General features: G+C 44.6%; 63 protein-coding genes and 1 pseudogene (1 of these 64 running past the window's edge). 23 read left to right on the top strand and 41 right to left on the bottom strand.

From position 1 onward, the window contains the following. Nucleotides 1–129: 129 nt before the first annotated feature. Nucleotides 130–624: a WGxxGxxG-CTERM domain-containing protein gene (locus ASD40_RS36575; protein ID WP_082562321.1), complete on the bottom strand. Its 495-nt coding sequence runs from the start codon at nt 622–624 to the stop codon at nt 130–132. 149 nt (nt 625–773) lie between these two features. On the opposite strand from ASD40_RS36575, the gene ASD40_RS21035 reads away from it, so the two are divergent. From ASD40_RS21035 to ASD40_RS21020, 4 genes are all read left to right on the top strand, one after another. Beyond that, on the top strand, nt 774–1739 hold the full coding sequence (locus ASD40_RS21035) for a TIGR01212 family radical SAM protein (RefSeq protein ID WP_057305080.1): 966 nt from the start codon (nt 774–776) through the stop codon (nt 1737–1739). A 134-nt stretch (nt 1740–1873) separates the two neighbouring features. After that, entirely contained in the window at nt 1874–2464 is a 591-nt protein-coding gene (locus ASD40_RS36570; protein WP_057305079.1) for a c-type cytochrome, read from the top strand. Between the two features lie 31 nt (nt 2465–2495). After that, the gene (locus ASD40_RS21025; protein WP_057305078.1) at nt 2496–3074 is read left to right on the top strand and encodes a class I SAM-dependent methyltransferase; all 579 of its coding nucleotides are present in this window, start codon (nt 2496–2498) and stop codon (nt 3072–3074) included. 76 nt (nt 3075–3150) lie between these two features. Beyond that, on the top strand, nt 3151–4116 hold the full coding sequence (locus ASD40_RS21020) for a type I phosphomannose isomerase catalytic subunit (protein WP_057305077.1): 966 nt from the start codon (nt 3151–3153) through the stop codon (nt 4114–4116). 779 nt (nt 4117–4895) lie between these two features. On the opposite strand, the gene ASD40_RS21015 is transcribed toward ASD40_RS21020, so the two are convergent. From ASD40_RS21015 to ASD40_RS20995, 5 genes are all read right to left on the bottom strand, one after another. Beyond that, nucleotides 4896–6395, bottom strand: a complete 1500-nt coding sequence (locus ASD40_RS21015; RefSeq protein WP_057305076.1) for an IMP dehydrogenase — start codon at nt 6393–6395, stop codon at nt 4896–4898. A 162-nt stretch (nt 6396–6557) separates the two neighbouring features. Next, nucleotides 6558–6983, bottom strand: a complete 426-nt coding sequence (locus ASD40_RS21010; protein ID WP_057305075.1) for a pyridoxamine 5'-phosphate oxidase family protein — start codon at nt 6981–6983, stop codon at nt 6558–6560. A 135-nt stretch (nt 6984–7118) separates the two neighbouring features. Next, complete coding sequence (locus ASD40_RS21005) at nt 7119–8882, bottom strand: B12-binding domain-containing radical SAM protein (RefSeq protein WP_057305074.1); 1764 nt, start codon at nt 8880–8882, stop codon at nt 7119–7121. Nucleotides 8883–8974: 92 nt separating this feature from the next. Beyond that, on the bottom strand, nt 8975–9199 hold the full coding sequence (locus ASD40_RS21000) for a hypothetical protein (protein ID WP_057305073.1): 225 nt from the start codon (nt 9197–9199) through the stop codon (nt 8975–8977). Between the two features lie 201 nt (nt 9200–9400). Continuing rightward, a complete protein-coding gene (locus ASD40_RS20995) occupies nt 9401–10744 on the bottom strand; it encodes an FAD-dependent oxidoreductase (protein ID WP_057305072.1) in 1344 nt (447 codons plus the stop codon). 140 nt (nt 10745–10884) lie between these two features. Here ASD40_RS20995 and ASD40_RS20990 point away from each other — a divergent pair, with 140 nt between their 5' ends. From ASD40_RS20990 to ASD40_RS20980, 3 genes are all read left to right on the top strand, one after another. Continuing rightward, the gene (locus ASD40_RS20990; protein ID WP_057305071.1) at nt 10885–11931 is read left to right on the top strand and encodes a LacI family DNA-binding transcriptional regulator; all 1047 of its coding nucleotides are present in this window, start codon (nt 10885–10887) and stop codon (nt 11929–11931) included. 260 nt (nt 11932–12191) lie between these two features. Further along, nucleotides 12192–13085 (top strand): RluA family pseudouridine synthase, encoded by an 894-nt coding sequence (locus tag ASD40_RS20985; protein WP_235549328.1) that lies wholly within the window; start codon nt 12192–12194, stop codon nt 13083–13085. Between the two features lie 22 nt (nt 13086–13107). Continuing rightward, nucleotides 13108–14064 carry a D-2-hydroxyacid dehydrogenase gene (locus ASD40_RS20980; protein WP_057305069.1) on the top strand — a complete coding sequence of 319 codons (957 nt, stop codon included), beginning with the start codon at nt 13108–13110 and terminating at the stop codon, nt 14062–14064. A 1097-nt stretch (nt 14065–15161) separates the two neighbouring features. Here the strand turns inward: ASD40_RS20980 and ASD40_RS20975 are convergent. Further along, nucleotides 15162–16187 (bottom strand): 1,4-dihydroxy-6-naphthoate synthase, encoded by a 1026-nt coding sequence (locus ASD40_RS20975; RefSeq protein WP_057305068.1) that lies wholly within the window; start codon nt 16185–16187, stop codon nt 15162–15164. 1 nt (nt 16188) lies between these two features. Next, nucleotides 16189–16827: a futalosine hydrolase gene (locus ASD40_RS20970; protein WP_057305067.1), complete on the bottom strand. Its 639-nt coding sequence runs from the start codon at nt 16825–16827 to the stop codon at nt 16189–16191. 199 nt (nt 16828–17026) lie between these two features. Here ASD40_RS20970 and ASD40_RS20965 point away from each other — a divergent pair, with 199 nt between their 5' ends. Continuing rightward, nucleotides 17027–17632 (top strand): DUF2087 domain-containing protein, encoded by a 606-nt coding sequence (locus tag ASD40_RS20965; protein WP_057305066.1) that lies wholly within the window; start codon nt 17027–17029, stop codon nt 17630–17632. A 79-nt stretch (nt 17633–17711) separates the two neighbouring features. Here the strand turns inward: ASD40_RS20965 and ASD40_RS20960 are convergent, their stop codons facing one another. Both ASD40_RS20960 and ASD40_RS20955 read right to left on the bottom strand, forming a co-directional pair. Further along, nucleotides 17712–18074, bottom strand: coding sequence for a VOC family protein (locus tag ASD40_RS20960; protein ID WP_057305065.1), 363 nt, complete (start codon nt 18072–18074; stop codon nt 17712–17714). A 415-nt stretch (nt 18075–18489) separates the two neighbouring features. After that, nucleotides 18490–19758, bottom strand: a complete 1269-nt coding sequence (locus tag ASD40_RS20955) for a hypothetical protein (protein WP_156390123.1) — start codon at nt 19756–19758, stop codon at nt 18490–18492. Between the two features lie 203 nt (nt 19759–19961). Here ASD40_RS20955 and ASD40_RS20950 point away from each other — a divergent pair, with 203 nt between their 5' ends. From ASD40_RS20950 to ASD40_RS20920, 7 genes are all read left to right on the top strand, one after another. Continuing rightward, on the top strand, nt 19962–21023 hold the full coding sequence (locus tag ASD40_RS20950) for a glycosyltransferase family 2 protein (protein WP_057305063.1): 1062 nt from the start codon (nt 19962–19964) through the stop codon (nt 21021–21023). Between the two features lie 4 nt (nt 21024–21027). Beyond that, on the top strand, nt 21028–21477 hold the full coding sequence (locus tag ASD40_RS20945; protein ID WP_063860157.1) for a GtrA family protein: 450 nt from the start codon (nt 21028–21030) through the stop codon (nt 21475–21477). A gap of 20 nt (nt 21478–21497) precedes the next feature. Continuing rightward, complete coding sequence (locus ASD40_RS20940) at nt 21498–21791, top strand: alpha/beta-type small acid-soluble spore protein (protein ID WP_029199178.1); 294 nt, start codon at nt 21498–21500, stop codon at nt 21789–21791. A 100-nt stretch (nt 21792–21891) separates the two neighbouring features. Continuing rightward, nucleotides 21892–22335, top strand: coding sequence for an Hsp20/alpha crystallin family protein (locus ASD40_RS20935; protein ID WP_057305061.1), 444 nt, complete (start codon nt 21892–21894; stop codon nt 22333–22335). A 261-nt stretch (nt 22336–22596) separates the two neighbouring features. Continuing rightward, a complete protein-coding gene (locus ASD40_RS20930; protein WP_057305060.1) occupies nt 22597–22815 on the top strand; it encodes a hypothetical protein in 219 nt (72 codons plus the stop codon). A gap of 5 nt (nt 22816–22820) precedes the next feature. After that, a complete protein-coding gene (locus tag ASD40_RS20925; protein WP_057305059.1) occupies nt 22821–23381 on the top strand; it encodes a hypothetical protein in 561 nt (186 codons plus the stop codon). Between the two features lie 26 nt (nt 23382–23407). Further along, the gene (locus tag ASD40_RS20920) at nt 23408–23743 is read left to right on the top strand and encodes a hypothetical protein (RefSeq protein ID WP_063860158.1); all 336 of its coding nucleotides are present in this window, start codon (nt 23408–23410) and stop codon (nt 23741–23743) included. 22 nt (nt 23744–23765) lie between these two features. On the opposite strand, the gene ASD40_RS20915 is transcribed toward ASD40_RS20920, so the two are convergent. The 7 genes from ASD40_RS20915 to ASD40_RS20885 all read right to left on the bottom strand — a co-directional run bounded on the left by ASD40_RS20915 (nt 23766) and on the right by ASD40_RS20885 (nt 28229). Next, nucleotides 23766–24026 (bottom strand): hypothetical protein, encoded by a 261-nt coding sequence (locus ASD40_RS20915; protein WP_057305058.1) that lies wholly within the window; start codon nt 24024–24026, stop codon nt 23766–23768. 19 nt (nt 24027–24045) lie between these two features. Continuing rightward, on the bottom strand, nt 24046–24399 hold the full coding sequence (locus tag ASD40_RS20910; RefSeq protein WP_057305057.1) for a hypothetical protein: 354 nt from the start codon (nt 24397–24399) through the stop codon (nt 24046–24048). Nucleotides 24400–24437: 38 nt separating this feature from the next. Next, nucleotides 24438–24740, bottom strand: a complete 303-nt coding sequence (locus ASD40_RS20905; protein ID WP_057305056.1) for a hypothetical protein — start codon at nt 24738–24740, stop codon at nt 24438–24440. A 282-nt stretch (nt 24741–25022) separates the two neighbouring features. Further along, nucleotides 25023–25247, bottom strand: a complete 225-nt coding sequence (locus ASD40_RS20900) for a DUF1128 domain-containing protein (protein ID WP_057305055.1) — start codon at nt 25245–25247, stop codon at nt 25023–25025. 112 nt (nt 25248–25359) lie between these two features. Beyond that, a complete protein-coding gene (locus tag ASD40_RS20895) occupies nt 25360–26001 on the bottom strand; it encodes a TetR/AcrR family transcriptional regulator (protein WP_057305054.1) in 642 nt (213 codons plus the stop codon). A gap of 63 nt (nt 26002–26064) precedes the next feature. Beyond that, on the bottom strand, nt 26065–26706 hold the full coding sequence (locus ASD40_RS20890) for a YigZ family protein (RefSeq protein ID WP_057305053.1): 642 nt from the start codon (nt 26704–26706) through the stop codon (nt 26065–26067). A 167-nt stretch (nt 26707–26873) separates the two neighbouring features. Beyond that, nucleotides 26874–28229 (bottom strand): glucose-6-phosphate isomerase, encoded by a 1356-nt coding sequence (locus ASD40_RS20885; RefSeq protein ID WP_057305052.1) that lies wholly within the window; start codon nt 28227–28229, stop codon nt 26874–26876. Nucleotides 28230–28434: 205 nt separating this feature from the next. Here ASD40_RS20885 and ASD40_RS20880 point away from each other — a divergent pair, with 205 nt between their 5' ends. Then, nucleotides 28435–29718, top strand: coding sequence for an NAD(P)-binding domain-containing protein (locus ASD40_RS20880; RefSeq protein ID WP_057305051.1), 1284 nt, complete (start codon nt 28435–28437; stop codon nt 29716–29718). 534 nt (nt 29719–30252) lie between these two features. Further along, nucleotides 30253–30852, top strand: a complete 600-nt coding sequence (locus ASD40_RS20875) for a DNA-binding response regulator (protein WP_235549322.1) — start codon at nt 30253–30255, stop codon at nt 30850–30852. A gap of 281 nt (nt 30853–31133) precedes the next feature. Here the strand turns inward: ASD40_RS20875 and ASD40_RS20870 are convergent, their stop codons facing one another. The 4 genes from ASD40_RS20870 to ASD40_RS20855 form a co-directional block, all read right to left on the bottom strand. Further along, a complete protein-coding gene (locus ASD40_RS20870) occupies nt 31134–31757 on the bottom strand; it encodes a glycoside hydrolase family 73 protein (RefSeq protein WP_057305049.1) in 624 nt (207 codons plus the stop codon). Next, entirely contained in the window at nt 31754–32152 is a 399-nt protein-coding gene (locus ASD40_RS20865; RefSeq protein ID WP_057305048.1) for a phage holin family protein, read from the bottom strand. Before ASD40_RS20865 ends, ASD40_RS20870 begins: the two co-directional genes overlap by 4 nt. Nucleotides 32153–32354: 202 nt before the next feature. Next, a complete protein-coding gene (locus tag ASD40_RS20860) occupies nt 32355–33167 on the bottom strand; it encodes a minor capsid protein (RefSeq protein ID WP_057305047.1) in 813 nt (270 codons plus the stop codon). A gap of 631 nt (nt 33168–33798) precedes the next feature. Next, complete coding sequence (locus ASD40_RS20855; protein WP_057305046.1) at nt 33799–34224, bottom strand: ArpU family phage packaging/lysis transcriptional regulator; 426 nt, start codon at nt 34222–34224, stop codon at nt 33799–33801. A gap of 165 nt (nt 34225–34389) precedes the next feature. On the opposite strand from ASD40_RS20855, the gene ASD40_RS20850 reads away from it, so the two are divergent. From ASD40_RS20850 to ASD40_RS20840, 3 genes are all read left to right on the top strand, one after another. Beyond that, complete coding sequence (locus ASD40_RS20850) at nt 34390–34797, top strand: helix-turn-helix domain-containing protein (protein ID WP_057305045.1); 408 nt, start codon at nt 34390–34392, stop codon at nt 34795–34797. Nucleotides 34798–35042: 245 nt separating this feature from the next. Continuing rightward, the gene (locus ASD40_RS20845) at nt 35043–35564 is read left to right on the top strand and encodes an ImmA/IrrE family metallo-endopeptidase (RefSeq protein WP_162257235.1); all 522 of its coding nucleotides are present in this window, start codon (nt 35043–35045) and stop codon (nt 35562–35564) included. After that, entirely contained in the window at nt 35557–35931 is a 375-nt protein-coding gene (locus ASD40_RS20840) for a hypothetical protein (RefSeq protein WP_057305043.1), read from the top strand. Before ASD40_RS20845 ends, ASD40_RS20840 begins: the two co-directional genes overlap by 8 nt. 287 nt (nt 35932–36218) lie before the next feature. Here ASD40_RS20840 and ppnP read toward each other — a convergent pair whose 3' ends face one another. From ppnP to ASD40_RS20820, 4 genes are all read right to left on the bottom strand, one after another. Beyond that, nucleotides 36219–36536: a pyrimidine/purine nucleoside phosphorylase gene (ppnP, locus tag ASD40_RS20835; RefSeq protein WP_029199427.1), complete on the bottom strand. Its 318-nt coding sequence runs from the start codon at nt 36534–36536 to the stop codon at nt 36219–36221. 76 nt (nt 36537–36612) lie between these two features. Further along, nucleotides 36613–38634: a transketolase gene (gene tkt, locus ASD40_RS20830; protein ID WP_057305042.1), complete on the bottom strand. Its 2022-nt coding sequence runs from the start codon at nt 38632–38634 to the stop codon at nt 36613–36615. Nucleotides 38635–38825: 191 nt separating this feature from the next. Beyond that, entirely contained in the window at nt 38826–39725 is a 900-nt protein-coding gene (purU, locus tag ASD40_RS20825) for a formyltetrahydrofolate deformylase (protein ID WP_057305041.1), read from the bottom strand. Between the two features lie 66 nt (nt 39726–39791). Continuing rightward, nucleotides 39792–40919, bottom strand: coding sequence for a deoxyribonuclease IV (locus tag ASD40_RS20820; protein WP_057305040.1), 1128 nt, complete (start codon nt 40917–40919; stop codon nt 39792–39794). Between the two features lie 167 nt (nt 40920–41086). On the opposite strand from ASD40_RS20820, the gene ASD40_RS20815 reads away from it, so the two are divergent. After that, entirely contained in the window at nt 41087–41515 is a 429-nt protein-coding gene (locus ASD40_RS20815; RefSeq protein WP_057305039.1) for a DUF2621 domain-containing protein, read from the top strand. A 550-nt stretch (nt 41516–42065) separates the two neighbouring features. Here the strand turns inward: ASD40_RS20815 and ASD40_RS20810 are convergent. Continuing rightward, nucleotides 42066–42491, bottom strand: coding sequence for a hypothetical protein (locus ASD40_RS20810; protein WP_057305038.1), 426 nt, complete (start codon nt 42489–42491; stop codon nt 42066–42068). Between the two features lie 138 nt (nt 42492–42629). Between ASD40_RS20810 and ASD40_RS20805 the strand changes: the two genes are divergently transcribed. Then, complete coding sequence (locus ASD40_RS20805; RefSeq protein WP_200957449.1) at nt 42630–42998, top strand: helix-turn-helix domain-containing protein; 369 nt, start codon at nt 42630–42632, stop codon at nt 42996–42998. 233 nt (nt 42999–43231) lie between these two features. Here the strand turns inward: ASD40_RS20805 and ASD40_RS20800 are convergent, their stop codons facing one another. Together ASD40_RS20800 and ASD40_RS20790 are read right to left on the bottom strand one after the other, a co-directional pair. Beyond that, the gene (locus tag ASD40_RS20800) at nt 43232–43738 is read right to left on the bottom strand and encodes a tyrosine-type recombinase/integrase (protein WP_057305036.1); all 507 of its coding nucleotides are present in this window, start codon (nt 43736–43738) and stop codon (nt 43232–43234) included. Nucleotides 43739–44443: 705 nt separating this feature from the next. Further along, entirely contained in the window at nt 44444–45310 is an 867-nt protein-coding gene (locus tag ASD40_RS20790; RefSeq protein WP_162251282.1) for a metallophosphoesterase, read from the bottom strand. Between the two features lie 198 nt (nt 45311–45508). Between ASD40_RS20790 and ASD40_RS20785 the strand changes: the two genes are divergently transcribed. After that, on the top strand, nt 45509–45709 hold the full coding sequence (locus ASD40_RS20785) for an anti-repressor SinI family protein (RefSeq protein ID WP_057305033.1): 201 nt from the start codon (nt 45509–45511) through the stop codon (nt 45707–45709). A gap of 12 nt (nt 45710–45721) precedes the next feature. Here the strand turns inward: ASD40_RS20785 and ASD40_RS20780 are convergent, their stop codons facing one another. The 13 genes and pseudogenes from ASD40_RS20780 to ASD40_RS20725 form a co-directional block, all read right to left on the bottom strand. Further along, nucleotides 45722–46063 carry a helix-turn-helix domain-containing protein gene (locus tag ASD40_RS20780; protein WP_057305032.1) on the bottom strand — a complete coding sequence of 114 codons (342 nt, stop codon included), beginning with the start codon at nt 46061–46063 and terminating at the stop codon, nt 45722–45724. A gap of 135 nt (nt 46064–46198) precedes the next feature. Next, nucleotides 46199–46606 (bottom strand): VanZ family protein, encoded by a 408-nt coding sequence (locus ASD40_RS20775; protein WP_082562320.1) that lies wholly within the window; start codon nt 46604–46606, stop codon nt 46199–46201. Then, complete coding sequence (locus tag ASD40_RS20770; RefSeq protein ID WP_057305030.1) at nt 46590–46931, bottom strand: helix-turn-helix domain-containing protein; 342 nt, start codon at nt 46929–46931, stop codon at nt 46590–46592. Before ASD40_RS20770 ends, ASD40_RS20775 begins: the two co-directional genes overlap by 17 nt. 8 nt (nt 46932–46939) lie before the next feature. Further along, a pseudogene (locus tag ASD40_RS37355) lies at nt 46940–47038 on the bottom strand (hypothetical protein); the annotation flags it as partial. Nucleotides 47039–47188: 150 nt separating this feature from the next. Continuing rightward, nucleotides 47189–48274, bottom strand: a complete 1086-nt coding sequence (locus tag ASD40_RS20765) for an acyltransferase family protein (protein ID WP_057305029.1) — start codon at nt 48272–48274, stop codon at nt 47189–47191. 44 nt (nt 48275–48318) lie between these two features. Next, entirely contained in the window at nt 48319–49488 is a 1170-nt protein-coding gene (locus ASD40_RS20760) for an aminotransferase class I/II-fold pyridoxal phosphate-dependent enzyme (RefSeq protein WP_057305028.1), read from the bottom strand. Between the two features lie 56 nt (nt 49489–49544). Beyond that, entirely contained in the window at nt 49545–50237 is a 693-nt protein-coding gene (locus tag ASD40_RS20755; protein WP_057305027.1) for an HAD family hydrolase, read from the bottom strand. Beyond that, nucleotides 50227–51216, bottom strand: coding sequence for an ATP-grasp domain-containing protein (locus ASD40_RS20750; protein ID WP_057305026.1), 990 nt, complete (start codon nt 51214–51216; stop codon nt 50227–50229). The genes ASD40_RS20755 and ASD40_RS20750 overlap by 11 nt, the downstream gene beginning before the upstream one ends. After that, nucleotides 51203–51808, bottom strand: a complete 606-nt coding sequence (locus ASD40_RS20745) for a sugar transferase (protein WP_057305025.1) — start codon at nt 51806–51808, stop codon at nt 51203–51205. The genes ASD40_RS20750 and ASD40_RS20745 overlap by 14 nt, the downstream gene beginning before the upstream one ends. A 66-nt stretch (nt 51809–51874) precedes the next feature. Continuing rightward, nucleotides 51875–52921 carry a UDP-glucose 4-epimerase GalE gene (gene galE, locus ASD40_RS20740; protein ID WP_057305024.1) on the bottom strand — a complete coding sequence of 349 codons (1047 nt, stop codon included), beginning with the start codon at nt 52919–52921 and terminating at the stop codon, nt 51875–51877. A gap of 24 nt (nt 52922–52945) precedes the next feature. Further along, entirely contained in the window at nt 52946–54019 is a 1074-nt protein-coding gene (locus tag ASD40_RS20735; RefSeq protein ID WP_057305023.1) for an EpsG family protein, read from the bottom strand. 21 nt (nt 54020–54040) lie between these two features. Beyond that, a complete protein-coding gene (locus ASD40_RS20730) occupies nt 54041–54925 on the bottom strand; it encodes a glycosyltransferase family 2 protein (protein WP_057305128.1) in 885 nt (294 codons plus the stop codon). A gap of 3 nt (nt 54926–54928) precedes the next feature. Beyond that, nucleotides 54929–55755: the 3' portion of a glycosyltransferase family 1 protein gene (locus tag ASD40_RS20725; RefSeq protein ID WP_057305022.1), read on the bottom strand. Its footprint extends 283 nt past the window's final position; 827 of the gene's 1110 nt are visible here — the last part of the coding sequence; the start codon falls outside the window, past its right edge; it ends in the stop codon at nt 54929–54931.

Below are 55755 nucleotides of genomic sequence, written 5' to 3'. Positions count from 1 at the left end.
CCCTCTGATGAGGAACGAACTGCTTTTTTTCTTTATCTCATGCTTTTTCCATTTGGCAGATCCACTTCGTTCAAAAGTAAGGCTTTTGCAGTGCTCTCCAATTGGAAGGCGCATTTGGATAACAGCTATTTATCTAGCTTCATCTCTTCGTTTGTCTTTACCTCTAAGTCCTGTTAAGCCTAATAGACCTAATAGACCGAGCCATCCCCAATTTGTACGATTGCCGTCTGTTGTAGTCGCGTAAGTCCGGTAAGATGATGTATCGTAATTTCCAGTGTGTGTACCCCGAGTAGTCATTCGGTCCATCATATTGTTACCATATCCACTGATGTGACCCGTAACACCAGTACCCGTTCCCGTTCCGGAATAGGACCCTGTTCCAGTGCCGTATCCCGTATAGGGGGTAGCTGTTCCAGTTGTTCCAGTTGTTCCCGTTGTACCCATACCTGTAGTAGCATCATAATTACTTCCTGTATATCCCGATGTTGTCGTAGTTCCTGTCCCCATAGTTCCTGGCGTAGCACTTGACGTTGTCCCCGATGTGTTAGCAAGTGCACCAGTTGCCCCAAAGCTTAATGCAGTTGTCAATGCTACCGCCAAAGTAATTGTACGAAACTTTTTCACTTGTTCAAAACCCCTTTCGGCATGTAATAGTTATGCAAAGTTATCATGCTCCGTATCGCCCTCTTTTAACGGGGAACTTCTTGGAAAGGCAGGGGTCGCTTTCATGCTTCAATTTCGCTACAATAGGTTGGAAAGAAAGGAGCAACCATATGTCTACTATTACTCAGGAGTCGCCTCAATTATGGGGGGACAAACGTTTCCATACATGGAATTATGAAATGCGTGAAGCTTTCGGGGGGAAGGTTTTTAAAGTCATGCTGGATGCAGGTTTTACTTGTCCCAATCGGGATGGCAATATCGCAACCGGTGGCTGTACATTTTGCAGCGCGCGGGGGTCAGGTGATTTCGCCGGGAGCCGCCGCGATGATCTGGTTACCCAATTTAATAAGATTCGTGATCTCCAGCATCTGAAGTGGCCTGAAGCCAAATACATCGGTTACTTTCAGGCCTATACGAATACGTATGCACCCGTTGAGGAGCTGCGGGAATATTATGAAGTTATTTTAAAACAGCCTGGTGTTGTAGGTTTATCCATTGCGACCAGACCGGATTGTTTACCAGATGATGTGATTGAATATTTGGCGGAATTGAATGAACGTACGTATCTATGGGTCGAAATGGGCCTTCAAACCGTACACGAATCAACCTCTGAACTCATCAATCGTGCTCACGACACACAATGCTATTTAGACGCGGTCGCTAAGCTTCGAAAGCATAACATTCGCACCTGTGCACACATTATTTATGGATTGCCTGGGGAGACCCACGAAATGATGTTGGACACGGGACGAGCAGTCGCACAAATGGATGTTCAGGGCATTAAAATCCATTTACTTCATCTAATGCGTAAAACACCTATGGTGAAACAATACGAAGCTGGCTTGCTTCAGTTCCTGGAAAAAGACGAGTATGTGAAGCTGATCGTCGATACACTCGAATTTCTCCCACCGGAAATGATTGTCCACCGCCTTACTGGAGATGCTCCCCGCGATTTACTGATTGGTCCCATGTGGAGCCTCAAAAAGTGGGAAGTGTTGAATGCCTTTGATAGCCTTCTGAAAGAAAGAAAGACTTGGCAGGGTAAACTTTGGAAAGGTAAGGCCAACCAAGGTTAAATGGAACGAAACGAAAATATAAACATATAAAACCCATAAACATATATACACATAAACATATAAACACATAAAACCAAAATAGATTATTATCCGTTTCCTTTATATAGGTAGAATGATAAAGGAGATGGATAATCATGATGATGAAACGGGCTCAAACAGCCATTGTTGGGATGATGCTAGTTGTCGCTGGATGTGGAGGAGAGCCGGCAACACCAGTGAGTACGGTGGCGCCGTCAACGACACCGACGGCGGTAGTTAGTGCGTCGCCGGTTGCTGCAGCGACGGCAACACCGGCAGCCGCTACGGTGCAGCCGGCGGCAAGCAGCACTCCGCAGCCGAGCGCAGCGCCGACAGCGAAGCCAACAGCTGCTGCGGCAACGCCAGCACTGAAAGAGGCCGCTACGGCGAAGCCGGCGCCGACGTCATCAGTGCCAGCGCCTGCCAGCGCGGCGCCATCCCCCTCCGCATCCGCTAAGCCTGCGGATGGCGGCACCAGCACCGCAGCGCAGGCACAGGTGCTGTATAAGGACAATTGCATGTCCTGCCACGGGGCGGGGCTTGCAGGCGACTTCGGGCCGAACCTGACGAAGGTCGGTTCACGCAAGACCAAGGATGAGATCGTTGCGCAGATCCTTGGAGGTAAAGGCGATATGCCACCTTTCAAAAGCGCATTGAAATCCGAAGAAATCGAAGTGCTGGCCACATGGCTAGCAGACAAAAAATGATCGTTTAAGCAGCATGGAGGGCTTTCATCGCATGGGTTTTGTTTCAGTACTAAGTTTTGCTCATCAACTAATTTGTCAGCGGGCTCAGCCGGGGGATACAGTCGTCGACGCGACTCTTGGCAACGGCGTGGATGCCTTGTTCTTAGCGAAGCTGGTAGGCACCCGCGGCAGCGTTTACGGCTTCGATATCCAGCAGCAAGCGCTGGATCAATCAAAGATGCGTCTGGAGAAAGAACTTCCAGACGCATCTTCTTGTGTGTATATGAGCCTATGCAGCCATGCGCTCATGGAGGCGGCTGTGCCGCAGGACCGCCATGGCAAGGTCGCCGCGGTCACATTCAATCTCGGCTACCTGCCCGGCGCCGATCCGGCAACCATTACGAAGCAGGAATCCACGATCCCTGCTCTCGAGGCTGCCCTCCGCCTGCTCCGCAAAGGCGGTATCGTAACCATCGTGCTCTACAGCGGGCACGATGGAGGATCGGAAGAAGCTGCGGCCGTCGAAAGCTGGGCCCAGCGCCTTCCGCTCGCAGCCTTTCAGATGCTGCGCTACCAATTTATGAATACCAGCCCGCATGCTCCCTATCTCTTAGCTCTAGAAAAAAGATAGTCGCATGATATAATGCTAGAGAATGCATTAGTTTATTATTTGTAGGAGAAATTAGAGAAGAAAGTAGGGATAGTTAGTGAAATCATACCCGCTTCAATTTCAACCTGAAATGAAAGAACGTGTCTGGGGTGGAAGAGCCCTAGAAAAGTTTGGTTTTAAGCTTCCAGAAGGTGCTATTGGCGAAGGCTGGATGATTGGCGATCACCCGAATGGAACGACGAAGGTGATTAATGGCGAATTAGCAGGCCTTGGTCTCGACGAAATTCGCGAGAAATACGGCAAAACGTTATTCGGCACGAAAGGATTCTCCGAAAAAAACGGCCGTTTCCCACTACTCATTAAGTTATTGGATTGCGAAGACGACCTTTCCGTACAAGTACATCCGAATGATCATTACAAGAATTTGGCTGCCGGCGAGCTCGGCAAAACAGAGATGTGGTACATCCTTGATGCCAAGCCCGGCGCCAAAATTATATACGGCATGCAAGAAGGCGTTACACGTGAAAGCTTAGCTCAAGCAATTGCAGAGAACCGCATTTTGGATTGCTTACAGGAAGTGCCTGTTGAAGCCGGTGATTCCTTTTACATCCCAGCAGGAACGGTCCATGCTCTTGGCGCTGGTGTCCTAGTTGCCGAGATTCAACAAAATTCCGATACGACCTATCGTTTATACGATTATAATCGTCCCGGACTGGATGGAAAGCCTCGTGATCTTCATATTGCAGATTCGCTCAACGTTATCGCTTACGAAGGCTCCGGCTCCACTCGCATGAAAACGGATTTGAATGAAGCTGGCACTTGGTTAACGCTTGCCGAGTCTCCTTTCTTCACCGTGGAAAAAGGCCTTGTAGGACCGAAATGGGAGCTAAGCACTTCTCCTGAAAGCTTCGTCATCCTCGTAATTGCAGACGGTAACGGGACCCTTCAGTGGGCAGATGGCAGCATCTCCACGAAGCCAGGAGACTGCTTCCTGCTTCCTGCCGATCTTGGCAGTTATGCGCTAGAAGGCAGCATGACGGTTATTCGCAGCTACTTGCCTTAATTGTATTTTGTGCAATAAATCCCTCTTACACAGAGGTAATGTGCCTTTGGCATTGGTTTTTATTCTACTATGACTTTAATTTGCCTTTGCTCTGATTTTTCTTTGACTTTACTTTAACTCTGCTCTGACTTGCTTTGACTTTGCTCTGACTTTGTTATGACTTTGCTTTGACTTTGCTTTGATTTGCTCTGGCTTGCTTTGACTTTTCTTTGATTTGCTCGACTTTGTTATCACTTTGTTATGACTTTGCCTTGACTTTTCTCAAATTTGCTCTGACTTTGCCTTAACCTTCCCTTACCCTTTAAGTTTTGATTGTTGTATAAAATACAACAATTGTAGCTTAAAAAGTGATTAGGAGTAGAGAGTGTTGTAAAAAGTACAACAATTTCTCTTAAATAAGCTACTTTCTTTGAAAATCAGTCGAAAATGCTGTACAAAATGCAACTTTACTGCGATTTTATCGGTTTAGGATTGAAATTGTTGTATGATGTACAACTTTGTTAATTGATTTAGAGTAAAAAGAGAAATCTCCTAGGAAAGTTGAGTTATAGGAAGTCTCTCTCTCTGCAAAGTTATGTTACAGTGAAGTCTCTCTCTGCAAAGTTTAGCAGTGCAGTCTCTCAGCTGAGTTGAGTATCTTTCAAAAAGCAGGGTGCGATCCTCGAAACGAAAACAAGCCTCCCAGACCACTTTCATAGTGGTTTGGGAGGCTTGTTTAGTTAAGGGACGGTCTTTCAGGTATTAAGCACCCGTTCAAGACAGCACCCTTTTCGCAGCTGCTATTCTTCGGATAAGCTGCTTTCTTTTAAAATAACGTCATGCGCTCCGCCTTCAACAAGGCTGGTTGCAGAAACGAGTGCAATTCTCGCTTTGCTCTTCAGCTCATCCAAGCTTAATGATCCACAGTTGCACATCGTGGACTTTATTTTACCAAGCGTCTTGTCCAGGTTCTCCTGCAGGCCTCCAGCGTATGGAACATACGAATCGACGCCTTCTTCAAACAAGAGCTTGTTTTTGCCGCCTGTATCATAACGCTGCCAGTTGCGGGCACGATTGGAGCCTTCACCCCAGTATTCTTTCACGAAGTTGTTGCCAACTTTTAGCTTTCTGGTCGGGCTCTCATCGAAACGTGCGAAATATCGGCCCAGCATAACAAAATCAGCGCCCATCGCTAAGGCTAATGTAATATGGTAGTCATGTACGATACCACCATCGGAACAGATTGGAATGTAGGTACCTGTTTCTTTGAAGTATTGGTCTCTGGCTTCAACAACTTCCATGAGGGAAGAGGCTTGTCCGCGACCAATCCCTTTTTGCTCCCGAGTGATACAGATAGATCCACCGCCGATGCCGACTTTAATGAAGTCCGCTCCTGATTCCACCAGATAAAGGAATCCTTCACGGTCTACAACGTTACCTGCGCCGATCTTCACATTGAAATTCTCTTTCACATACTGAACCGTTTCACGCTGCCATTCGCTGTAACCATCTGAAGAATCGATGACCAGAATGTCTACTCCCGCTTCAACAAGCGCAGGCACTCTTTCTTTATAATCCTTCGTATTAATCCCCGCACCAACAATATAGCTTTTGTTACCGTCCAGCAGCTCCATCGGATTTTCTTTATGCTCATCATAATCCTTGCGGAAAACGAGAGTGTCGAGCTTCTGATGCTCATCCACAATCGGTAAACAATTCAGCTTGTGATCCCAAATTAAATTGTTTGCTTCCGATAAAGTAATTCCTGATTTTCCATAAATTAATTTATCGAAAGGCGTCATAAAATGATGGATTTGGCGATCCAAAGGGTCACGACTTGTCCGGTAATCACGTCCCGTTACAATACCAAGCAATTTTCCATTCGCTGTACCATCGTCGGTAATGGCAACCGTAGAATGACCTGTTTCCTCTTTCAACGCCAGTACATCACTTAGCGTATGCTGGGGAGTTAAGTTCGAGCGGCTAACTACAAACCCTGCCTTGTACCCTTTTACTTTACGCACCATAAGTGCTTCTTCTTCAATCGATTGTGAGCCAAAAATGAACGAAATCCCGCCACTCCGCGCCAAAGCAATCGCCATTCCATGATCGGATACGGCCTGCATGACAGCAGATGAAAACGGGATATTGAGCGAGATCGCAGGCTCCTCACCTTTATTGAATTTAACTAATGGTGTCTTAAGCTTCACATTCGCCGGTGTACATTCCTTCGTTGTAAGATTAGGAATCAACAAAAACTCACTAAACGTACGGGATGGTTCTAAGTAATACGTAGCCACTTTACGATTCCTCCTAATATAGGGATCTTTGAGCGTAGCTCAAAGTCTCTCATTTATCTTTGATCCATAGGTAAATTTTTTCAATCTTATCACTGAACCTTACCTGTGGTCAATGGATTTTTTAGGGAAATCCTTCGATGGGATCTAAAAAGGTTTAAGAAGCTATGTCGTCCAAACCTGCGGTTCGGAATTCCCGTTCAAATATTCGATATAAGAAGGCGTAATTTCGAGTACTACGTAGTTTGGATCATGCGGACCATTGAACCATTGTTTCATGGAGTCGTTCCACAGCCTCTCTCGAAGGGCATTATTTGCAGTAATCGTAGCCGTTGCTTGGATCTGCAAAATTTCTGAGGAAGTCTTGCCGTCATAGCCTACTAGAATGTGTACATGGGGATTGTCTTTTAGCTCGTCCACTTTATCCGTCTTTTTGTTAGTCGTAAGGTTAATGGTCAATCCATCGTGGAATAAGGCCATGTAACGTACTTTTGGCTTGCCGTTGTCTACTGTTGCAAAGGAGCAAACTTGATTAGCATTTAGTACCTTTACGATCTGATGTTCAAGCTGTTTATTCTTGGTTTCAATCATGAGTTTCTCTCCTCTCAAGTATCAATGATTAAGTGTTTCAACTACCATAGATTACCCTCAAGAGGCCATGGTTAAACCATATATGCCGGGCAAAAAAAGCCCCACTCCCTATTCACACGGGGAGCGAGGCTTCGATTATACGGCTGCCACTTGCTGAAGCGGCATGGTGTAATAGCTTGCCGGCTGCTGTGCGTCCGGCGGAAAGTGTACAATAAGCAGCTCATTGCTGCTTTCGTCGATCTCTCCGCTCTGCAGATACGTCTGCAAAGCGAAAGGAAGCACCTCAAGCATTGCATGCTTGTGGAGATCTTTTTCATTGATGCGGAGACTCTGGAAGTCGCCGCTTACGAGCTCAGGCTGCTCAGCCAGCAGCCTCAGGTACGCGTTCTGCTCAGACTTCTCCAAGGTGAAGTCCCACCATATTTTGCGCGGCTTATATTTATGGCCCAGGAAATAATCCAATTTCATCAAGCCTTCAATGACGTGCATGTTTATCGTTTCACGATGCATCAGGAAGTCGCGCAAACGAGTAAACAGATCCTCGAGCTGATGCCCAATCTTCTGCCAGCCGCGGCTCTCCCAGAAGTCACCGAACTCTTGAAAGAAATCAAACGCAGAAGCGAATTCTTTGGCGATTAAATATTTGACCGTATGATCCATGCGGTGCGCGTTCCAATATTTCTCGAGCACATCCTCCACCCGTTTGATGCGAATCAAATCAGTGAATGGCAGAATGTCATTGCCGAGAATCTCATATGGCGCGTGGTCCATATAAACGTAGCCGTATTTATGCGCGTCATTGCGCATACCCGTGCCGCGCAGCATTTTCAGGAATCCGAGCTGCAGCTCTTCTGGACCTAGTTCAAAGACATCGTTAAACGTCTTCCGAAACGAGTTATAATCCTCTTCCGGCAAGCCGGCAATAAGATCGAGATGCTGATCGATTTTCAAACTGTTTTTCACCTTAGATACTGTACGGCTCAGCTTGAAGAAATTTTGCCTGCGCTGCACTAAATCGTTGGTCGTGTCATTCGTAGATTGAACACCGATCTCGAAGCGGAATGTACCTGGTGGGGCATTCTCTGCTAGGTAATCGAGAACTTCTGGACGCATAATGTCCGCAGTAATCTCAAACTGGAACACGGTGCCGCGATGATTGGCAATGAGGAATTCAAAGATTTCCATCGCGTAATCACGCTTAATATTAAACGTCCGATCCACGAACTTGATCAGCTTCGCGCCGGAGTCGATTAAGTACAGCAGGTCTGACTTGGTGCGTTCCATATCAAAATACCGCACACCGACCTCAATACTCGACAAGCAGAATTGGCAGGAGAAAGGACAGCCACGGCTTGTCTCGAAGTAAACAACACGATTAGCCAGACTAGGTACATCCTCTGCAAAACGGTGCGGAGAAGGGATATCATCCAGCTTCAGCTTTGGTCTGCCTGGCATCAGTACGATTTCCTCGCCTTTGCGATAAGCCAGTCCATAAACAAAATGATATTTGCGAGTCGTCGAAATTTCCGTCAGCAGTTGGTGGAAGGTCTCTTCCCCTTCGCCCATCACAATGAAATCGACCTCAGGAATGCGATTCATCCAGTACTCGGTATCATAGGAGACCTCGGGGCCGCCAAGCATGATTAGGAGATCTGGCCGAATCTTTTTGATCATTTTAATAATCGTGATCGTTTCTTCTATGTTCCAAATATAACAAGAAAAACCCAATACATCCGGGGCCTTTTGGTAAATGTCCGAAACGACGTTCATAACAGGGTCTTTGATCGTATATTCTGTAATTTCAACGTCAAAATCCTTCTCGCAGAACGCTTTCAAATAGCGTAAAGCCAAGGAGGTATGAATGAATTTGGCATTAAGTGTGGATACAAGTACTTTCATTATCAAAAAACCTCGTTCTGTTCTCGTTTATCGTACAATCTAATTCTACACGAAAACCGAGGAAATACAAAGGTAAGCCCTCCCAAAGAAGACTAAAGGACCATATCATCATCCAACTGAGGATTCTCATAAGGGAACTGCAAATAGGAGGCTTCCTGAATCGCATTTTTCCACCGTTCGGCATGAGAATACAGCTGATCTTCGACTTCTTGCATTCTTTGTTGCAATTGACCGGTATTTTCAGCGGGTCCACTTTGCAAAGCCTTTTGCAGGGTGGTGCGTTCTTCGAACCATTGCGTTAACTGATATAAAAGCATAAGAAATTCCCACCTTTTCTCACATGTAGTGTTGCATCATGTAAGTAGCAGTGTTCCCTTTTTTGGAGGTGGGCATACAGTTGTTTGCCTTTAAGCGCGTTTTCCGCCCTTATTCGGCGAGGATGGCGATTGAGCTTTGGCTGAGAAGGCCATTTCTGCCCTATCAGCTGATCTACTGGTCTTTCGCTGAGAAGCATTTTGCTAGTTCAACACTGCCCCGTCTTTCACGAGAACAGCTTGCAGCTCCACAATATCAATTTGCGCAGGTTGAATACCATGTTTAACGGCAAGTCCTGCTGCTGAACCGGCTGCTTGCCCAGTTGCCATACAGCTTGGAGTAAGGCGCGTTGTTGCGAGTGCCTCATGGGTCGTTGAGATACAGCGCCCTGCGGTTAGCAGGTTCTCAATTTTTTGCGGCAGCAGGCAGCGGTAAGGAATGTCGTAGGCTCCGTCGCCTTCGACCCAAGCAGCGGTCACACCTTTACCGGATGGATCGTGAATGTCGATCGGATAACCGCTGCGTGCGATAACATCTTCAAAATGGCGTCCTTGAACGACATCAGCAACCTGCAGCGCATATTGGCCGTCAATCCGGCGCGTTTCGCGGATACCGATTTGAGCGCCTACCGATGAAATCGAGGCTTTTTCGAAGCCTGGCAGGTTGTTCTTCATGAACTCTGCTACCATCAACACCTGCTTACGCCCCAGCTCTTCAGCTTCTGTCAAATCCTCAACATTAGTTCCATCAAGCCCCTGCACACGCGTAGTGTTGACCAGTACTTCGTCGGACTCAGGACCTGTGAAGAAGAGCACTTGATCTCGATTAATCGGCAGGTTCGCTTCCTTCCAGTGCTTGTAATAACCCAAAACGCCGGACAAAGGCAGATCAGCAAGCTCGGCAATCGGTGTCTTTTTATAAAATTCATCTGGATGTTCAATCATGTACTGTTTGACGACTTTCAAATTCACACCGCGCATCCGGAATTTCATCGTCATCGGTTGTGTGAGTCTATCGCCGTCACGCCCTTGCAAGCAAGGTGCTCCTGATAAATAAGCAAGATCCGCATCTCCTGTTGTATCAATAAACACTTTGCCTTTCACATCAATTCTACCCGACTTGGACGTTAATTGTACGGACTGGATACGGTTGTCCACGGTCTCTACATGATCAACAAAGCTATGGAATAGCAGCTTAACACCCGCTTCTTTCAACATATCAACAGCAAGCACTTTATAAATCTCAGGGTGGTATGGCGTAATCGTATTCACAAAGCCAACCGTGTCCCGAAGATGGCCTGGGGATGCTTTCATTGCCATGAGGCGGTCGATAATCTCTTGCGCGAGACCTTTAATGACTTGCTTGCCATCTGTTGTATGAAATGTCATCCATGGATAAACAAGCGCAGCGGTTGACATCCCGCCAATAAAGCCGTATTTCTCTATCAAAACCGTCTTGGCCCCGCTCCGTCCAGCCGCAATGGCTGCGTTCACACCAGCTGGACCTCCGCCTACAACGACGATATCTGCTTCAATTATTTTGTTCATCTGTATTCGCTCCCTTTGTTTAAATACTTTTGAGTTCCTTGCTTCCCCCTTAGTGTAGTTTAAATTTAACCTTCTTTTTAGTTTAAATTTAGTTTAAAATTGCAGATACAAAGTAATTGAAATGAGGGATTCACGGACATATGCGCAAACGAATTACGCTTCACGATTTGGCTGCTGAACTCGGTCTTACGATACAGACGGTGTCTAAAGCGCTGCGTGGACTCCCCGGGATGTCCGAACAGACAAGAAGTGAAGTGTTCCGGCTTGCACGCGAGCTTGGCTATATGACCAAAGATCAGAAACAAACGCTGCAGCTGGATCATATTTCACCCTATCCTGTTGTAAAGCGCCGGTTTGTGCTGGTCCAAAATAAACAGTCTTTAAACTTCAATCGACTATTGCTGCAAGGACTGCACGAAAGATTCATGGAATTCGGCCACACGGTGCAGCCTCTCCTCATTCCTCCACAACTGAAGCCATCGCAATTTGAGGCATGGGCTGAGGAACAAGATCTGCTGTATGCTGAAGGTGTGTTCATTGCGCCGCGGATGAATTTGGATCTTCTGGAGCAGAAATTGTTGGAGCTTCCGCTTCCTCGCATTCTGCTGAACTTCCCACCGCAGGAAACCAAGGTAGATAGCGTGATTTGGGATGTATATGAGGCTATTTTTCAAGCTGTTCGAAGACTTGTGCGAATGGGGCATCGGAAAATTATGTATGTGGGAGATGCGTTGGATCAACGTGGCTTCGTTATCCGGTGGCAGGCGTTTCGCGAGGCGATGAAAGAAGCCGGGTTTTCGGTGGATCCGCAAGAGCATGCGACGGAGCGAGACGCCACAGATCAGTGGCTGCATAATTTCGGAGTCCTCTATAGGACGTACAAGCCTACTGCCGTTATTTGCGGTATCGACGAAGAAGCTGCTCCTGTGTATCACACGCTGCGCCACTTAGGGGTTGCTGTTCCGCAGCAATGCTCGTTAGTCGCACTGCTCAATGAACAAAGTGACACGCTCCCACTGTGCTCGCGCCCGCAGCTGCCGATTCGAGAAACCGGCTATCGCGCAGCGGATCGGATGCTTTGGCGGATAGCGAATCCGCATTTACCCTTTGAGCATGTGCGATTACAGGGAGAATTTTTCGCGGGGAGCACGATTCAGAAGCTGCCGGGGAAGGTGGCGGATAAATAGTTCCCCTTGGTATATACACCTTGAAAGTCGCGCGCTATATAGGATCTTCCCTCATAGCGTTTCTTTTGCTTTTCCGAACGTGGTATATTGTAAGGTGAATGATCTGACCGGAAGGTAAGCGATCGCAATAGGAGGTCTTTTTTATGCAAAAGAAGCCAGGTAAGTTTCAAGGTCCAAATAAAAACCAGAACCAGACTCCCAAATTCAAGCAAAATAAGAATCAGAGCCAGAATCCTGCTCCGTCTAAAGGGAATCAAGAAATGAGTACCCGTCAGTACACCGTCAAGGAGTCCTCTGAGCTTCTGCCTTTTTTAATAGAAAAGCTTTCGAGTTTGGGCCGGAATTCGGTTAAAGCCATACTTGCCCGTGGACAAGTCGCAGTGAATGGCAAAGCCGTAACAGCATACAACTATCCATTGCAGCCAGAGCAAACGGTCACCATTAACAAGGATAAAATCATCGAAGATATCCCGCTCGCTGGCATGACGATTTTGCATGAAGATGAAGATGTGATTGTCATTCAAAAGGATGCCGGGCTGTTATCTATCGCCACAAATACGAAAGAAAATGAGATTACGGCCTATCGACAGCTTACGGCACATGTTCGAAACCACGATCCGAAGGCTCGGATTTTCGTTGTACATAGACTGGATCGAGATACATCGGGCGTGATGATGTTTGCCAAAAACGAGAAGGCTCAGCAGCACCTACAGAACACTTGGCAGGAAAGTGTCAAAGAACGCACTTATGTTGCCTTGGTTGAAGGCATGGTGAAGAAGCCTGAAGGGACCATTTCCTCATGGCTCAAAGAGCATACGAAGTCGCTTAAAATGTTTTCGACGCCGTATCCGAATGATGGACAGCATGCAGTTACTCATTATAAAACGCTACAAGCGAACCGGAACTTTTCACTGTTAGAAGTTAATCTCGAAACCGGCCGCAAAAATCAAATCCGCGTTCATATGCAGGACATCGGTCACCCCGTTGTTGGCGATAAGAAATACGGTTCAAAAACGAAGGAAATCGGCCGTCTTGGACTGCATGCGCGTGTCCTTGCATTTATGCATCCGACGACGGGTCAGCTGCTGCGATTTGAGACGCATATTCCGAAGCTGTTTTTGAATCCTTTTAAGGAGTTACCTGCGAAGAAATAATTGGCTTGGGGAGCGATAAGAGATGCAAATCGTAGTGCTTGATGGTTACACACTAAATCCCGGCGACCTGAACTGGAGCGGATTAGATTCACTCGGCGAGCTTGTTGTCTATGATCGAACTGCTGAATCGCAGATCATTGAACGCGCTGCTGACGCGGAGATTGTGCTGACGAATAAGACACCTCTTTCCGCTCAAATGATTCAGCAGCTGCCCAAGCTTCGCTATATCGGCGTACTTGCGACCGGGTACAATATCGTTGATATTCATGCTGCCAAGGAGAAGGGCATCATTGTCGCTAACGTTCCTGCTTACAGCACGCATTCTGTTGCTCAACTGGTGTTTGCTTTGTTATTGGAGTTTTGCCATCGGGTGCAGCAGCATAGTGACAGCGTGCTTAATGGGGATTGGTCAGAGTCGATTGATTTCAGCTACAGCCGATCTCCGCTCGTGGAGTTAAATGGTCAAACCATGGGACTGATTGGCTTAGGGCAAATCGGCAAACAAACCGCGTTGATTGCGCAGGCGATGGGAATGAAGGTTATCGCGACAGGCAGCGGAAGAAATGTCCCTCAACCTATTGAGGGTATCGAGTGGGTGCAGCTTGACGAGCTGCTGCAGCGCTCTGATGTCATTAGTCTCCACTGTCCGCTGACACCGGAAACGAATCAACTGATTGATGCTAATCGGATAGCACAGATGAAACCGACGGCTATTTTAATCAATACAGCACGAGGCGGACTTCTCAATGAGGAGGATGTCGCTCATGCGCTCAACGAAGGCAGATTGGCTGGAGCCGGTCTCGATGTGCTGACTGTAGAACCGCCTCGACCGGATAATCCATTGCTGCATGCGAGTAATGTGATCATTACCCCGCATATCGCGTGGGCAACTAAAGAAGCACGAGCTAGACTGATGGATACGGCGGTTGGTAACGTGCGTGCTTATCAAGATGGGCGTCCGGTGAATGTGGTTGGGTAGTGTGTGCAGTACGAGCGAGCAAGTGAGCGAGTGAGTGAGTGAGTGAGTGAGTGAGTGAGTGAGTGAGTGAGTGAGTGGTGAGTGAGTGGTGAGTTCTGGGAATCGTGCCTTGCATCCCTGTTGTGCGGTGGATTTAGTGATGTTTTACAGCGCTAACTGAGCACATTCCATCCCCATGCACACTTTAGCGATGAAAAACATCGTTACAGCAAGCAGATTAGGCTATCTCACTTGGGTACGGCAGTTTTAAGAATGTTTTATATCGCTATCGAAGCTCATTTCCTCCTCATGCACACTTTAGCGATGAAAAACATCGTTACAGCGAGCACATTAGGCTATCTCACTTGGGTACGCCAGTTTTAAGGATGTTTTATATCGCTATCGAAGCTCTTTTCCTCCTCATGCACACTTTAGCGATGAAAAACATCGTTACAGCGAGCAGATTAGGCTATCTCATTTGGGTACGGCAGTTTTAAGGATGTTTTATATCGCTATCGAAGCTCATTTCCTCCTCATGCACACTTTAGCGATGAAAAACATCGTTACAGCGAGCTGATTAGGCTATCTCACTTGGGTACGGCAGGTTTAAGGATGTTTTATATCGCTATCGAAGTACTTTTCCTCCTCATGCACACTTTAGCGATGAAAAATATCGTTACAGCGAGCAGATTAGGCTATCTTACTTGGGTACGGCAGTTTTAAGGATGCTTTATATCGCTATCGAAGTACTTTTCCTCCTCATGCACACTTTAGCGATGAAAAACATCGTTACAGCGAGCAGATTAGGCTATCTTACTTGGGTACGGCAGTTTTAAGGATGTTTTATATCGCTATCGAAGCTCATTTCCTCCTCATGCACACTTTAGCGATGAAAAACATCGTTACAGGCTTGAATTAGAAAAATCAGCTAAGCTAGGATGTTTTCACGCCCCGCAAACATGAACGAAATCAGCTTTTGGGAAGAAAAAACCACCGTCATAGGGTTCACTCCCTAAACGGTGGTCTTCTCTACGTTCAAAACTATGCGGGGCTGCGGGTATTCACTGCCCCGTTTTTTGGCCGCTTAAGTGTTAGCGCACTTAAGCGGTTTTTCGATGTTATTTCAGCAATGCCGCATAATCCATCTGCGGCACAAGCCCTTCTTCTGCAGCCCGCTGGAGCAAGGTCAAGACGGCACCATAGCCGCTCTCACCCAGATTAGCGGTAAACTCATTCACGTACAGGTCGATGTGCGCCTCAGCGACCTGCGGGTCCATCTCCTGCGCGTGCTGCATGACGTAGTCGCGCGATGCTTCCGGATGCGCCCACGCGTATTCGACCGAGGCGCGGGCCCAGCCCGCAAGCGCCTCAAGATCCATGGAGCGCCGTGCAATGATGGCGCCCAGCGGGATCGGCAGGTTGGTGTCTGACTCCCACCAACTGCCCAGATCTGTGAGAAGCGCTAACCCGTAAGACGGGTAAGTGAAGCGCGCTTCATGAATGACGAGGCCGGCATCTATGAGGCCGTCCCGCACAGCAGGCATGATCTCGTGGAACGGCATGACCACGATTTCACCTACGCCGCCCGGAACGTTCTGTGCCGCCCAGAGGCGGAACAGTAAGTACGCGGTCGAGCGCTCGCTCGGCACAGCGACCCGGCGGCCGCTGAGCATGGCAGGGTCCGGCACTATTCTCTCAGGCACTGTTCCCTCAGTTTCAGTTGTTCCTGTTGTCCCTGTTGTTCCTGTTGTTCCTGTTGTTCCTGTTGTTCCTGTTGTTCCTGTTGTTCCTGTTGTTCCTGTTGTCCCTGTTGTTCCCCTAGTTCCCGTTGTTCCCGTTGTTCCTGTTGTCCCCTCTGTTCCCGCTGTTTCCGCTGTACCGCTATTCTTCGTCAGCACCAGCGGTCCGCAGCCTCTGCCCAAAGCGCCGCCGCAGGGCAGCAGGGCGTAGTCCTTCAGCACCCAAGGCAGTGCTGCGTATGAGATCTTAAGGACATCCGGCCCAGTGCCTTCAGCAGCTAACTTGTTCGTAATATCGATGTCGGCATATAAGACATCCAGCTCAGGAGCACCTGGGATTAACCCATGCGCCCAAGCATGGAAAACAAATGTATCGTTTGGACAAGGTGAATACGCAATCTTCATATTAAAGCACCTCCGCTAGGACTGAACTTGCTGCTTCTAAAGCCTTAAATGCATCACCGATACGCCAGGCGTCTCGGTCACGAGGACCAACCGCGTTGGAAATCGCGCGGATCTCCAGCACAGGCACGCCGCGCTGCTGCGCAGCTGTCGCAATGCCGAAGCCTTCCATGGCTTCGGCAGCAGCTCCAGGCACGCGAGCAGCCAGCGCGGCCGCTGTTGCTGCCGTTCCGGTGGCCGTTGCCACCGTAAGCACTGGCGCCATCTGCGCCGGCAAACCAGCGGCTAACAACGCCGCTGTCACTCGCTCGGCCACATCAGCGGCAACACCAACGCGCGTCGAGCCGAAGCCCAGCTCGTCCAAGCTGCTGAAGCCATCCAGCAGCTCCACGCCAAGGTCAGCTGCGATGATCTCGCTCGCCACAACAAGCGAGCCTACCTCCGCTTGACCTACAAATCCGCCGGCAATACCAGCAATTACAACCAAATCATATTCAGCTTTCGCAAGCTCTATCGCTCCGTTCACTGCTGCCGCAGCAAGTCCAACGCCAGCTAAGGCAAATTCAAACCTGCTATCATGGCCAAGGCCGCGCTGGACTGCATCTCTTTCAGGAGCTACAGCTGTCATTATAAGTACACGCATGGTTGTTCCTATCCCCTTTTATGATCAATAACCATTCTTATCTACGATTATTTTACATGAGTAAGGTCAAATAGGAAACTTTCAAGGAATGACCAACTTTCTCGATCAATTCCATTGTGTTGACAATCTCAACTAATTTAATTATTATCTAATTAGACATTAATCAAATTAGATACTCTTTTAAGGAGGTGCACCCGCCATGCAATTAGATAAAATCATTACTTATCACAAGGCTCTCGCAGACGCAACGCGAATACGTTTGCTTATTTTACTAGCGGATGGAGAGCAGAATGGTCAAGTTCTTGCCGAGAAACTGGGCGTTACCCCAGCAACCATTACCCATCACGCAGCCAAGCTTCGCGAGGCCAGCCTCATCAATGAGCGTAGAGACAAGAACACCATTTACTTCACTTTAAATGAGTATTTCATTCGTAGTAATGCCACCGCGACGGCTGATCTCATTTTCAAAAATAAGAAAGGAGAAACTGAACCTATGAAGGATGAAGACCGTAATCAGAACCTCAAACAATCTGTCATTCGAAACTTTATAACCTTAGACGGCAAGCTCAAGCATATCCCTGCTCAACTCAAGAAAAAACTTATCGTCCTAGAACATCTTGTAGAGCAGCTTGAAAAAGGACGCACCTACACAGAGAAGGAACTGAATGCATTTATTAAGAACTACCACCCTGATTTCGCAACGATTCGAAGAGAATTCATTATGCACCAGTTCATGTTTCGCGAGAACGAGATATACGAACTCAATCCAGTGGAGATGTGGGCCAAATGGGAGAACTTATCCTAAATCAGATTGAATCTATAAAAAAAAAGGACGGTTCCCAGTCGATTATACGACCTAAGAACTCGTCCTTGCCTTTAAATCCTTACCCTTTTAAAAGAAACGTATTTCCATCCTCATCCTTAAATGTGGCAAAAGTTCCCCACTGCATCTTTGAAAGTTCCCCTTCGAATTCAACGCCTTTGGACTTCATGTTCTCGTAGGTCGTCTGAATATCATCCGTAACAAAGACCACAGAAGGCTTCAGTTCGGCATAATTTGTCATCATGCTTTTCGGATAAATGACTAGTGCGGATTCAGCTCCTTGCGGCGCTACCTCTAACCAGAAGGCATTAGGACCCATTGACGTTTCGCGAACGACTTCAAATCCAACTTTTTCGGTCCAAAATGTTTTGGCCTTTTGCTGATCCTCAACATAAATGCCAACTGTTGCTATTTTCTGAATCATGAGTGATACCTCCCTGTTTGTGTTCGTTGATTTAAATCAGGTTGCCTCCGCAAGCTTCTTTTCCAGCTGCGTAATCTCAGCTTCCGGAAACATATACTACCTCCAGCAGCCGCAACTCCTCTCATCCCGCTACGATTTACAAGGTGTTGGACACGTTACCCAATTTTAATTCAGATTCTGGACATTCATCCATGCGCCCTCTAGTTGAATGACATATAGTAATTTTGTGAAGGGAGGGATTGACATGAGTTGTGGTTGCGGTCCTGCTGTACCTTATACAGGCACTTCTATAGTCCTCGTATTATACGTCCTTTTGGTTATCGTTCTTAGTACTTTCGGATTTGGTTGGTAATAAAGGAATAAGCGGCTGGGACGATGATTCATGTTCTGGTCGCTTTTCGTTAATCAACCCTCTTTAGATAACAAAATAATACCCATTAAAAAAGCCAATCGTCACGAAAACCTGTAGAATCATAAACAGCAACATATAGAAAATTCGGGCATTTTCCCACTTCTCGGTTAACGTTACTAAGTAGAAATAGATCGGTATACTCACCATCATATAGCGAACGACGCTTACTAGAAATAAGGGTTGACTTGAAAATGGGATGACGATTAACAGCAAGCCATAAACGAAAAATAGCAGCTCATGCTTATTTGTCAAAAGCTTTTTCATATGAACAATGAAGTAACTCAAAAAAACGATAAACACAGCTGTTGATACGGTAAAAGCAATGAAGCCGTTATCCCAGCCATCAGGCGTGGAGAAGTAAGGCTTTTTCAAATAACCAAAATAATTGACAAAAGGTATGGTGGTATACCGGAACCAGTGCAAGCTCTGCTCATGGAAAGGTGCCAAGAAATCACCGGTGACGCTTTTCATATGTAGGAGATAAATACCCATTGGGATAAGGGATAAAATACTATACAACGACCATTTCAGGTAACGCCAGGTCCATTTGAACCCTTCGTCCATAAACACGGTGCCCATGACCAATGCAAGGTTGATAAACCCAGGCACCCTTGTCACGGTAGATAAACTGGCCGCTATAAAGGCAAGTGCATACTTTTTATTGCCTGCATAATAGATGGAGGCTGCCGAGAGCATCAGAAATAGACTCTCTGTGTACGGTAATGTATAGTAAAGCGACGATGGGTAAATCACAATTAGTAATAGTACGGTTCCCGCCTGACGCTCACTGAGTCCCCGCTGCAGGGCAATAAAATAAATATAAATAAGAGCTCCAAGCAAGCATAGATTCGAAACGATCATACCGACTATGGCAGGTTCGAACCAAAATATTTTACCAAGTAAAAAAATCAGTGACGGAAATAGTGGAAAGAAAACCCAATTTGCAGCTGTATGTGGTTCATCCATCCGAAACTTATCATAACCTTGGGTGGCTATTTTTAAATAGGAATACGTATCAAACTTGATAAAATCCTCTAACTTCAGCTTCTCCGTAGAAGCTAGTTCTCCAGGAAACTTCAGCGTCCACTTGGACAATGTGCCCGGCACATTCTGCATATATACGGGTACCTGAGAAGATTTACTGAATAAATTCATCCCGATATATCCAGTAAATAGCATGAGTGCCCGAGAAATAAGGACAAGCAAGGCAATCGACAGTATCACATTGACCTTCCCTCTTCTTGGCTCTTTCTCTAACCGTGATTCCATCATCCATCTCTCCTATCCGAACATCATATATCTTTTCTGTAAATTTACCTGATTTCCCCTCTTTTACCAAGTTAAGGATTCGTAAAGCACTTATTAATATGGACGTTCATTTGTAAAAAATGTTTAATTTTCGTTAAAAATTAATATTTTACATACATTACGATATAATGAAAGCCATATATCATCCTTTTAATCCCCTTTTCAGAATGGAGTCGAGAATTGTGGTTTATCCCGTTTTGACCATTGTGGTCCCCTGTTATAACGAAGAAGAAGTACTCCCAGAAACGGTATTCCAACTTACGAACGTATTACAAACTCTCATCTCTGATAAACTAATTGCCACCGCAAGCACAGTGCTGTTTGTCGACGATGGCAGCAAGGATGCAACTTGGACGCTTATTGAGCGGTTCCACGCCTCCAGTCCCTTTATGACTGGGCTTAAGCTTGCGAAAAATGCCGGGCATCAAAGCGCTTTGCTTGCAGGGCTTATGAAAGCCAAGACCTATTCGGACTGCGTCGTTTCCATTGATGCCGATCTACAGGATGACACGAATGTCATTCGCGAGTTTATCGTCAAATTCCATGAAGGTTACGATATCGTTTATGGCATACGACAGGATCGCTCAGCCGATACGTTTTTCAAACGAGTCACGGCCCAAGGCTTTTATAAGCTAATGACAACGCTCGGTGTGAAAATTCATTACAATCATGCGGATTTCCGCTTAATGAGCAAGCGCACCCTCGAAAATTTGGAGAAATTTCAAGAGGTCAATTTATTTCTGCGCGGCATGGTGCCTCTACTCGGCTTCCCATCCACTCAGGTCTATTATGACCGTAAAGAGCGTTTTGCCGGAGAATCCAAGTATCCGCTTCGCAAAATGCTCGCATTCGCCTTCGATGGCATCACGTCGTTCAGCGTAACCCCTATTCGCTTCGTCACTATGATGGGTTTCCTCTTATTCGCGTTGAGTGTCGTTGCCGGTTTATACGCAATTATAGGCAAAATCCTTGGAGCGAACGTTACCGGTTGGACATCGCTTATTCTTTCAGTTTGGTTCATTGGGGGCGTTCAGCTTCTCGCTCTCGGCTTAATTGGTGAATACATAGGAAAGATATATAAAGAAGTGAAGCAGCGACCGCTTTTCGTCATTGAAAAAGATTTGACAGCGACTGGACAGGATCAGGAAATTGAAAAAGATTTGACAGCGACTGTACAGGATCAGGAAGCGGTTCATCCTCCATCCACCCAAGTAAGCTCAACTCGGTGATCGTATGATGAGCCGGATAAAAGCTTTGTTGACTAGCAGCTTCGCGCGCTTCTTACTTGTCGGTCTGTTCAATACGTTAGTTGGCCTGTCAGCCAGCTTTGCTTTCTTTAATCTGCTGCACCTGAATTATTGGATATCCACTTTCGCAGGAAATACCTTAGGCGCGATAGTAAGCTACACGCTGAATCGTACATTTACGTTTCGTTCCAATGTCAGCGTCGGCAGCAGTTGGTGGAAATTTGCTGTTGTTATTTTGAGCTGTTATGGTCTTTCTTATGGGCTAAGTTGGGCGCTTGCTGAAGCGGCAAGGTCTGTCATGCCATCCATGCAGGCAGATTGGCTGCACAATGCTGCCATTTTGGTTGGGAATGGCCTATATACGATTGGCAATTATTTGGGACATAAATATTTTACATTCCGTACTCATGGTACGGAGAACCCCAGGGCATCCTAATCATTAAGAGGTGATGCCTAATGGCACGAAGAAGAAGCAACCGGGCCATCGTGCCCGGATCGGAACACGGCCTTGGACTGCTCAAGGCTCAAGTCATGAAGAATCAGGGGTATAATGTCAACCCAGAACGACCTGATCTCGTTAAATATGAAGTAGCCCGAACGCTTGGCGTTCCCCTTCAGCAAGGCTACAACGGGCAGCTTAGCTCGGAGGATGCGGGCAAGGTCGGAGGTCCGATTGGAGGGGCAATGGTGCGTGAGCTCGTGCGCATGGCGCAGCAGCAGCTGGCGAATCAGCGGCCACCGCAGCGATAGGTTCATGACAGACAGCCATATTCCGCCGCGGGTGTACATAAACTAGTAGCAAGCTGCTCGCAGCGCTACTTTCTATGTAGAAGTCAGGTGATGATGGCCGATGAATCCCCCAGGCAACCGAACGCCTAAGCCCGCTTGGAAAGGGCTGTCGGCGCAAGCCGGCGATGTGCTGGGCCCCGAATTCTGGCAGGATATTGCCAGTATCATCCCGCTAACCGGGCCAAGAGTCGATATGTATGAGACATCGCAGGAACTCGTTGTTGTGGCTGAAGTTCCCGGATTGTCTTCGCCGGAGCAGATTCAGCTTTCTTTCCGTGACCAATCGCTGCTCATGCGAGGGATGCTCGTTCGGCCCTACCAAGTACTTGATGAACAAATGCGGTTGTCCGAGCGATTCTTTGGCGCATTCGAGAGAGCTTTCCGCCTACCTGGTAACGCTATGACCGATCAAATGCGGGCGCAGTATCACAACGGTTTGCTTATCATTCGTATCCCGCTTGCTCCTCCGGATGGAGAGAAAGTTATTCCGATACAGTTCACGTAATGAGTACACTGTGAACCTAATAAAGATTACCCTCTAACTGGCCTTACTGGCCGATTGGTTGGTAATCTTTTTCAGTAGATAAGAAAGTATAAGTATTATACTTTCTTATCTACCTTGACAAACGCGCTCGTCCTGAAGGACGACGGAGTCGTTTATCCTTGTATCCATAAATTAATCTTTAACAAAAAGAGAAATGAATCTCCCTTTGTCCCCATATAAATAAAAGAGATCGTTCGGAAACGCAGGATTGGAGGGATTACTGTGGTGCGCATACAATTTCAATCTATTCATATTGATGGAATCGCGGAAACATCCAGTGTGAATAGGGGTACAAATCGGATCATTGGAAGGCGTCATTCCGAGAAGATTAACCAGGGGCTCGGGGAAATAAGCGGAGAGCACAATGTTGTTCTAGGTGGCAAGCATACTGTCCAAGATGGCGACACCTTTGATGTTAAACCATCTACACGGAAGAGCTGAGATTAATGATGTGGTTTCAAAAAAAGAAAACGTCCCCGCCTAAAGCGCAGCCAACTACAGGAACAACTACAGCGAAAACATCAACCCCAGCTAGTTCTGCTAGCTCTGGAGCTAGTTCTGGCGCTAGTCTTGGAGCTAGATCAGAAGTTAAAGCTGGAGCCACGTCTCCCGTTCATGATCAACATGTACAGCAATTAGAACGGCGTCTACGTAAATTGGAAGAAGAATTAGCTGATCTTACTGCCAAACACCCGAAGATACATATAGATACCCTGCATATTCATCAACCCGTTTTAGAGAACTTAACCTTTCGATTGGATCATCTCGATATCAAGGAACTAAGCGGTTCTTTGAACTTAGGCAACAATTTCGGCGCCAAGCCAAGTGAGAAAAGTGTCCCGGTTGATGAAGTTTTTAAACGTGCTCAAGTGTCAAAAGAAAGTAAGACCGCCGGCTCTCGTACAGCAGCTGAAGGTGTAGAAGCTGATTCACAAGCTGCAGCCGCTCCGAAAACCGAGCGAACCGCGACCGGATATAAATACACACCACCGCAGTCCAAATCGTAAAGAGGTGATACAAGGTGTCCTCCTTCATGTCCCCAACATTCATTATCGGCTCAATCCGCATCGGATCGGTACAAAGCGCATCCTGTCTCAATATGGGCAATAATTGGCCGACTGATTTTCAAAGCAATCAGAAAACGGTCCAAGGCTTTGGCGCTGTCGAAGGCGACAACAATCAGTTAGTTGGAACGCGTTCTATGCTCAACGACTCCGATTTCCTTGATATGCTCAACATCGGCGATAACGAAACGCCCGATTGGCTGCAGGACATGATTGCCAACCAGGCTAGGACGTCCGGCTTTACCCCTGCTCCCGCCAGCCCGCAGGCCGAACATACGACAAATGCTCCGCAAACTGCTGATTAGAGCAGCTGCGGAGCATTCTTTTTTATACTCGGCCAATGATCAAATCCCCTTTGGTATAAGGTGCATCGATGATGTCATTATCGTAAACCGTGTTGATATTATAAAGCACGTAATTATGATCACCGTCTATTTCTCCAAGGCCGTTGTTCGCTTTCCCACTTGTAGACCAATTCACTTGTGTGTTGGTGCCAATAAAAATTCCTGATGCATCGGAAATGGAATTAACATGGATAGAATCAAATTCAATAAGCGGCGGATCTAGTGGGCACGGTAATTTCAACATGGTTTCACCCACCATTCAACTATACTTGGTTAGTGACAGCTGGTTTAAAATCTTGATCATTAATTGGTGAATCAATAAAGTCGTTGTCATAGATGAAATTAACAATATTGGCGGAGACAGAATTGCCGATCCACTGACCGGTTCCGTAATTGTTTTTGCTGTGTGAATCCCAGCTGGATTGCGCATTCTCACCGATCCCGATGGTTGCATTCGTATTCTGGTTGTTAATATTAATCATGTTAAAAACGATGGAACTCGGCACACTGCTCACTCCCTGTATTTGGATAACTTCCAGCTTCTTCTGCCCAGCTTGAGGGACTTGGGCCGGAGACTTGTATGTTAGCCTATTCATCCAGAGCCGAAATGGTACCAAAAAAAAGACCCTTTCCCATATCGGGAAAGAGTCCTCCTTTACCACCAGAGTCCTGGACCACCGAAGCCAAAGCCACCGCCATAAGGGTAACCACCAAAGCCACCGCCATATCCAAATCCACCATAAGCATAAGGTGCAGTACCAATCGCTAACAGATCAAATAAAACCAATGGAATAATCGCTTTTACTTGAACCTTTTTGCCTTTTTGCGGAGCGACAATCAACGTGTTACCGCTGATCCTCACCAATTTACCAGTTACTTGAGTTCCGTCTTTCTTAAGAGCCACGATATTTTTCCCGACCAATTTCCGAACGTCGTCTTTACGAATTTTGGATGCCACGAACGTCCACCTCCTTCAGCTACCAGAGATACATTGCTCTACAGTGTACGGCTGTGTAGGTAATATCGCTTGGATAGCTGTCCATTCTCCTATATAAATACGCAGTTGTCCCTCTTTCTGTTCAACCAAGGATAAACGACTCCGTCGTCCTTCTGGGACGAGCGCGTTTGTCAAGACTGATGACGCGAAGTATAAAACTTATACTTCCTTATCTACGCAAAAAAATTGCCGTCTCTCCAGCCCTAAGGCCAAGATAACGACAATTTTATGGATAAAAACTGCTTATGCTTTGCGAATCTTTCCAAGCTCTGTGGTAATCGCATCAATTTCGCTAATGCTGAAATTTTCTTTGCTGACGACCAAGTCATATAAGTCCTTCAAGTCCTCATATACTTCCTGCTTGACGTTCGAGGCTTTAATCGACCCACCGGTAGCCATGCGAAGCTTTCTCTTAATTTCTTCAAACATATATTCCACGTTTTCTTCCGACCAAATGTTCAAATCCATAGCTTTATATTCTTCCTTCCTCTAAGCGCGTGTGCCACATTAAGGAGCAAGCTCCCCTTCTGTTATTCTAAAGCACTTATCGGATGTTGTAAAATGAAATCCATTGGCTGATTTAAGCAGATTCTGTGTTGACAAGTGTCACTAGCGGACGCTGCTGTTCATAGGAATCTAAATCTAAGCTGACACAGATGAGGCGGATATGCTCTTCAGCCAGTTTCCGCGCTTCCTCATAGGATTGTTTAAACTGAATGCAGTAGGAGATGAGGCCATGTAAGGACATAAACAAATTCCACGGAAGAGTAAACTTCCTGCTCTCGGCTCCCGGTTGATCGGCCATCACTTGACGGATGACAATAGCAAACATTTCCAAGGACTGTGCTTGCTCTGTTCGTGAATATTGCTGCAGCTCTGGCTCGTTAATCATGAACATCATTTCGTAATGATGCGGATTGTTCAAACCAAACCAGACGAACTCCATCATCAACTTTTGAAGCAGATTCACGCTAAACCCTTGCTCACGAACAATCATTTCCCGCTGACGCTGTACTAATTCGGAGAAATCTTCCTTAATTAACGCATAAAACAGTTCAGCTTTCTCATTAAAATGGTAATATAACGCACCATGGCTGTACCCCATTGCTTTAGCGATGCTGCGCATCGTTAAAGCGCGATAGCCGAAAGTAGCGAATAATTCCCGCGCTTCCGCAAGTATTCGTTCTCTGCTAAGCTCTTGCGCGACTGCTTTCCTAGCCATTCCTATCCCTCCGCATCCTTAGCTTCTCTATGAAATTAGTTGTGCCTTGTAACCCAAGCCTGCCTATTCCGGCAAGCTCTTATGAACCCTGTATTCGTTCTCTCCTGCGATAACAATGCCTTGACCTTGTGTGAAATCAGTTGCCCAGTTGATAAATGCATCCGCTGCCGCTGCCAAAGGATAACATGCCACAGTCACTCTATCCGTAAACTGAATGTCTCCTAGGAGCATCCCCTGACTTCTCAACTCGTTCTCGAGTTTGCCATACCACGTATAGTCAACCTCAATCAGCACTTGCTGATGATTGACTTTATAAATTGGCTGTCCTGCTTCAATGCCTACCACGGCTCCATCCGCATAAGCTCGAATGAGTCCGCCCGCGCCAAGCATGATGCCGCCGAAATAACGGGTAACGACAATAACGATATTCTTAAGTCCTTGATGCTTAATCACTTCCAGAATCGGCTTTCCTGCTGTACCGCTCGGTTCCCCATCATCAGATTGCTTCTGAATCTGATCCCTTTCTCCGATGACATAGGCGCTGCAGTTATGTGTGGCCGACCTGTGTTCCTTCTTGATAGCTTCAATAAATAGGGTAGCTTCTTCTTCTGACTCTACCGGTTTGGCATGACCGATGAAACGCGACTTCTTGATGATGATTTCCGACGATCCGTACGATTGGATAGTTTTGAAATGTGCTAGCATAGCCGACCTTTCTTGGTAGAAGGAAACATCTGTTTCATTATATTCTACACACATCCTTTGACTTCGACAATATAGAAAGAAAATTTACCACATAAATAATGGAAATTTTCGATGGAAAAAACGACCAATCCGATAGGATTGATCGTTTTTTTGCTTGGCATTATGAATTAATTCTGCAAGCGTGCTTCGAGCTCCGCTTTTTCCTTCTCATAACCCGGTTTGCCTAAGAGGGCAAACATGTTCTTTTTATAAGCTTCAACGCCTGGTTGGTCAAAAGGATTCACACCCATCAGGTAACCGCTGATCCCGCATGCTTTTTCGAAGAAATACACCATATATCCGAAGGAGTAAGGCGTCATATCCGGCAGCGTTACGATCAGGTTCGGTACGTTACCGTCTGTGTGAGCAAGCATCGTACCTTGGAAAGCTTTCTTATTCACGAAATCCATCGTTTTCCCGCTCAGGAAGTTGAGTCCGTCCAAATCATCAGGATCTGTGCCAATTGTAATATGGTCAGCCACTTGATCAACTTGAATGACCGTTTCAAACAGAATCCGGTTGCCATCTTGAACGAACTGACCCATGGAGTGCAAATCCGTCGAGAAGTCTACCGATGCTGGATAAATACCTTTGTAATCTTTGCCTTCGCTTTCACCGAACAACTGCTTCCACCATTCCGATACGAAATGCAGGGAAGGCTCGTAGTTAACGAGAATTTCGATCGTTTTCCCTTTACGGTAAAGTGAATTTCGAACAGCAGCGTATTGATAAGCTTGATTCTCGCTCAACTTCGGATTGGAGAATTCATGCTGCGCATCTGCCGCGCCTTTCATAATCGCTTCCACATCAATACCCGCTGTCGCGATTGGCAATAAACCAACAGCTGTTAATACCGAATAACGTCCGCCTACATCATCTGGAATGACAAAGGTTTCGTAACCTTCTGCTGTAGCGAGAGTTTTGAGAGCACCCTTCTCTTGATCCGTTGTAGCATAGATACGTTTGCGCGCAGCTTCTTTACCATATTTCTTCTCTAACAACTCACGGAAAATACGGAAAGCAATCGCTGGCTCTGTCGTTGTACCAGACTTTGAGATCACGTTCACAGAGAAATCTTTGCCTTCAAGCAATTGAAGCAAATGCGTAACATATGTAGAGCTGATGTTATTTCCTACGAAATAAATCTCAGGTGTCTTACGTTTATCTTTTGGCAAAATATTATAGAAAGAATGAGACAACATCTCTAGCGCCGCGCGTGCGCCCAAATAGGAACCGCCGATACCGATAACAACAAGCGCCTCGGAGTCGGATTGAATTTGTTTAGCAGAAGCCTGAATACGAGCAAATTCCTCACGATTATAATTCTCAGGAAGATCAACCCATCCTAAATAATCGGAGCCTGCACCCGTTTTGTTATGCAGCTGTTCATGCGCTAGCTCTACTTGAGCCGCCAAATAATCAACCTCATGCTGGGATAAAAAGGATAGTGCTTTACTGTAATCAAATTGTAGTTTCTTACTCACTATGCTCGCCTCCATCTCTATTTTTTTCCTTTTCCTAGCATACTTATTTGCCTGTCCAAAAGCAAGTAAGCGATCCTATATTGAATGATATTCATCGATGAGCGATCACGTAAGCGGAGAGACTTTGGTCTCGGACCACAGATCCCTATAAAGTAATTCACAGGTTATAATTGCCATGATAAAATGAATCTAGAGGTGAAGGATCATGAAACGTATCGGCTTTATTGGACTTGGCACTATGGGCAAACCCATGGCTGCTAACCTTATTCAAAAAGGTTTTATGGTAACTGTATATAATCGGACTGCTGAAAAAGCGGACGAGCTAGCCCATCTTGGTGCTGAAATGAGTTTAACTCCTGCGGAAGTAGCTCGCAGTTCGGATGTTCTGATTACAATGCTTAGCAATGACGCTTCACTACTTGAAACGTTCTACAGTGAGCAGGGCATTCTGAGTGGCATTCATCCCGCTCTGACGATTATTGACTCCAGTACCGTAGCCCCACAAACAAGTCAAAAGCTGGCTGAGGAGCTCGCAGCGCATTTCGTCGACTTCCTCGATGCGCCTGTCACTGGCAGTAAACCTGCTGCCGAAGCAGGCACGCTTACTTTCATGGTCGGCGGCAGCCAAGAAGTGTTCGATGAGCATCAGGATGTATTCCTCGCACTTGGCAGCAAAGCACTTTACCTCGGGCCGAGCGGCTCCGGTTCGTATGCCAAGCTTGCCCACAACACGATGGTGGGCATTAATTTAGCCGGCTTAGCCGAAGGCTTATCCATTGCGGTTAAAGCAGGGGTGAACCCTGCTCAATTCTTAGATATTGTTCGCTCCGGCGGAGCGAACAGCAAGATGGTTGAGCTGAAAGGCGATAAGATTATCGATCGCGATTTCAGCAATCAATTCTCCCTGAAGCTGATGCTGAAGGATCTGCAGCTTGCGCAGGAAATTACGGGCAAGTTCCAACTGCCGACGCCTATGCTGCAATCGGCAACCAACTTATTCCAAATCGGCCTAAGTAAAGGCCTGGGTGAAGAAGATTTGAGCTCCGTCATTCAGTGTTATGAAGAATGGATGGGGCAGCAGGTCGTTCGACCTAGCGAGCCTGTCGTTGCTGCAGAGAAGCCGGCATCGCCGCTTTCTGGCCGCGAACGCCGCCGGAACACGCGCGTGAAGCTGGACATTAGCCTTAAGCTGTCCATTTACCAGTGGGAGCAGGAAGGTTCCTTCTCCGGCCAAAACATCGACGGTACCCTCTTCGACTTGTCCGAGAGCGGACTGCAGATCACATCTGCCGCCCCGCTTGCGCCGGACATGTTCATCGTCATCCACTTCCCGCAGGAAGCGGAGCTGCCGCCAATCACCGCTCGCGTGATTCGCATCGAGCCTGACGGCCGCAACTTCCGTTATGGCTGTATGCTGTCTGCGTTGCCGCCTTATGTGCGGATTAAGCTGGAGCAGTATATTGAGGATCATATTGCGTATGCAATGTAGGAAAACCCTTTTAAAGAAACCCTTAGAATCGACAAGCCACGACAACCAGCAAAAAGAAATAGTGATTATACATTAATGAAATAGTGATATAGGTTTACGCGACGCGTGAAGAACATGCCGTCTTTCCCTTTTGGGAGAGGCGGTATTTTTATTTTGCAGGGGAGGTTAGGGCTTGGCTTGGCTTCTCTTCTCTTCTCTTCTCTTCTCTTCTCTTCACTTAACACACTGCACACACTGCACACACTGCACACACTGCACACATTGTACTATAGCAAACTGCACTGCACTACAACTACACTACAACAGACCAGACCAGACCAGATCAGACCACACCACACCACACTACACTACACTACACTACACTACACTACACTAGACTACACCAGGTTAGCCCACACCACAGCTCAACTTAAAGTTGAACATAGCGTGAAAATAAGAAAAAACACTTTATATTTGGAGGTTGGAATGATGGACTTTGTAAAAGAGCATGAAAACTTTGTAAGATTCCATGAGGAGAAACGCTCAGGAGAGCGATTGCGCCGGTTAAATGAGGGGCATGGCTATGCGGAAAAACAGTTTATACAGAATATCTGGTGGCCGGTCATTGGGCATTTTCGCCATCTTCATCCCGAGTATGAAGTAAGAGATTTTCAGGACAACACCAGATTTGTCGACTTTGTATATCTCCGTCCGCCGCATCGGATTTGTTTCGAGATCGACGGTTACGGTCCGCATGCTCGAGATATTGACCGCTCTCGTTTCGGGGACAACTTAATGCGGCAAAATCAGTTGGTTCTGGACGAATGGAAGGTTTTTCGGTTCTCACTTGATGATATCACCCAGCATCCGCGACGCTGCCAACAAGTCGTCCTCAACATCATGGCGCGATGGTATGGCGATCAAACTCAACTTATATCACTCACACATCGAGAAAAAGAAATCGCTCGGCTGGCAACGAGTACCACTGATCCACTAAAACCACAAGTAGTGGCTGAACATCTTGGCATCCGAGTTGAGCACGCATGGAAGTGGCTTCGCAGCCTGCACAGGAAAGAGATAATAAAGCCAGCAAGTGGGGAACGAAGGATTCACTCTTACATTTTGGATCCTGGAGGGCGGAAATTGTTCGTTTAGGCTAATTTTGAGGGGTGGCGGCTGAAATTGGTTGATGCTCCCACGGAACCCCAGAATAGAAGTCTTTAGAGGCTTCTATTTGTGCCAATTCTAGGGTTTAAGTGAAAATAGAAGCTTCTAGAGACTTCTATTTGTTAAAAAAGTGGCACCAAGTTGGATTATCTATGCAAATAAGAGTCTTTGGAGGCTTCTATTTACCTCAAGTGAAGAGAAAATGACAAAATAAGAGTCCCTTGGGACTCTTATTTTAGGTGCGAGATGAAGTGTTACTAGCAATTCACCTATTTGCTGGTGATTTCTGGATCGCTGTTGAGTATTAGCAACTTACGTCTGCCCAGACGCTTTCGGAACTCGTCAGCCAAACGGTGAAATTCCACTCTAGCTTCTGCATCCTCTGTGCTCATCCAAGCAGCGGATAAGAAATTAATAATCTTATTCGCATCATCAGAACTCATCATATCCCCCCTTTCCTCCTCTATCTGATCAAAACGAGTTAGCTCGCTCCCTTCAATAATCCGAATCAGCTTGTCCGCATACTGCGGATCCGTTGCATACCCTACGCGCTGCAGCTCTTGACTAGCACACCTGTAATCTCTTTCATGCAGCACATTCACGTATCTGGGATTGCCTGCAAGCAGCAGCGAATGATCAAGTATGCTATCGTACCAGCTGTCGTACACACGAAAGCCACCTACAATTTGTATCCACTTGCCGTTTATGAATTCCTGCGTTACTTGCTGTTGCCCACTCCCCTTGATCCCAAACAAATTATTACCGGGAGCTGAGCGACCCCAGCCACTTTCCAGAATAGCCTGCGCGATGGTCACACTCTCTAAAATACCAAACTCCCGCATATCCTCTTGTGCAGCTGAAGCTAATTGATCAATAAAGCCATCTTTGCTCATAACCCCTCCTCCTTGCCTCGCAGCACTTGAATCATCTGCTTCATAAAGCTGGGCAGCGGAAGCCCTAATCGTCCATAATTTTCAGTAATGGAAATAAACTCATTTGCCAAATAAAAATAAATTGCTCCCGTCATCATCAGGTCCGTATCCATCAGAATATCCATGCGATGCGCCAGCATAATCACAAGCAGCATCAGCCCTTTGCGGGCAAGACCCCAGTAGCCAACTTGGCTATTAAGTCCTCGCTGTTCCTTCATCGAGGCGGCAATGCCCGTTACATAGTCGACTAGTATTGCCATGAGAAATAAGCTAAGAAGTTCGTTCCACTCGCCAAAGGCATAGGTTACGAAACCGCCGAGCGCGGCTGAAATCAGATTAAAACCAATTTGGTTCATTCGTTTTTGCTCCTTTCTGAATGTGATATTTTCCCTACTGACAGTTCGCCTTCACTGGCTTAGCCATCATACTATTTGCCCGACTCAATTTTGCCAGCCTCAAAATCCATATCAAAGCACAGTAAATTACGAACAATCCGTTTGAATCCAAGTTCCATCCGTTATTCAATTCCTCTTTGGAATAAGATACCTTAATATGAATTTATGTTGCTGTCTGAACGCCAGCGATGAGAGGTAACATGCCTTGCGGAGTTGCAGCGGCGCCCGTTAAAGTAACGGTCAGAATCCCTGTGGACAAGTCCCCTGAGCGAATCGTTGCACTTGAATTAATCACCGTTAACCACCTGCTATCAGCGCCTCCCATTGGCAATTTAGCTTGTTCAGCCAATCCCAGCAGTAATATTTGAGCGGCCAACTGATACTCATTGGCCGACCTCGCAGCAATCTGCCCAACGAATTGTTTCGTAAGCTGGCATGCACCTCTTGACTCCGACGCACTCTGTAAGCTCAAACACTGCCATGAGACGCTAGGTCGACACGTACCGTTGAATCCACGGTATACGCGCCACTGTGAGCCTAAAGCCGCTTCCGTAAATACGGTTATAGCTCTCAGCCAAGTTTCTAGCACAGGCTTTACTTGTCGAAGGATCAGGAAAGATTTCATGAGGCACCTGCCTGCCCCATCCTTCTCCTGCACAGCGGGCAACGCAGTAATTTGCACTGTGTAGGTTAGCCCGTCCACCTCGATGACACCGTCATCCGGATTGAGCAGCTTGTTAATAGCGCTCCAGATGCGATCTTGCGCCCCCACCGGCGTTGTGCTTCTCACGTTCAAGCTCAGCTTGCGCCAGCTACCCGGCGCGTCTAACTTGAACTCCGCGCTGCCACCAACGTGACTGAGCCAAATAGCCTCATCCGGGGTCTGTGGAACACCGTCCACGAACAAGTCGTTCCCAAGGTTCCCCACACCTTCGGACTTTAGATAAAGTGCTAGCTGATTTGCCATGTTAATCATTCACTTCTTTTACCTCCTTCCTGTCGAAGCATCGTTACAGCACACCAGCCTGCCGTTTCCGCCTCTTTGACTCATCTGTAAGCATGTTTTACATCGTCTCAGCGACGCTCTCTCCGCCAGAGCCCTACATAACGATGTAAAACATCGTTATATAACTTCACTCCAACGTTCTCACTTACCACAAGATTTTTAGTGTTCGGTGTTCGGTGTTCGGTGTTCGGTGTTCGGTGTTCGGTGTTCGGTGTTCGGTGTTCGGTGTTCGGTGTTCGGTGTTCGGTGTTCAGTGTTCAGTGTTGAAAGTTGAATGTTGGCGGCAAATGTTTTGAAATTCAAAACATTTTTTTCTTTTCAAAACGGTCACTGCCTAAAAATGACCTAACTACCACTCGTTTCACTCCTTCCATTTGTCCCGTAAGCAGCCCTACAAGATCTGCTCGATCCGGACATTATCCGTTGCGTCCTGTTCAACCTAATCACCTCCCTCACTACTCTACACAACGATCATACCACGGCGTCAATCTAGCGAACTGCCAAGAAGCGGCCAACTTATGGTCACACTCCCTTAGTTGTTTGTATGCCTCTTATATACATTCTCTTCCTACACCCCATAGCCCCAAGCCCCATATCAGCATTACTCTTTAGAAAGTATCACCTCTAGCCGCAGCATGTAAGCAAGCTTAGCTATCGCCTTAGCCTTCACCCTGCGATAAGTACGCTCACTCAAATTCAGCTCATGGAACAGCAAGAAATCGAACAACTTGTCCCTTTGCAAATAACGTTTGCTGATCATTTCCTGTTCAAGTTCATCAAGCAGTAACAACGCTTGCTCTACCTCAGCGCATAAAACAACCAATTGTTCCTCCGTGTCTGCCTGGTACACAGCTGTCTGCTCCTTCACCTTGAATACCTGATTCGAGTCCGAAATCGTTCCTCTCTCTCTCCGCGCATACCCGATCGACCGGTACATTCGAACCGTTTCGAGCACATCTTCCACCCGCTTGCGCGTTGCCCGTCGATTAATTTGTTCTTGCTCTATGTGTAAAATACGTTCCACCATTCTCCGACCATCTCCTAAAATTTGTCGTTTTGAATTTCTAAACAAATCATACGTCTTCTTGTTTTAAAATTCAACACAAAATGTTTTGAAAATCAAAACTTTCTATCCGAACCCTCTTGTTTTTTGTAGCATCAACCCTTTACAATAGAAACAGGTGATGAAGCTATGAAAGATATGGTGCAATTCGGCATTCGAATCCGGCATTTGCGTCAGCAGAACAATTTCTCTCTTAGAGAACTCGGAGAAAGATCCGGTGTCAGTTATTCGTTTATTAACTCCATAGAAAATAACCGCTTCAATCCATCCAGGGAAACTGTTATCGCCTTAGCCGATGCGTTTAGAGGTGCTAATAAGGACGAGCTTCTACTGCTCGCCGGATTTGCTCCGACGGAAGAAGATGCGCTAGAAGGACCGCTTGGACCGAGCAGTTCCGTGGAAGTCGATGATCCTGAAGTAAGCTTATTTTTCAAAGATTTCAAAAATGCGCCCAAAGAGCGCCGAGACGAAATGCTCCGCTTCTGGAACTTCATCAAAGAGCAGCAGATGACCCGCAAACCAGACAGTCAACAGTAACAGTTTCCTTTGATGAACGAATTCATCATGGTTGATACGAAGCAAGTTAAGTTGTAAACTTATCCTTCTACAATATAGCCAAGCCCTAGCGGGCTTTTCTTTGCCTTAAATAAACGAACATATATTCCTATAACGAGGTGTTTGCCCTGTTCACTCACTACCAAACCACCCCTCTGGAACAATGGGTCGAGACTTTATATCTCCAACATGAGATCACAGAGCCATCTCAGCTTAGCATGACCAATTTGGCTGCTAAACTGCATATTTGGGTTTATGCGATGGATATGAACAGCATGGCTGTCGAAAATAATGGACAATTCAGTATTAACGTAGACCGACGTTTATCTGCCAAGGAGCAGTGGGAAGACTTTCTTCACGAGCTTTGTCATGTGCTTCGCCATTCCGGCAACCAAATGATCATGCCAGATCGCTATGTCGATTGGCAAGAGCAGGACGCAACGGCCTTCCAGCTCTACGCGGCAATACCTATTTCTATGCTTAAGAAACTCCCGCTGCCCGAGCAAAAGAACGAAATGATCGCCCTTCTTTCCGAAGAATTTCAAGTAACTCATCGGCTTGCAGCCGCACGCATAGAGCAAATTCAGCGTCGTGTCCTACAAGGCATTATGGATCATGAGTACCAGCTATTTACACAAAGCCAAAGCCAAGCTAGCAAATATAATCCAGCCAATTGGTCCGATGCAACTCGCCTCATCATGGACAAGCTGGAGCATCTGAAGCAAAAAGGGGCACCCTCTGATGGCTAAGCTTACCGTTTTTTATGACTTCCATGAAGAGCGCATCCAGCCATTTCTCATGGCGCTTCGTTTTCGGCCTAACGAGCTAGATTGGAACAAAACTTCGATGTACGTTCCATTAGGCGCTCCGTTTCAGCAGCTTAAGATGGAAGAAATCCCTGACTTAGAGGCTGGAATAACCGTCCTGCTGGATGACCTCGTCATTAATCCAGGACACCCCCAATGCATCGGCGTCAGCCTCTCCAGGATTAAACTGCGGCATATTACGCTTCTTAATGACCTTCAATACATCCAGCAACTATGGATACGCATGAGCGACATCGAAGAAGTGCTGCAGATGGATACCCGCTCCCTCTATCCCTGGTCATCCAATTAAATCCCCCACAAGGAAAATAAGCGCGTTTTCCGCGCTTTCCGCGAGAGTTCCGCGAGCCAAAACTCGCTGACAGAGAGTCCGAGAAGCCGAAAATCTACTTCTCAGCAGGCCATCCAGCGCGCTCGTTCTGAATAAGCTCGTAAACCGCGCTTATTCAATAGTACACGAATACAAAGGGGTAAGCTTTGCTAACCCCAAACCAATTCTGGAAAAAAATACCATACTTCTATCGGACAATATGTCCGATAGAAGTATGGGATCTGAAGGGATATCTCTTCCCTATTTAATTACTCATGAATATAAGAGCAAATATAATCGCTAACTGTTTTCACTTCGAGCTTGAATTTTGCATTGGCGGGAACTGTGAATTCACCTTGGCCGCTGATGGTAATCCATTCGCTGCTGCCTGGAAGCAATACGTTCAGCTCACCCGCTTGGATTTCCATGATTTCTTTTACATCTGTTCCAAATTCGTACTCACCCGGGAGCAAAATGCCGAGTGTTTTTTTAGTGCCATCGGCGAATTGAACGGTGCGGCTAGTTACTTTACCGTCGAAATAAACGTTGGCTTTCGTTAATACAGTTACATTTTCAAAGCTAGACATGGTAATTGGTTCCCCCTCTAAAATGACTAAGAATAAAGCCAAGCCCACGCGGTGGTGGGCTGTGGCTACCTTATAACTAAGACAATAGAGCTTTCACTCTAGCTGCTACGTTCTCTGGGTAGAATCCGTACTCTTTGAGAACCAAATCCCCTGGTGCGGATGCTCCAAATGTAGAGATACCGAGGATGGATCCTTGGTCGCCAACGTAACGTTCCCAACCAAGCGGGTAAGCCATCTCAACAGCTAGACGCTTCTTCACTTCCGGCAGAATGACGGAGTCTTTATATTCTTTGGACTGTTTCTCGAACAGTTCCAAGCTTGGCAAGCTTACGACACGAACGTTAATGCCATCGGCTTCAAGAAGCTTTTGCGCCGCGACAGCCAATTGTACTTCGGAGCCTGTTGCCAGAATTTGTGCAACTGGCTTGCCATTTGTAGCATCGGATACAACGTATCCGCCTTTGCTTAGGTTTTCCTTTGCGCCTTGGACTGTGCCTTCAAGGATCGGTAGGTTTTGGCGAGTCAACACAAGTGCAACTGGCCCCTTAGCTTGGGAAATCGCATAGCGCCATGCTTCTGATGTTTCGTTACCATCGGCTGGGCGAATAACGGTGATACCCGGAATGACACGAAGCGCTGGCAATTGTTCAACCGGTTCATGTGTCGGTCCATCTTCACCAACAGCGATACTGTCATGCGTTAGAACGTAGATCACCGGAAGTTGCATAAGAGCAGCAAGACGAATCGATGCACGCAGATAATCGGAGAATACGAAGAATGTAGCTCCGTATATTTTAACTCCGCCATGCAGAGCCATACCGTTCATCGCTGTACCCATACCGAATTCACGAACACCAAACCATAAATTGCGGCCTGCATAGTTGCTGGCACTATAATTGGATTCGCCTTTGATCATCGTGTTGTTCGAGCTTGCCAGATCCGCGGAACCGCCGATCAATTGCGGCAAATTAGGTGCAATCGCGTTGATTGCATTACCGGAAGCAACGCGAGTCGCCATAGGCTTGTCTGATGTGCTGTAAACCGGAAGATCTGCGTCCCAGCCTGCTGGGAATTCATTATTCACAGCCGCGCTGAACTGGTTACCGAGTTCTGGATATGCCTTGATGTAGTCATTCAACAGGTTGCTCCAAGCTTGTTCAGCTGCAGCGCCTTCTTTTTGAATTTCAGCGTAGTGCGCTCTTACTTCATCCGGAACTAAGAAGTCCGGCTCCTCCGGCCAGCCGTAAGCTTGCTTCGTCAGCTTCACTTCTTCGCCGCCAAGTGGAGAACCGTGAGGTCCAACGTGTCCGCCTTTGCCGCCTTTGTTCGGGCTGCCGAAACCGATTGTCGTTTTCACTTCAATCAAAGTTGGGCGCGTTGTATCAGCTTTCGCTTCAGCAATTGCTTTGGAAATCGCCGCAAGATCATTTTGCTCTTCTACGCGCAGCACTTGCCAGCCGTAAGCTTCAAAACGCTTCTCAACGTTCTCGGAAAATGCCATATTAAGCTCGCCATCCAGCGAGATATCGTTGGAATCGTAAAGCATGATTAATTTGCCCAATTTAAGGTGAGCTGCCAAGGAAACGGCTTCAGATGAAACGCCTTCCATCATATCGCCATCACCACAGATTGCGTATGTATAGTGATCGATTACAGGGAAATTCTCTTTATTGTAAGTCTCTCTCAGATGAGCTTCCGCCATGGCCATACCAACTGCCATACCAATACCTTGTCCAAGTGGACCCGTCGTTGCGTCAACACCTGCTGTATGACCGTATTCTGGATGCCCTGGCGTTTTGCTTCCCCATTGGCGGAAGTTTTTGATCTCTTCCATTGGCAGATCATATCCGCACAAGTGAAGCAGGCTGTATAGCAGCATGGATCCGTGGCCGGCTGAAAGAACGAAACGGTCGCGATTGACCCATTTAGGATTAGATGGATTGTGCTTCATATGCTGTTTCCACAGCACGTAAGCCATTGGCGCAGCCCCCATGACCATACCTGGGTGACCTGATTTGGCTTTCTCAACGGCGTCGATACCCAACGTACGGATCGTGTCTACTGCTAATTGCTCAATTGTTTTGTTTGTTACTGTCATTCGAAAATTCCCTCCTATATTTCTGTATTTTCGTCAATCAATGACTTGTACATACAAGTGACTTTTATCGCTTGCATTATTGTACCATTTGCTTTAAAGCTTTGCCACAATAACCCGCTAAAACATCGCCACCCAAAGTTGTCTCTTGTAAAATAGGCTGCATCCAGCAACGGACACAGCCTAATCTATAATTAATTAAACACAACTGTCTTGTTATTATGCACAATAATTCGATCTTCTACATGCCACGCTACTGCTCTAGCAAGGACAATCCGTTCAATATGTCGACCGATTCTTTTCAAATCTTCGACGTTATCACGGTGACTTACTCTTTGCACGTCCTGCTCAATAATCGGGCCGCCATCCAATTCATCGGTCACATAATGTGCTGTAGCGCCAATGATTTTCACCCCACGGTTATGGGCTTGCGCATAAGGCTTCCCGCCGACAAAGGCAGGCAGGAAGGAGTGATGGATATTAATGATGCGGTTAGCGTAGTGTTTAATAAAAGATGGCGAGACGATCTGCATATAACGAGCTAATACGATCGCATCAACATTGTCTCCAACAACTTCAAGCTGACGACGCTCGGCTTCTGCCTTCGTATCCGCGGTAACCGGAATATGGTGATATGGAATTCCGAAAGGCTCGACGAGCGATTGCATGTCCGGATGGTTACTAATGACCATCGCGATATCCGCGTTAAGATCACCAGCGCGCCAGTGCCAAAGCAGCTCAAGCAAAGCATGATCTTCCTTCGATACGAAGATAGCGATGCGCTTCTTCTGACTAGCAAGAGAAAGACTCCAATCCATGGAGAACTTGTCCGCAACGACAGAGAAATCCTTTCTCAACTGGTCAACTCGGCTACCAAGCTCCATTAAATCGAACTCGATCCGGATGAAAAACATACCGCCCTCAGGATCCATTGTGTATTGATCGGATTGCACGATATTCGCACCATACTCAAACAAAAATTGCGAAACCGCCGCGACGATTCCTGGTTGATCCGGACAAGAGATCAACATTCTTGCCCTATTCACCATTACGCTCTCCTTGCGCAATGAGTTATTCGTACTTCCCTGTTCCATGTTAATCCCCCTAATAGCTTTAACTTTCTGTAAGAAAGTTTTCTTTTTAGTTTTCTGTAATCGATATTAAACTTTCTTGAGTATATCTTTACCTGCGAGCCAAACGATCAAACGTTGATTAATCTGCTCCTCGCTGAGGTCAGAAAAGAGGTTCTCTTCATGCAGCATATCATACAAGCGCTCCAGCGGCTCACGTCCGTCCGCTTTCTTAGCCTTGGCATCATTTTTCAATAATTCCCATGTGTTCAGAACGAAATCACGGTGATGAATGTCTTTTTTACCTAACAAAAAGTCAATTCGCTCTACATGATCCAAGAATTCTCCGCCAAAACGTCCACTAAGGTTACCGGACAGCAGCGCAATTTCTGCTTCGTACATCGGACGCTGCGTTTTATCTTCTTTACCGATCCAAGGAGTTTCAAGAATCATTGGCAAATGCTGCAGTTTTTCATGGTTGGCAACATTATTCATAGCTTCAAAGCCAATCCAACCTGAGCCAAGCGGAGCGTGACGGTCCTTGCTGGCTCCCCGAGGATTTTTACTATCATTCAAGTGAATAACTCCAAGCTTTTCTAGACCGATTACTTTGTCAAAATGATGCAGAACGCCATCAAGGTCGTTCACAATATCATACCCAGCGTCATGAATATGGCAAGTGTCCAAACAAACGGATAATTTATTGTTAAACTCTACTTGTTCCATAATTTCAGCTAATTCCTCAAAGCTGCGGCCAATCTCCGTCCCTTTGCCAGCCATTGTTTCCAACGCGATGTTCACATTAGTATCTTTAACTCCTGCAAGTACTTCGTTCAGACCTTCCGCGATTCTGGCAATGCCATACTCCGCATCCTTGTCTGTGTAAGCCCCAGGATGAAGAACGATATTGCGAACGCCAATATAGTCTGTCCGACGAATTTCTTCCTGAAGGAAACGCACGGCTAACTCAAAGGTATCTTCTTTATAAGAACCTAGATTAATAATGTAGGGAGCATGTACGACGATTTCGTTCATCGCATGCTTCTCCATCACAGCTTTACCTTCTTCGATAAATTGTTCCTCAATCGGTTTACGGCGCGTATTTTGCGGAGCGCCTGTGTATATCATAAATGTGGAAGAACCGTATGTGACTGCCTCTTCTGCTGCATTTAACAAGCCTTTATCTGAGAACGAAACGTGCGAGCCTATTTTGGGCATAATGGTTAACTCCTTTTTGTGTGTCTACTACGCAACTACTTAGGTATGGAAGACTAAAGTAGTTACGTCTACTACCTTCCTATTTTACTAGGATTGTCGCAAGAAATCTAGAAATAAGGTATAATTCTTAAAGATATATGGATGTAGGCTAGTGAGGTGACAAATAAATGGCTAATGATTTTTTCATGTGGTTCATCATTTTCTGGGTATGTGTCCTGCTTTTGTTCATGTCCATTGGCGGATATTTCATGTTTCGGAAGTTCCTAAAGGTGCTCCCCAAGGAAGACGGTAAGTCGAAGCTGGATTGGCAAAATCACTACGTGGACAGCTCGCGGCACTTATGGACAGAAGACTCCAAAACATTTCTCGATCAATTGGTATCACCAGTACCGACAGCCTTTAGAGATATTGCTAAGCATTCCATCGCAGCTCGTATTGGACAGGTTGCCCTGGAGGCGCATGCAAGTGAAGTAACGCGTGACCATTGTATTCAAGGTTACATTCTCGCAACACCGCGGCGTGACTATAAGAGCTTGACTAGCTTCCTCGAAAAGCAGCAGATTGACTATAGTGCGCATAAGCATTTACTCCAATAAAATGAAAAAGCCTTCCCGCTTTTTACGTAAGAGGAAGGCTTTTCCTTTATAGGTTTTGAAAGCGTTTACAATTTATAACAAAAAAAACCGGTCTTACTCCACCCTTCGGCTAAATAGACAAGGGCAAGGCAAAATCGGAATAGCACTTATGGGAATCGCTTATAATTTCTATACTTAACCTGTTCTCCTCCGTCGAAACGCACGTTTTGCAGAGACAAAGTGGAATCGTTGTATGATAAAAACCCGTCTTAAAAATCTGATCTGAATTACCTCTACCTATAATCGAACTACAATGAATACAATATACAATATCCGAATTCATGATATTCCTCCCCTTTGAGTGCTCAAAATGTCGTATGTTGTTACATTCTGTATATATATTGATTATAAGATACGTTTTGTAACATTGCAAGGGGTTGAATTCATTTTCTCGTGTATGGATATAGAAATTATGTATTCGCACATTTTAATTCGACATTCATTGGTTTTTATACTAACCTTATGAGAGCAACAAACGAATTAGCACAAGCAGAGCGGCTTTATTTCTCCCTCAACATGTCAAATCAACTGTAACAGCTGAAGAAGGTTCTGGCGTGTAGCTTTTAGAAAGCTTAACGTATTCCGTATTCTGTGTGACCGCAAGTTGATTGATGGCATAGAGCATTTCGGAATCAACATGATCTTCAGATTGAATAACTGCTTTGTAGATGTACTCATTATCGTTATTACTTTCTAGTTCTATGTTACCATTAACTCGAAATGATTGACCGAAAATCGTAAATTCAAAACCGTAGGTGACTTGATGGCTGGTTGGCAAGCATAGGGGACTAGCAAATGTGAATTGGGACTTTTCAAGTGCTATAATATCGATTAGTGCATATTTGCTATTAATGAGTTGATTTCGAATTTGAATAATATTCAACTTACCATCCAGTGGTACGATTAATGATAGTTTACTTTTTTTCTCCAACGCCATTTGCCTCATCCCTCCTTTTTGTTACATCTTGTATCTAGTCAATGAATCTCTGCTTTGTTATAATAGTTCTCTGGTATATAGCGGGAAAAACAATGGTAATAATGGTAAAGAATAATTAAACAGTGAGGAATGATCACGCTGAAATATGGAGATCGCATTGCCCTTTTACGCGAAAAAAGAGGATTAACGCAAGAAGAACTATCTAATAAAATTGGAATCTCAAGAGCCGCTCTTTCTCATTACGAAACAAATCGACGTGAGCCGGACTACGAAACAATTAACAAGATCGCCAATTTTTTTAATGTTACCGTTGATTATTTACTTGGTCGGACTGACCAGCCACAAACGGTTCTAGATCATGATGTTAGAGAGTTCGTAGAGCATCTCGATTTAACGGATGAGAGCATTTTGAAAAAGTTTTCATTAACCGTGGATGGTCGAATACTGACCCCAGAGGAAGCAAAACGATTCATCGCTTTTGTAAGAGCTGAGCGTTCCTTGGAGTAGATTGTGAGGAAGACATCATAACTTGATTCTGAAACTTCTGCTGGTCGATTCCTAACTGCTGAAGAACATGATGAATTTCTACTGAAATCTTTTCTTCTTGTTTCATAAGAAACTCCACTCCCAACGCTCAGCTATTAACTTTAAAAAGAGTTACACTTATGTTAACCACCGCGGTACATTGTGTATCTACCTCGAGTCACTACTTTCACCCAATATCAATTAAGATTGATTTTCTATTCCTTCACGCCAATATACTTTAAAGTCACTGATGGAGCCGATTGATTGAATAAATCTCTGAGAACCGAAACATTTTTCGTTCTTAGGTAATAATGATAGCCGTATGTTTTTCGAAGTGTGTGTGTACCTATGTCGTTTAGTCCAACTTGCTTAGCTGCTTCATTTAAAATACGGTAAACTCGAATTCTTTTGATCGGATTGCCCGTTCTTTGGGATGGAAATAAATAAGCGTCGATATCCATATATTGGATATATTCTTCGATATAAGCTTTAAGCTGTGGAGAAAGTTGAAACGTCTTTGCTTTACCCGTTTTTTCTTCCTTGATACTGACTACACTTCGATCCTTCACATCGCTCACTTTCAAAGACAATAGATCGCTCAGATGAAGCCCCGAATTAATCCCAATAGTGAAAAGAAGCCAGTCCCGAATCGATTGTTCTTTCAATACGGCCTGTATCTGTTCAATTTTCTCTTGTTCTCTAATAGGTTGAACAACCTGCATGAGTTGCACCTCGCATGATTTTAATCAGTTCCGTTTGTATGTTACAAATTGTATCTTATAACAGCTAGAAAACTCTCATTTTTACTCTATCAATCCCCCCTACTTGTATTATGTTACATATTGTATCATAAATTAAAAAAATGATCTATGCCTTTTATAGTTCTCAAAACCTAATTTTTGCTGTATAATTCTTAATAAAGAACGATTGCGTGAAATAATTCTTCGGAAGGGAGGTTATGTTCAGTGTTAAAAATCGTTAGACTATCTTGTCTGATTTTACTCTTTAGCGCAATCATCTTGCCCGCTTATGCTTCCGCCTCAGGTAATGAATCAGGTAGTTCTCAGAAAAACAGTATTCTTTCTAAGTTTATTTCAATTTTTACAGTTAATAAAGAGAATAGTAATAATAGTAATAACAGTAATAACAGCAATAACAATAACAACAATAATAACAATAACAACAATCATAACAATAACAACAACAATAACAATAACAATTACAATAACAATAACAATTACAATAACAATAACAATAACAATAACAATAACAATAACAATAATGACAATCACTGGGACGACATCAAATGGGACGATATCAAGTGGGATGATATTGATTGCTTAGATTCGTTTGATATTTGGAAAAAGTGGTTTTGCTACTGATGAACACATACTCCGTTGGCTTCGGCTAACGGAGTTTTTACTTGCTTATGGCAGCTTCTTTTCTAGGACAAACACCGTGATTTCAGGTCGACAATTGAATCGAATTGGGAACAAAGTCGTACCTATTCCACGGTTTGTATAGACGTGGAACTCGCTTCCTTCAAAGGCGTACAAGCCAATAGGGTACTTTTGTCCTAGGTCCGGCGTAAATATACTACCGTACAATGGAATCCTAATCTGTCCGCCATGGCTGTGACCAGAGAGCTGCAAATCGACATGACTCGCCAACGACGTATCTGCGAAATCTGGCTCATGCGCAAGCAGCAGCACGAAATCGTCCCGCTTTATACCTTTTAAAGCTAATGGCAAATCCGGTTTCCCGTAGAACATTTCATCTATTCCGACCACCTGTATGCGTCCTTTCCCACGTTCAATAGATCGGCTTTCATTGACTAAGACGGTAAAGCCAGATCTCTCGAGTACATCCCTTACTCGACTAGAATCCAGACGCATATCATGATTGCCGAGCACCGCGAATTTACCCATTCCTGCTCGGAGTCGCGATAGGATCGGAATTACCTCATCACTCACTTCACCGAATTTGGAATCAAATAAATCTCCTGTGAAACAGATAATGTCAGGCTCTTGCCGCTGCAGCAAATCAACCACTTTGTTCATCTGCTCCAAACTATAATACTTGCCTATATGTGTATCACTGAATTGTACAATACGCACGCCCTCAAAAGATGCAGGGTAACGACGGTACGAAAGACGAACCGTTGTCGACTGAATCCAATACCGCTCTCCGAAGATGCCATATAATCCGCTAACTCCCGTTAGTATGGCTAAGGATTCAACCGCAAACAGACTTTTTTTGAGAAACGTCCTGCGATTTATGCGATCATTCTTCACTTTAGGTTTCCCTACCCTCATCTAGGTTTTGAGTCTATATCTAATTATTTACGCGTTTTTTGTCGAGGGGAGCCATTTGAATGGCGATACAATTTGTATAATTTTAATGTTTTCGGGATTGATTTCATAGAAAAAACGTGCGATAATAAGTCAACGGATACAAATTGTATCGCGATAGATGATTTGGAGGGGTCGTTTGTGAATCGGATAAACCAGGTGGATACCGAAGAATTTGATATGGAGTGGGTCAATCTTATTATGAGCGCGCGTAAGATGGGTCTTACGATGGAAGATATCCGCGCATTCCTAAGAAGCCCATTCCAACCCACGACTATATCACTTTCAACTGAAAACGATCGCTTCATGTCCTCAAAGGAATTCATTAAACAATCTTCCTAGAACTAAATAAGACTATTCATCGTTTGGACGCTTCATTCTCCATTTATTGAAATCCAAAAACTCTCGAAACTGCTGCTTGTCAACACCAGAAGTCATGGCTTCTTTAATGATCTCATACCATTCCTGATCGAGCTCACGGTCATTAGCAGCCATCTCTTCTTGGTCATCAATTAGCCTGTCGACAGGTACTTTCAGAACAGCTGCAATTTTTTCAAGAAACTGAATCGAAGGATTCTTCTGAATGTCCCGCTCCAAGCTGCTAATATAAGATTTAGCAACCCCTGCACGTTCGGCCAGTTCTGTAAGAGACAGGCCTTTCTCTTTCCTCAATTTTTGAACTCGTTTTCCAATCATTTCGGATCTTCCCTTATAATGGAGTAATGTTGCTCTTGATGTTATTATATCAGAATTTCTTCCAACGAACAAATTTGTTTCATATAAAGAACAATATAGCCCCAAAAAGGGGCTATTTTGAGTAATCTCACTATTTTATCGTGTTCTTATATAAACGATAATTCTAAGAAATATCAGCGCTGCTAGTGAATCCAACAGCACATCCTGGACTAATGCGGACCTCCCCGGTACGTATGACTGATGCCATTCATCTACTACGGCCATCAAAGTCGTGCAAACCCAAGCGAACCAGATCGATTGCCTTCGAATCACGATATAGAAAAAGATACTGAGCAAGCCAAACATAAGGACATGGGCAGATTTGCGAATAATCGCATTAGTAATATAGGCATTATGTTCATTCATACCTGTTATCTGCTGGATTTGCTCTTTCGTATGCTCGCCTGTAAAGGTCTGAAGTGCAGTGAAAAGAAATATGGCTCCTACGAAAACAATTAGTAGACTCCACCAGAATAACGGCTTCATCCTACTTAATTTTCTCATTGTTCCACTTCATAAACTCAATCAAAATTTTAAATTCATGAATCCGTTCCTTATCAATGCCTGACTGCTTCAAATCAGAAATAAAATCCATCCACTCTTGATCCAGCTGTTGGCTTGTTTCCACATCAGCGGCAATTTTTAATAGCGTTTTCAAGTCTACTTTTAGAACCAAAGCTATTTTCTCCATGACATGAATGGAAGGGTTCTGTTTGAGATTTCTTTCTATGTTACTTAAATAGGACTTGGAAATACCGGTCCGCTCTGAAAGCTCGGACAACGTATACCCCCTTTGCTTACGTATACTTGAAATGTTTTGACCGATCATCGTTATCATCACTCCACAGTGACACTTTTGGGTAGATTTCTTGTTTTGTCAACATCACAACCTCGATATACCGCTGAATAATAAGCGATTAATTGTAAAGGGATCACCATATCCTTCGCCTCCTGATTTCCAATATAACCGACAATTCCACACATGATCCGTTCCTCCTTCAGCGTGTTCTTAATAAAGAACAACAAGCTAATAATACTATATTCTCTAAAGATTGCCTTTACTAGCAGATGAAAGAATTGTTTTACTCATCCTCTTTGGACAACTATCTTTGACATCTTTAAATTCGATTTCTCTTGCGAGTATCTTATTTTCTTCCTCAATGGCTCCTCATAAAAATGGTACAAGATCGAACTCAACGCAATGGTGACTATGAAACACCCCGTTATGGTAAGCGGTGTAATACTCAATTCTAATAAACTCCAGTAAGTATACGATAATACCAAGTTATGAATCATATAAAATGAGAAGCTTATTTCACCTAAATAAACAAATATTTTATTTGATAGTAAATCTGATATAATTCCTTTTTGAAACGCAAAAGTAAAGATAAGCAAACTCAGAAATGGAGTAAAGAATAAATCATATCTAAGGTTTTGAATCAAACTGGTCGAAAAATAAATACTTAACAACAGCAGAATGATGGATGATATTTCCAAAATAGTAAAGGTTAATTTTGTGAATTTCAAATTTATTATTTCTTTAATTTCTAAAAATAATAACCCTAAAGTAATACCAACCAAAAAATCAAAAGCTCGAGTTACTGGAAAAACAAAAAATAACCAATTATTTATCGCATCACTTTTATTGTAAGAAAATAGAATAGCTACTACCAGCATAATCAGCCACAAAAAGCATATGGATAGTATTTTTTTTCGCCCACTCCCAAAATATTTTATTATAAGTATTATCATAAAGGGAAAAATAGCATAAAAAAAGAATTCGTCTGATATACTCCACGAAGGACCATTAAAAGAAAAGTTACCCACTGGAAGAAAGCTGTGCACTAGTAAAATATTTGTAAATGCTTGTAGTACATACAGAATAGTTGAATGTTTAAGTGGGATTAAAAAATAAAAAGGTACTGCTAACAAAAAGGTTAATAAATGAGTAGGGTATATCTTTGCGAACCTAGCTATGTAAAAGGTTTTGATCTGATGAAAATCTAACTTGCCCAACTTTTCTCGATAATTAATACATAGAATAAAGCCAGATAGAATGAAAAAAAATGAAACCCCAATATATCCTGTCTGATAGGCTTTCCATATACCAACATGATATAAAAACACCATTAAAGCTGCTATAAAGCGAAAAGATGTTAATGGTCTTATCATATAATAACCACTCCCTTTAATAGATCTATAACCTTAAGTGAGTATTAAGCGCTAATACTTCGATCCTTGATCAAGCACCTCTTGATACACTCGATAACCCTTAACTGATCATCTTCGGTCATATTCGATCCAGATGGAAGGCATATCCCAGTTTTAAATAATTGTTCGGAAACATTCTCGATGTCACTATGGGGATAATATCTAGCCCCTTCGTAAAGAGGCTGCATATGCAGCGGCTTCCAAACAGGTCGGGCTTCGATACTCTCTTCCGCCAAGGCTTCTAACAATACATGGGTAGATATCCCAGCTTCATTTTCCTCTAACGTCAAAGCCGTAAGCCAACGATTTGAACGAGTATTATTCAACTCTGGCATAAAACGAATACCTAGTACATGAGATAACTCTCTATAATACCGTTTAAAAATCGTTCTTCTGGCATTTACTCTTTCTTCCAAAACCTCTAACTGAGCTCTTCCGATCCCAGCCAATACATTGCTCATTCGATAATTAAATCCCAATTGACTATGTTGATAATGTATAGCTTGATCCCGTGCTTGCGTAGCTAAGAAACGCGCTTGCTTTAATCCCTCTACATCATCGGAAACCAGCATTCCCCCGCCTGAAGTAGATATAATCTTATTCCCATTGAATGAATATACGCCATACTTACCGAATGACCCACTTGCTCTTCCTTTATAAATCGATCCGAGCGATTCCGCTGCGTCCTCAATGACGGGGACATCAAAGGATTCACATAATGACATAATTTCGTCCATTTTTGCACTTTGACCATAGAGATTAACAACAATAATGGCTTTAGGCAATTTCCCCTCTAGAGCAGCATCTTGCAGCGCGGCTTCCAACGCCCCAGGAGACATGTTCCATGTCTCAGGCTCAGAATCAATAAATATCGGCCTCGCTCCACAATAAACAATCGGATTAGCACTGGCCACAAAAGTAAGACTTGAACAGAAAACTGTGTCTCCTTCCTTTACACCTATTAGCTGCAAAGCCAAATGAATTGCCGCGGTCCCTGAACTGACTGCTGCTGCTGCATTTGTCCCGACATAAGAAGCAAGCTCTTTCTCAAATGCATCCACATGAGGACCTAGAGGAGCGATCCAATTTGTATCAAAAGCATTCTGGATATACATCATTTCATTCCCGCTCATGTGTGGAGGGGAAAGGTAAATTCTTTTGTTATGCGTAGTCATTTGACAATTCCACTGCCTTTCTAAAGGTTATTAAAAATAAAAAAAACTATTCAGCACTAATAGGCAAACATATGCTTTAGATTGGGTAAATCCGATAAATCTTTCAAACTATCGATTGTAAAATGAGCTTTATAATCGTGTTCAGCTGAAATCCCCGAATATAACCCATCTTTACGATCTATTTGGATAGTTGTCCACCCAAGTCTCTTAGCAGCTAAAAAATCTTTTTTTATATTATCACCGATATAAACGCACTGATCATGCGGAAGCTGTAATTCCCGGCTTGCTTGCTCGTAAGGAATATGACTCGGTTTCCAATACTCTCTGCCCAATCTATCCGTAAGAATAACTGAGTGAAATTTCTCATGGAGCTTTAGCGCATTGACTTTCTTTTCCTGAGCAACTAAGTATCCATCAGAGATTAACCCAATTTTGACAGTATCCCTTAAATTTTCAAGAATCCACTTGGCATCCTCTAATAAATGAATATCTGGTTCATGGGATCGATAATGATCTACCAGGTTCTTAATCAATGTATCATCATAAGTAATATTTAGTCTCACGAGCGTTTTATTGAAAATAAACTTTGTTTCTCCTGAGAAAAATAAATCCAATGCTGTTTCATAAAAACCCGTGATATTGAACTCTCTGTTTATCCAGCGATCAATTGCTTTAAAGCCGCTTCTCACATAATCCTTTTCTTCATATAAAGTATCGTCCATATCGAAAACCAACGCATTAACGGTCATGTTGGATACTCTCCGTAAAAACTGCCTCATCATATCTAAGCATCGTTAGATTTTCGTGCCAATTATAATCCTCTTCTGAAAAGGTTTCTCCACTGCACATTTGGAGGACCCACAATGGAAAATTTGCTCCCGCTTCAATTGAAAGAGGGATTCCTCCGCCAAAACGAGGATTAATTTCAATAAAAGTTATCTCTCCATTTTCTTTTTTAAAGCATTGCAAGGTAATACATCCAACTGGTCCAGGTAAAAATTTGACAACTTGTTTTACGGCATTAATGATGTCATTATCTTTCTTGGTAACCCCTTTACTGACTTCTCCCGCTCTAGTTTCTATGCGTAATCTCGGAACTACTGTTCTAATATTTCCGTTAAAGTCAACCATTACATCAACCGTATACTCTGTACCCGTAACAAATTCCTGAACCATGGCATTGGGAATGTAATCCTTAAAAAAGAACAATTCTTTTTCATTATTTATTTTCGTAACCCCTACACTTGAACTTCCGTTGAGTGGCTTAATTAATAAAGGAAATTTGTACTGTTTATTATCAATTTCATCGTCGCTATATACTTTCGGAGTAGGTATATTTCTATCTAGGAAAAACTTATAAGCTATGTTTTTATCGCATGCGATTTCGTTCAATTCCTTACTTGAGACTAATAATTTAACTCCTATTTCTTCAAAAACATGTCGATTCTCCGAAATAACAACCAGTTCCGTATCAATAAGCGGTATGATGATATCAATTTGTTCCTTTTGACATATTCGAAGCAATTCTGATATGAAATTGGGATCAGTTACTCGCGGTACAATAAAATGCTTATCGCTAAAAAAAGCAGTGGAAGCTGTTTGTTTTAGATCTGCGGTTACTATACTCCCGTTAATGTTATGTTGAACAAACACTTTCCTAAATTGCTGCAATAACGATACTCTCCTGCCTGAACTAGTAAATAAAATATTCATCTTACTGTTCAACATTTTTCATACTCCCTTCGAATATAGGCATTGTTGCATGATTAGCATTTTGAATCCCTTGCGGTTTCAACACTTTAATAAAAGTTAAAGCTAAAATCTTAAAATCGAGGGGTATGTTTTGGTTTTCCACGTACCAGACATCCAATTTAAACTTATCTTCCCAGGAGATTGCATTCCTGCCATTGACTTGAGCCCATCCCGTAATCCCCGGGCGCACAAGATGGCGTTTAGCTTGTTCTTCCGTGTACAAAGGCAAATAATCCATCAACAGAGGTCTTGGTCCCACTAAACTCAAGTCTCCCTGAATGACGTTCACCAATTGCAGTAATTCATCTAGGCTATATTTTCTAAGAACCATGCCAAATTGAGTTAATCTGATGGAATCAGGCAATAAGTTTCCTTCTTGATCCCTAGCCTCCGTCATCGTCCGAAATTTATAAATGTGAATAGGTTTCCCGTGTAACCCCGGTCTTTGCTGCATAAATATGACGGGAGTTCCCAACTTTAACCTAACCATTATAGCCACAATCCCGATAATTGGAAGAAATAGTATGAATAATGGAATGGATACGAACAGGTCACAAAATCGCTTCATGAATGATCTACTCCTACTGTTCTGGGCTGGTTATTAAACTAATTATTTGTCTCTTATGCATGCAAGTCATGAAATGCTTGATTCAACCAGGATATTATCCTCTTCTTGGTAACCATGCGGATTATTGGATTGCCATCGCCAGGCATCCTGACACATCTCATCAATGCCTTTTTCGGCGATCCATCCCAAATCCCGTTCAGCCTTTGTCGGGTCTGAAAAGCAAATCCCGATGTCCCCAGGTCTTCGGTCCGTCATCTTATACGGAATGTGCCTGCCGGTTACTTTTTCGAAAGCTGTAACCATTTCTACAACGCTGTGTCCCCGTCCTGTTCCAAGGTTGTAAGCTTCCGCACCTGTAGTTGCCATGACCTTCTCCAGCGCCTTCAAATGCCCTCTTCCTAGATCCACTACATGGATATAATCCCTTACACCGGTGCCATCCAAGGTTTGGTAGTCATTCCCATAAATCTGTAATTCTTTTAAACTCCCTACCGCCACCTGTGTGATAAAGGGCATCAAATTATTCGGAATGCCGTTCGGGTCCTCGCCAATTCTTCCAGAGCTATGGGCACCAATAGGGTTAAAATAGCGCAAGATCGCGATGCTCCATAACGGATCGGAAACGTACATATCCTGCAAGATTTCTTCAATCATTAGCTTCGTTCGTCCATAGGCGTTCGTTGCACCAAGTGGAGCCTTCTCCGAAATCGGTACGTGTTCCGACATTCCATATACAGTAGCTGACGAACTGAAAACGATTCTTTTTACCCCGTAATCCTGCATGATCTCGCAAAGCACAAGTGTCCCCGTGATATTATTATGGTAATAGCGGAGTGGAAAACGAACCGATTCGCCTACGGATTTGAACCCCGCGAAATGAATCACAGCTTCAATCCTATTTTGCTTAAAGACGATCTCCAAATCCTCCCGATTTAACAGATCTGTCTGATAAAAATTGAAGTTTTTACCCGTTATTTCTCTAACACGTCTTAACGATTCCGAGCTGCTGTTGGCCAGATTATCAACAACTACAATCTCATACCCGGTTTTCAATAACTCCACGCAAGTATGACTTCCGATATAACCGGCTCCACCCGTTACGAGGATTGCCATGATTTGAACCCCCCTGTCTGTTGGTTAGAATTTCAAGTAATCACTTCGATAAATGACGTGTAAAGTAACCACGTTCTCATAGTAAAAATAAATCAAATAAAAAAACAATATTGCATAATACATGAATTTCTGTTGCCTTTTCACAAATAAGCTGATGACCCATGACATGAGGATGACATTGTATAAACCAAAATAGATCGTAAATCTGGCGAAAATCCAATTTTGCGTTGCAACGGCCATGATAATAAAATTCAATAACGACATGTTTACTACGTAGTCACCCTGGGGAAATATCTCCCTTAGTTTATTTCTACCCAAATAAGCAAATACCAGAGGAACGGCCCCAATAGCTACCCTAATAATATTAGCTCCGCCTTCTTGGAATTCCTTATACTCGCTATAATGCGTATCCGCGATAGCTGCGAATAGAACATCAGAGAGTACGTTGTATCCCAAAATCAACACAACGGCCATAAACAGGAGAATGAAAGTGGAGGACGTCCACGCCTTCCTTCTCACAATGAAATAAATGGGAATAAGAATAAGGGCACTCCCATGAAATGTCGAGGCAAAGGCAACCACGAGGAAATACTTCTGCCAACTTCCTGCAAATAAATATTTGGTAGCGGCGAATACAATGGCAGAAGCCAAAAATTGCCTGACTCCGTTCATTGAGACAATGTAAAGTCCGGATGTTATGTATAGATAGATGCTCATTTCAAACAATTTAGAATACTTGTATAACACATAGACGATAAGAACATTGGTCACGAGCGCCGTTAAAAAAATTAACAACTGCGGATCCTCGGTGAAAGATTTCAATATCTTTTGCAGGATACCGAAGCCAATATCCTTATCAGCCTTAATTTCTTCCCAAGTAAAATCACTTACCCTGTAAGCATGCATGTAAAAGAAGGTATCGCCTATGTTTTTGCGAAGTCCCGCTATTATTACGAATGTTGCCATCACTATGGCAGCCATCCATTTATTATGCCTAAACGAGAGAGGACCAGGGCCGATTGTCACTGGTGTGGCCAAATACCTAGAGAAGAACGATGCGATATAAACGACAACCAGATTAACCCATATTATGGCCATAGTTGATTTCCTTTCGAGCACCTAAGAGATTCTTGTTTTCCTATTCACATACCAATAAAGCATGACCCCAAGTGGAATTGCGAAAAGAGTAATGATTTTGGCAGGTGTTTCCCGCATAAACCTTCGATTACCAGATGTCATGCTGCTGGACACATAGTGGATCGATTGCCTGAATTTAAAGAGTAAGCTGGCAAAGGGCAGTTTCATAAGCTCCTTACGGTAAAAGGCAAAGCCGTTCGGATTCTTGCGGTATTGTTTAAGCATGTTCATCGAGGAACCATCCGGTAAATATTCCACGCAGCAAAGCACTTCATTCATGAGCAGCATTTCATACTGCTGGTCCAGCATGTAGTACTTATAAGCTAAACCAACATACTTTTCATTTTCGAAAATAGGATAAGGATACTGTCTGGTTAATGCCGTTCGATAAACCAGCTTCTTATCACCGGTCACACGATGTTTACTATACAACTCAAAAAGTGTGGAACTCTTGAGATCTTCTGGCAGCCTTGAGCCGACAATGCGGCCATCTGTAAAAGCATCAAGACCGATGATGCCACTCACATCTTCGCTACCGTGCATCTCCCAAAAGGAGTTTATTTGTTCCACAGCGCCATCCGGCATATAGTCGTCAGAGTCAATACATACATTCAACTCTGTATCAATTAGCTTGTAAGCCGTATTATGAGCTCCATGCATACCTTGATTGTCCTGCCGATGATAACGGATTTCGATTTCATTCTCTGCCATCCAGTTCGCTATCAATTCCCCCGTATCGTCCGTAGAGCCATCATCTATAATTAACCAAATGAAATCTCTGGATGTTTGCCGCTTCAGACTCTCGTAACAAACGTGAAGACAATATGCTCTATTATAAGTCGGTGTAAATACAGTAAGCTTCTTCATCATTCACCTCGATATACCTAAATAAAAACCCTCTGTCCACGCCGCTGTGTTCTTAATATCGTAACCCTTGTTCGATAAGGATAAAGCGGGGATCTGCCTCGGCAAATTCCTTACAATTACACTCTTCATTCGATCTACCCAAAGCAATTTGTCACTCAACGATAACCGCTCTACCAAATGGATGCCCATATCCACTTCTTGGGTAATTTCATCCGAAATGAGACAAGGTAATCCAGCGCCCTGCGCCTCTATTAGCGTAACGGGCAGTCCTTCATGTAAGGATGGAAATACGAACATATCAAAAGCTTGAAGCAGTCTCGTAATGTCACTTCTTACGCCAAGAAACTTCACCTTATTTTGCAGCTGCAAAGCATTCACTTTCTTCTCAATCTCTGGACGCAGCGGTCCATCCCCTGCCAAAACAAGCAGCGTATCCGGCTGTTCACGGTTTAATTGCGCAAAAATATCAATGAGGAAGGAATGATTCTTCTGATGAGCGAATCTCCCCACATGCCCGACAACATAGCACGCTGAAGGAAGCTTCAGCTCCCTCCTCACTTGCTCCCTGGCCTCAGGTGAGAATGCAAATTTATCACTCTCAATCCCATTCTTCAAAATCACAACTTTATTTCCCTTGTTTGCAAATAACCATTGACCTGCTTTATTCGAACATGCCAAAAAATGAGTTGCACAGGACGTTATAAAAGTTCCGGCAACCCACTTATATATTTTGGCGGCAATACCGCCCTCACTGCTCGTGTTATGACTGTGCGCAATCCGTATAGGTGCTCCCGCTTTTTTAGCGGAACGCAATACGAATCCACTCATTT

It is taken from the genome of Paenibacillus sp. Root444D2, from assembly GCF_001426375.1.
Classification (GTDB): Bacteria; Bacillota; Bacilli; order Paenibacillales; family NBRC-103111; genus Paenibacillus_E.
Note: the sequence above shows the minus strand (reverse complement) of the source record. Positions and strands in the feature narration are given on the sequence as shown.

Bases quoted from the DNA above. Each gene is read 5' to 3' on its own strand.
- ASD40_RS21035 (WP_057305080.1), top strand. From the start codon at position 774: ATGTCTACTATTACTCAGGAGTCGCCTCAATTATGGGGGGACAAACGT.
- ASD40_RS36570 (WP_057305079.1), top strand. From the start codon at position 1,874: ATGATGATGAAACGGGCTCAAACAGCCATTGTTGGGATGATGCTAGTT.
- ASD40_RS21025 (WP_057305078.1), top strand. From the start codon at position 2,496: ATGGGTTTTGTTTCAGTACTAAGTTTTGCTCATCAACTAATTTGTCAG.
- ASD40_RS21010 (WP_057305075.1), bottom strand. From the start codon at position 6,983: ATGATTGAAACCAAGAATAAACAGCTTGAACATCAGATCGTAAAGGTA.
- ASD40_RS21005 (WP_057305074.1), bottom strand. From the start codon at position 8,882: ATGAAAGTACTTGTATCCACACTTAATGCCAAATTCATTCATACCTCC.
- ASD40_RS21000 (WP_057305073.1), bottom strand. From the start codon at position 9,199: ATGCTTTTATATCAGTTAACGCAATGGTTCGAAGAACGCACCACCCTG.
- ASD40_RS20995 (WP_057305072.1), bottom strand. From the start codon at position 10,744: ATGAACAAAATAATTGAAGCAGATATCGTCGTTGTAGGCGGAGGTCCA.
- ASD40_RS20990 (WP_057305071.1), top strand. From the start codon at position 10,885: ATGCGCAAACGAATTACGCTTCACGATTTGGCTGCTGAACTCGGTCTT.
- ASD40_RS20985 (WP_235549328.1), top strand. From the start codon at position 12,192: ATGAGTACCCGTCAGTACACCGTCAAGGAGTCCTCTGAGCTTCTGCCT.
- ASD40_RS20980 (WP_057305069.1), top strand. From the start codon at position 13,108: ATGCAAATCGTAGTGCTTGATGGTTACACACTAAATCCCGGCGACCTG.
- ASD40_RS20975 (WP_057305068.1), bottom strand. From the start codon at position 16,187: ATGAAGATTGCGTATTCACCTTGTCCAAACGATACATTTGTTTTCCAT.
- ASD40_RS20970 (WP_057305067.1), bottom strand. From the start codon at position 16,827: ATGCGTGTACTTATAATGACAGCTGTAGCTCCTGAAAGAGATGCAGTC.
- ASD40_RS20965 (WP_057305066.1), top strand. From the start codon at position 17,027: ATGCAATTAGATAAAATCATTACTTATCACAAGGCTCTCGCAGACGCA.
- ASD40_RS20960 (WP_057305065.1), bottom strand. From the start codon at position 18,074: ATGATTCAGAAAATAGCAACAGTTGGCATTTATGTTGAGGATCAGCAA.
- ASD40_RS20955 (WP_156390123.1), bottom strand. From the start codon at position 19,758: ATGATGGAATCACGGTTAGAGAAAGAGCCAAGAAGAGGGAAGGTCAAT.
- ASD40_RS20950 (WP_057305063.1), top strand. From the start codon at position 19,962: ATGGAGTCGAGAATTGTGGTTTATCCCGTTTTGACCATTGTGGTCCCC.
- ASD40_RS20945 (WP_063860157.1), top strand. From the start codon at position 21,028: ATGATGAGCCGGATAAAAGCTTTGTTGACTAGCAGCTTCGCGCGCTTC.
- ASD40_RS20940 (WP_029199178.1), top strand. From the start codon at position 21,498: ATGGCACGAAGAAGAAGCAACCGGGCCATCGTGCCCGGATCGGAACAC.
- ASD40_RS20935 (WP_057305061.1), top strand. From the start codon at position 21,892: ATGAATCCCCCAGGCAACCGAACGCCTAAGCCCGCTTGGAAAGGGCTG.
- ASD40_RS20925 (WP_057305059.1), top strand. From the start codon at position 22,821: ATGATGTGGTTTCAAAAAAAGAAAACGTCCCCGCCTAAAGCGCAGCCA.
- ASD40_RS20920 (WP_063860158.1), top strand. From the start codon at position 23,408: ATGTCCCCAACATTCATTATCGGCTCAATCCGCATCGGATCGGTACAA.
- ASD40_RS20915 (WP_057305058.1), bottom strand. From the start codon at position 24,026: ATGTTGAAATTACCGTGCCCACTAGATCCGCCGCTTATTGAATTTGAT.
- ASD40_RS20900 (WP_057305055.1), bottom strand. From the start codon at position 25,247: ATGGATTTGAACATTTGGTCGGAAGAAAACGTGGAATATATGTTTGAA.
- ASD40_RS20895 (WP_057305054.1), bottom strand. From the start codon at position 26,001: ATGGCTAGGAAAGCAGTCGCGCAAGAGCTTAGCAGAGAACGAATACTT.
- ASD40_RS20890 (WP_057305053.1), bottom strand. From the start codon at position 26,706: ATGCTAGCACATTTCAAAACTATCCAATCGTACGGATCGTCGGAAATC.
- ASD40_RS20880 (WP_057305051.1), top strand. From the start codon at position 28,435: ATGAAACGTATCGGCTTTATTGGACTTGGCACTATGGGCAAACCCATG.
- ASD40_RS20870 (WP_057305049.1), bottom strand. From the start codon at position 31,757: ATGAGCAAAGATGGCTTTATTGATCAATTAGCTTCAGCTGCACAAGAG.
- ASD40_RS20865 (WP_057305048.1), bottom strand. From the start codon at position 32,152: ATGAACCAAATTGGTTTTAATCTGATTTCAGCCGCGCTCGGCGGTTTC.
- ASD40_RS20860 (WP_057305047.1), bottom strand. From the start codon at position 33,167: ATGATTAACATGGCAAATCAGCTAGCACTTTATCTAAAGTCCGAAGGT.
- ASD40_RS20855 (WP_057305046.1), bottom strand. From the start codon at position 34,224: ATGGTGGAACGTATTTTACACATAGAGCAAGAACAAATTAATCGACGG.
- ASD40_RS20850 (WP_057305045.1), top strand. From the start codon at position 34,390: ATGAAAGATATGGTGCAATTCGGCATTCGAATCCGGCATTTGCGTCAG.
- ASD40_RS20840 (WP_057305043.1), top strand. From the start codon at position 35,557: ATGGCTAAGCTTACCGTTTTTTATGACTTCCATGAAGAGCGCATCCAG.
- ppnP (WP_029199427.1), bottom strand. From the start codon at position 36,536: ATGTCTAGCTTTGAAAATGTAACTGTATTAACGAAAGCCAACGTTTAT.
- tkt (WP_057305042.1), bottom strand. From the start codon at position 38,634: ATGACAGTAACAAACAAAACAATTGAGCAATTAGCAGTAGACACGATC.
- purU (WP_057305041.1), bottom strand. From the start codon at position 39,725: ATGGAACAGGGAAGTACGAATAACTCATTGCGCAAGGAGAGCGTAATG.
- ASD40_RS20820 (WP_057305040.1), bottom strand. From the start codon at position 40,919: ATGCCCAAAATAGGCTCGCACGTTTCGTTCTCAGATAAAGGCTTGTTA.
- ASD40_RS20815 (WP_057305039.1), top strand. From the start codon at position 41,087: ATGGCTAATGATTTTTTCATGTGGTTCATCATTTTCTGGGTATGTGTC.
- ASD40_RS20810 (WP_057305038.1), bottom strand. From the start codon at position 42,491: ATGGCGTTGGAGAAAAAAAGTAAACTATCATTAATCGTACCACTGGAT.
- ASD40_RS20800 (WP_057305036.1), bottom strand. From the start codon at position 43,738: ATGCAGGTTGTTCAACCTATTAGAGAACAAGAGAAAATTGAACAGATA.
- ASD40_RS20780 (WP_057305032.1), bottom strand. From the start codon at position 46,063: ATGATTGGAAAACGAGTTCAAAAATTGAGGAAAGAGAAAGGCCTGTCT.
- ASD40_RS20775 (WP_082562320.1), bottom strand. From the start codon at position 46,606: ATGAGAAAATTAAGTAGGATGAAGCCGTTATTCTGGTGGAGTCTACTA.
- ASD40_RS20770 (WP_057305030.1), bottom strand. From the start codon at position 46,931: ATGATCGGTCAAAACATTTCAAGTATACGTAAGCAAAGGGGGTATACG.
- ASD40_RS20765 (WP_057305029.1), bottom strand. From the start codon at position 48,274: ATGATAAGACCATTAACATCTTTTCGCTTTATAGCAGCTTTAATGGTG.
- ASD40_RS20760 (WP_057305028.1), bottom strand. From the start codon at position 49,488: ATGACTACGCATAACAAAAGAATTTACCTTTCCCCTCCACACATGAGC.
- ASD40_RS20755 (WP_057305027.1), bottom strand. From the start codon at position 50,237: ATGACCGTTAATGCGTTGGTTTTCGATATGGACGATACTTTATATGAA.
- ASD40_RS20750 (WP_057305026.1), bottom strand. From the start codon at position 51,216: ATGTTGAACAGTAAGATGAATATTTTATTTACTAGTTCAGGCAGGAGA.
- ASD40_RS20745 (WP_057305025.1), bottom strand. From the start codon at position 51,808: ATGAAGCGATTTTGTGACCTGTTCGTATCCATTCCATTATTCATACTA.
- galE (WP_057305024.1), bottom strand. From the start codon at position 52,921: ATGGCAATCCTCGTAACGGGTGGAGCCGGTTATATCGGAAGTCATACT.
- ASD40_RS20735 (WP_057305023.1), bottom strand. From the start codon at position 54,019: ATGGCCATAATATGGGTTAATCTGGTTGTCGTTTATATCGCATCGTTC.
- ASD40_RS20730 (WP_057305128.1), bottom strand. From the start codon at position 54,925: ATGAAGAAGCTTACTGTATTTACACCGACTTATAATAGAGCATATTGT.